This window comes from Dyella mobilis (genome assembly GCF_016904945.1).
GTDB lineage: Bacteria > Pseudomonadota > Gammaproteobacteria > Xanthomonadales > Rhodanobacteraceae > Dyella_B > Dyella_B mobilis.
In genome coordinates this window covers 1-57671 of the sequence record NZ_JADIKF010000040.1, presented here as the reverse complement: position 1 = coordinate 57671, position 57671 = coordinate 1, and the positions used below count along the sequence as shown (strand labels likewise).

At 65.1% G+C, this 57671-nt stretch carries 12 protein-coding genes and 1 pseudogene (1 of these 13 running past the window's edge); 7 read left to right on the top strand and 6 right to left on the bottom strand.

The window, feature by feature from the left end; all coding sequences use genetic code 11:
• Together ISS99_RS23545 and ISS99_RS23540 are read right to left on the bottom strand one after the other, a co-directional pair.
• Positions 1-15004: the 5' portion of a non-ribosomal peptide synthase/polyketide synthase gene (locus ISS99_RS23545; RefSeq protein WP_204632711.1), read on the bottom strand. It extends 3044 nt beyond the left edge of the window; the window shows 15004 of its 18048 coding nt (coding positions 1-15004); it begins with the start codon at positions 15002-15004; its stop codon lies off the left edge, out of view.
• Positions 14985-42575 (bottom strand): non-ribosomal peptide synthase/polyketide synthase, encoded by a 27591-nt coding sequence (locus tag ISS99_RS23540; protein WP_204632710.1) that lies wholly within the window; start codon positions 42573-42575, stop codon positions 14985-14987. The genes ISS99_RS23545 and ISS99_RS23540 overlap by 20 nt, the downstream gene beginning before the upstream one ends.
• Positions 42576-43317: 742 nt before the next feature.
• Here ISS99_RS23540 and ISS99_RS16370 point away from each other — a divergent pair.
• The 6 genes from ISS99_RS16370 (at position 43318) to ISS99_RS16345 (ending at position 50362) form a co-directional block, all read left to right on the top strand.
• On the top strand, positions 43318-44541 hold the full coding sequence (locus ISS99_RS16370; protein WP_204632709.1) for an MFS transporter: 1224 nt from the start codon (positions 43318-43320) through the stop codon (positions 44539-44541).
• Between the two features lie 18 nt (positions 44542-44559).
• Positions 44560-45345: a thioesterase II family protein gene (locus ISS99_RS16365; protein WP_204632708.1), complete on the top strand. Its 786-nt coding sequence runs from the start codon at positions 44560-44562 to the stop codon at positions 45343-45345.
• 34 nt (positions 45346-45379) lie between these two features.
• Entirely contained in the window at positions 45380-46360 is a 981-nt protein-coding gene (locus tag ISS99_RS16360) for a TauD/TfdA family dioxygenase (protein WP_204632707.1), read from the top strand.
• Positions 46361-46579: 219 nt separating this feature from the next.
• A complete protein-coding gene (locus ISS99_RS16355) occupies positions 46580-47899 on the top strand; it encodes an ABC transporter permease (protein ID WP_204632706.1) in 1320 nt (439 codons plus the stop codon).
• An 11-nt stretch (positions 47900-47910) separates the two neighbouring features.
• Positions 47911-49122, top strand: a complete 1212-nt coding sequence (locus ISS99_RS16350) for an ABC transporter permease (RefSeq protein WP_204632705.1) — start codon at positions 47911-47913, stop codon at positions 49120-49122.
• A gap of 52 nt (positions 49123-49174) precedes the next feature.
• Entirely contained in the window at positions 49175-50362 is a 1188-nt protein-coding gene (locus ISS99_RS16345; RefSeq protein WP_204632704.1) for an acyltransferase family protein, read from the top strand.
• A gap of 40 nt (positions 50363-50402) precedes the next feature.
• Here the strand turns inward: ISS99_RS16345 and ISS99_RS16340 are convergent, their stop codons facing one another.
• The 3 genes from ISS99_RS16340 to ISS99_RS16330 all read right to left on the bottom strand — a co-directional run bounded on the left by ISS99_RS16340 (position 50403) and on the right by ISS99_RS16330 (position 53565).
• Positions 50403-51059, bottom strand: a complete 657-nt coding sequence (locus ISS99_RS16340) for a GTP cyclohydrolase II (protein WP_204632703.1) — start codon at positions 51057-51059, stop codon at positions 50403-50405.
• A gap of 139 nt (positions 51060-51198) precedes the next feature.
• A complete protein-coding gene (locus ISS99_RS16335; protein ID WP_284343800.1) occupies positions 51199-51915 on the bottom strand; it encodes an SDR family NAD(P)-dependent oxidoreductase in 717 nt (238 codons plus the stop codon).
• Positions 51916-51972: 57 nt separating this feature from the next.
• A complete protein-coding gene (locus tag ISS99_RS16330; protein ID WP_204632702.1) occupies positions 51973-53565 on the bottom strand; it encodes a carboxylesterase/lipase family protein in 1593 nt (530 codons plus the stop codon).
• 300 nt (positions 53566-53865) lie between these two features.
• Between ISS99_RS16330 and ISS99_RS16325 the strand changes: the two genes are divergently transcribed.
• Positions 53866-57393, top strand: coding sequence for a two-component regulator propeller domain-containing protein (locus tag ISS99_RS16325; RefSeq protein ID WP_204632701.1), 3528 nt, complete (start codon positions 53866-53868; stop codon positions 57391-57393).
• Between the two features lie 158 nt (positions 57394-57551).
• Here ISS99_RS16325 and ISS99_RS23810 read toward each other — a convergent pair.
• Positions 57552-57671, bottom strand: a pseudogene (locus tag ISS99_RS23810) (IS30 family transposase); the annotation flags it as partial.

Sequence of the window (57671 nt, the reverse complement as noted above, 5' to 3'; positions counted from 1 at the left end):
GGTTGCCGGATACGTCGGTGCGCAACACCAGTGTGTTGAGGAAGAAACCGATCAGGTTGTCCAGTGCCGCATCGGTACGGCCGGCGATCAGGCTGCCGATCGGAATGTCGGTGCCTGCGCCGTGCCGGCTGAGCAGGCCGGCCAATGCCGCCTGCAACAGCATGAACAAAGTGACGTCGTGTTCGGTTGCCAGCGCCAGCAGGCGGCGATGCCGCTCCGCATCCAGTTCGAACTTCAGGTTGCGGCCGCGATAAGTCGGCGTGGCCGAGCGCGGGCGATCCGCAGGAAGATCGAGCTGTTCGGGCAGGTTCGCCAGCGTGTCGCGCCAGTAGCGAAGCTGCTGCGAAATCACGCTATCCGGATCGGATTCCTCGCCGAGCAGGTGCTGCTGCCACAAGGTGTAATCCGCGTATTGCACGATCAGCGGCGCCCATGCCGGCGCATGGCCGTGCAGGCGTGCGGCATAGGCTTGCGCCAGATCGCGAGCCAATGGCGCCAACGAAGCGCCATCGCCGGCGATGTGGTCCAGCACCAGGGTCAGCACGTGTTCCTGGCCGCCAAGGCGGAACAGTTGCGCACGAAGCGGCGTTTCGCAGGCCAGATCGAACGGCTTTGCCAGGGCTTCGACCAGCAGGCCAGGCAGCGCGGCCTTGCTGACGTCTTGCGGTTCGCACGCAAGGCGTATCTGCGGCAGCACCTGCTGATACGGCGCATCCGAAACCGGGAAGATCGTGCGCAGGCTTTCGTGACGCTCCACCACGTCGTTCAGAGCGGCCTGCAGTGCGGCAGCATTCAGTGCACCTTCCAGGTGCAGCGCCATGGGAATGTTGTAGACCGCATTGGGGCCTTCGAACTGGTGCAGGAACCACAACCGCCGTTGCGCGAACGACAGCGGCAACCGTTCCGGCCGTTCCGCTGCCAGCAGCGGCGGTCGTGCACTGGCGGTTACCGGCAACTGTTGCGCCAACGCCGCGACGGTCGGATTGTCGAACAAGGCGCGAATCGGCACGTCCCGCTGCATGCGTGCGCGGATGCGGCTGACCAACTGCGTGGCCAACAATGAATGCCCGCCCAGTTCGAAGAAGCTGTCGTCGATGCCTACGCGTTCCACGCCAAGCACTTCGGCGAACAGTTCGCACAGGATCTCTTCGCGGGCGTCGCGCGGCGCGCGTGCCTGCGTGCTGCCGAATTCCGGCGCGGGCAGCGCCTTGCGGTCCAGCTTGCCGTTGGTGGTCAACGGCAGCGCATCGAGCGGCACGTACGCGGCGGGCAGCATGTATTCGGGCAACTGGCCGGCCAGCGCCTGGCGCAATGCCGCCGCGTCGAAGGCGTGAGGTTCGGCGGTCACCACGTAAGCCACCAGTTGCACGTGGCCGGGTTGGTCTTCGCGCACGATCACGGCGGCCTGGGCGACGGCCGGCAGGCGCGTCAGCGCGGCATCGATTTCGCCCAGCTCGATACGGAAACCGCGCAACTTGACCTGGCTGTCCGCGCGGCCGACGAAGTCGAGCTGGCCATCGGCACGCCAGCAGGCCAGGTCGCCGCTGCGATAAATGCGGCTGCCGGGCGTACCGAACGGATTGGCCACGAAACGCTCGGCGCTGAGCCCGGCACGTTGCAGGTAGCCGCGCGCCAGGCCCAAGCCTGCGAGATACAGTTCGCCGGGCACGCCGACCGGTGTCGGCTGCAACTGCGCATCCAGCACGTAGACCTGAGTGTTGAGAATCGGGCCGCCGATCGGCGGCGTCTGTGCACCTTGCAGCGCTTCGCTGATGGTGGCGCACACCGTGGTTTCGGTGGGGCCATAGGCGTTGAACATGCGCAGTCGCGAGGACCAGCGTTCCACCAGCGTCGGCGAGCACGCTTCACCCGCCACCACCAGATGCATGCCCGCTGGCAGCGCGTCTTCGGGCAGTACCGCCAGTGCCGCCGGCGGCAGCGTGGCGTGGGTGATCCCATGCGCGGCAATCAGTTCGCTCAAGCCTTCGCCGGGCAGCAATTGATCGGCCGGCGCCAGCACCAGTTGCGCACCGGCCAGCAGCGACATGCATACCTCCCAGAACGCCGCATCGAAACTCGCCGAGGCGAACTGCAACACGCGCGCCTGCGGGGTCAGTGCGAACTGGCGGGTCTGGCTGGCGAGCAGGTTCGGCACGCCTGCATGCGTTACCGCCACGCCCTTGGGCATACCGGTGGAGCCGGAGGTGTACATCACATAGGCAAGGTTTTCCGGCTGCAGCGTGCGCGGTGGCGCGTCGTCCGGATACGTGTCGATCAGCGCGGCATCGTCGTCCAGCAACACCAGACTGCCCCAATGCGAGGGCAATTGTTCGAGCAGGCTGGACTGGGTCAGCAGCACCGGCGCCATGCTTTCGTTGAGGATGTGCGCCAGGCGTTCGGCCGGATGCGCCGGGTCCAGCGGCAGGTAAGCCGCGCCGGCCTTCATGATGCCGAGCAGGCCCACGACCAGTTCGGGCGAGCGTGCTACGCACAGGCCGACCAGCACGTCCGGTCCCACGCCGAGTGTTTGCAGGTGATGCGCCAACTGATTGGCCCGCCGATCCAGCTCGCGATAGCTGAGCCGGCGATCGGCAAAGGCCACCGCCATGGCATCGGGTGCATCCGCCACGCGTCGTTCGAAGAGATCGGGCAAGGTGGCGCGCGGAAGTTCGTGCGCAGTGGCATTCCAATCGTGCAGTACGCGGCGTTCTTCTTCAGCAGGCAGTATGCGCAACGTGCGCAGCGGTTGTTGCGGCGTGTTTTCCAGCGCATCGGCCAACTGCTCCAGTACGTGCCGCACCTGGTCGAATACGCGCTGCGCGCTGACCGGCTGCTGCACTTGCACGCTCAATCCCAATGCGTCGCCGTAATCCTCCACCGAGAGCGCAAAGGGGTAATTGCTGCGGTCCACGCCACTGATGCGCTCGATGCCGTCGGAAGAGGCTTCGGACGGCTCATCGGTGCGCACGTGTGCACGATTGTGGCGATAGTTGAGCAGGGCGCTGAACAGCGGTGCCGGTGCGGCGACGCCGCTGCAACGCTGGGCCAGGGCCAGCGACGCATGTTCGTGGCGCAGGAGCTCGGCCAGGCGCGCATGTGCCGCGCGCACGCTCTGCTCCACCGGCGTGTGGTCTACGTCCAGTCGCAGCGGCAGCGTATTGATGAACACGCCCATGGCGCGGTCGGCGCCTTCGCCGGCGTGCATACGGCCGAACAACACGGTGCCGAACACGACCTGCTCGCGTACGCTGGCGGCAGCCACCACGCGCGCCCAGGCAACGTGGCACAGGCTGGCCAGGCTCACGCCCAATTGCCGTGCGCAAGTGCGCAAGCGGTCATTCAGTGCCTGCGGCAAGTCGCGACGGAGTTCGTCCATGCCGCTGCCGTCGCGATGCACGTCGGTCAGGCCGAATGGCGTGGTCGAGGCGTCGATGTCGCCCAGCATGTCGCGGAAGAAGCGGGTGTGCTCCTCCTGGCTCATACCCAGGCGCGCCTGCGCCACCAGGTTGCGGAACGGTTGCGGCGCGGCCAGTTCGCCGGCGCGGCCTTCGACGATGGCCTGCACCTCGGCGCTGATCGCTTCCACGGTGGAATGATCGCCGAGCAGATGATGCATCATCGTCAGCAACACGCAGCGGCCGTCCGGCTCACGTGCAATGGCGAATTGCAGCAAGGGTGCCTGGGATAGGTCGATGCGATAGGTGCGCGGATCGAAGCGTTCGCTGAGGTAGGCGCTGGCCGTGCCGCTTGCCACGTCGACTTCGATGATCTTCAGGGTCGCCCGGCGCAGCACCACCTGGGCCGGGGTGCTCAGGCCTTCCCATACGAAACCCGTGCGCAGAATGTCGTGGCGATCCACCACCTGCTGGATCGCATCGAGATAGCGGCCCAACAGCGCACGGTCGGTAAAGGCGAGCTGCGACATCGATAGATAGGTGTCGCCCTCGCTGCTCAGCCGGTGATGGAACAGGATGCCGTCCTGCAACGGCGACAAGGCATAGATGTCCTGGATGTTGGCGATGCCGCCTGGTACTTGCGCCAGCAGCCGGTCGATCTCGTGCTGTTGCAGATCGATCAGCGGCAGCATCGCCGGCGTGATGTGCCGCGTTTGCGCCCTGATCGGATTGGCCGGCACCGCCACCTCGCGGTGGCCGCCCAGCGCCACCGCCAGCTCGGCCAGGGTGGGGGCGGCGAACAAGGCGCGCACTTCCACTTGCACTCCTTGGCGGCGCAGGCGTTCCATTAATTGCACGGCCAGCAGCGAATGGCCGCCGAGCGCAAAGAAATTGTCGTGGCGGCTGACCCGTTCCACGCCCAGCAATGCCTGCCACGCTTCGGCCAGCATCGTTTCGGTCTCGCCTTGCGGCGCTGCATAGTGTTCGCGTGCATAGGCATCTTCGTTTGGCACCGGCAGCGCCTTGCGATCGAGCTTGCCGTTGAGTCCGCGCGGAAGCGCGTCGAGCACAACGAACGCGGCTGGCACCATGTAGTCGGGCAGGTTGCGTGCCAGGTGGTCGCGCAGATCCGCGATGAGTCCGGCCGTCATCTCGGTTGCTGCCACATAGGCCACCAGGCGCTTCTGGCCCGGGAGGTCTTCGCGCACCAGTACCGCCGCTTCGCGCACCGCGACGTGCGTGGCCAGTTGCGCTTCGATTTCGCCCGGCTCGATGCGGTGGCCGCGTATCTTTACCTGGCCGTCGGCACGGCCCAGGTATTCCAGTTGACCGTCGGTGCGGTAGCGCACGCGGTCGCCGGTGCGATACATGCGCGCGCCCGCTTCGAACGGATGGGCGACGAAGCGCTCTGCGGTAAGCGCTGCGCGTTGCAGATATCCGCGCGCCAACCCTTCGCCCGAAAGGTACAGCTCGCCGGCGACGCCGACCGCCACCGGCTGCAACGCGCCATCGAGTACATACACGCAGGTGTTGGGGATGGGGCGGCCGATGACGTGGCCGCTATCGTCTGCATGTGTCACCTGCGCCACGGTGGACCACACGGTAGCCTCGGTCGGGCCGTATTCGTTGTACACGGCAGCGTCGGCGAGACCTTCGGCCAGGTGGCGTTCCAGCAGGCCCGCAGGAATCGGTTCGCCGCCCAGCACCACGCGCTGCAAGGAATGCAGTTGCGCGCCATCTGTTTCGAGCGTGCTGCGATAGAGCGCCGGGGCGCTCAGCCATGCCTGTATGCGGTGCCGTTCGACCAGCGCCGCCAGTGCGCGCGGCTCGTGTTCCAGGCCGGGCTCGGGCAGCACCAGGGTGGCGCCGGTGGCCAACGTGTGCAGGATGGCGCCGAGCGAGGCATCGAAAGCCAGCGACGGCAACAGCAGCATGCTGGCGACGTGCGGGTAATGCGTCTCGCGCGCGAGATTCGAATGCACGATCTGCCGATGCGCCACGGCCACGCCCTTGGGCTTGCCGGTGGAGCCGGAGGTGTAGATCACGTATGCCGGATGTGCAGTGTGCAGCGGTCGGCAGCGCTCCTCGTCGCGTGGATCGTGCGTGGCCGCCAATACCAGGGCAGTCTGCACCGAGGGGGTGTCGAGCGCGAGCACGATGCGATCGCCGCCGAGTTCGTCGGCCAGCGCAGCATTGGCGAGCAACGCGCGCGGCTGCGCATCGGCCAGCATCTCGCGCAGGCGTGCGCGCGGATGGTTGACCTCCAAAGGCAGATAGGCGGCGCCGGCCTTCAGTACCGCCAGTAGTGCAATTACACATTCCAGCGAGCGCGGCAGCGCCACCGCCACGATGTCTTCCGGGCCTACGCCGCGTGCGATCAATACGTGGGCCAGGCGATTGGCGCGTTCGTTCAATGCGGCATAGCCGAGGCTTTCTTCGCCGCAGATCACGGCGCTGGTTTCGCCGTGCCGGGCGATGCGCTCTTCCAACCACTGAGTAAGCGTGACATCGGGAACGGGCATGGACGTGGCGTTCCACGTCTCGAGCAATTGCTTGCGTGCGGCAGTGTCGAGCAGGTCGAGCCGGCCCAGTTTTTGCTGCGGCTGCCGTGCGAGCGCGGTGAGAATACGCGTATAGCTTTGGGCGAGATCCTGAATGTCAGCGTCGCCGTAGACGTCGGGGCGGTAGCTGAAACCGAGTTTGATGCGCTCGCCCGGCGCCACCAGCAGGCCCAGCGGATAGTGCGTGCTGTCGCCGCCGTGGTGGCTGTGGAAACCTATGCGCAAGGCCTCGCCCTGCGCCTGTACCGCCGCCGCATCCACCGGGTAGTTTTCGAAGACCATCACGGTGTCGAACAGTTCGCCGTGACCGGCCAGTTGCTGGATTTCGCCCAGGCTGAGGCCGGCATGTTCCAGCAGCTCGGCCTGTTGCCGTTGCAGGCGCAGCAGCAGCTCGCGCAAGGTTTCGTTCGCTTGCAGGCGAAGGCGCAGCGGCAGGGTGTTGATGAACAGGCCGACCATCTGTTCGCTGCCGGCCAGTTCTGCGGGACGATCAGACAGGGTGATGCCGAATACCACATCGTCGCGCCCGGTAAGGCGGCCGAGCAGTACCGCCCATGCAGCCTGTACGAGGGTATTGAGCGTAACGCCGAACTGCCGTGCCTGCTGCTGCAGTTCGGCGCTCAAGTCGGCAGGCAGCCAGGTGACCGAGGTGAGCGGCGTGGCGGCGACGGCTGGAACGTTCGCGACGCGCGTCGGTTCGTCCAGATCCTCCAGTGCGGCACGCCAGGCCGCACGGGCGGCGGTCTTGTCGCGTGCCGCCAGCCAATGCAGGAAATCGCGATAGGGCGTCACGCGCGGCAGGCTGCTCGCATCGCCACCCTGACGGTACAGCTCGAACAGTTCCTGCAACACGATCGGCATCGACCAGCCGTCGAGCAGGATGTGGTGATGGGTAAATACCAGGTGATGGTGCGTGGCGCTTTCGTGCACCAATGCAAAGCGCAGCAGCGGTGCGCGGCTGGGTTCGAAGCGCAGTTGCTGGTCTTCCTGCAGGAAGCGAGCCAGGCCTTCGGCATCCAGGGTCAACTCGCGCCACGGTGTGTCCACCGCGAGCGCAATGGCTTGCACGGGTTGCGGAACACCTTCGTGGATAAACCCTGCACGCAGGTTTGCATGACGTTGCAGCAAGGCTTCCACGGCGTGCCGCAGTGCCAAGGAATCCAGCGGGCCGTCGAAGGTGAACACCAGTTGTTGCACGTAGCTGTCGCGCGCCTGGCGGTCATACAGTGCATGGAACAGAAAGCCTTGCTGCAGCGGCGACAGCGGCAGGATGTCCTGCAACGGCGGCAGCTTCGCTTCGATCGCTTCGATCTGCGCCTGGTCCAGTGTTACCAGCGGCAGGTCGGATGGCGTAAGCAGCTTGCCGCGCGTATCGGCAACGTGTGCCGCGATCGCGCGCAAATGCCGGAACCAGTCTTCGGCCAGTTCGCGTACGGCGTCCTCATCCACTATTTCGCCGGCCCAGTTCCAGGTCGCGCACAGCTCGGGACCGTACGCGCCGTCTTCGGTGATCGCGGTCAGTTCCACCGTGTGCAACAGCGGCTTGGTCGGATGGTCGCCTACGGCTGTGACGCTTGCTTCGCTTGCGATGCTCCAGTCGCCGCCGCCGGTGGCGCCGAAGCGGCCAAGGTAGTTGAACGCCAGTTGCGGCACCGATTGGTCGGCCAGCTCTTCTCTGCCTTCTTGATCCAGATAGCGCAACAGTCCGTAGCCGACGCCCTGGTCGGGCAGGCTGCGCAGTTGTTCCTTGACGCGCTTCAGCGCCGCTTCCGGCGATTGCGCGCCGCACGTGCTCAAGTCGAGTTGCACCGGGAACAGGCTGGTAAACCAACCCACGGTGCGCGACAGGTCGGCACCGTCCACGATCGCTTCGCGGCCGTGGCCTTCCAGGTCGAAACGTACGCGTTCGCTGCTGCCCAGTCCGCGTCGCACGCGCCAGTCGATCACCGCCAGTGCGAATGCCGTAAGCAGTACGTCGTTGATGCGTCCGCCGATGCGTTCGGGCACGCGGGTCAGCAGGCATTGCGTCACTTGCGGGTCGAGCCGCAAGCCCAGGCTGCAGCGCGTGGCGACGGTGTCGCGCGCCGGATCCAGTGCGCGAGTGCCGAGCAGCGCATCGTCGCCGGCATGCATGGCGCGCCACAGCGACAGTTCGTGGCGGCGTTGCGCGCCGGCTTGCGGCAAGTGCAAGGCCCAGTGGCGGAACGACGTGGCAACCGGATCGAGCGAGATCTCGATGCCGCCCAGTGCCGCCTGATATGCCGCCTGCAGATCGGGCAGCAGGATGCGCCAGGAGACGCCGTCCACCGCCAGGTGGTGAATCATCAGCAACAGGCGCGACTTGTCGCCACCGTCGAACCAGACCACGTCCAGCACGCGTCCGTTCGCTGGGTCGAGCCGGTCGCGCGCGGCGCGGGTGTGCTCGCGCATGCGCGAGACGCGCCGCAGTTGCGGCAAGCCCTTCAAGGGTACGCGTTGCAGCAGGTCTGCCGCCTGGATACTGCCTGCATCGCCGATGTGCAGTTCGCGCGCACCGGAAAGGCGCATGCGCAACGTATCGTGGCGATCGATCAGGGCCTGCAATGCCTTCAGCAGCGGCTGTTCTTGCAGCGACGATACCTGCAGCAGCAGCGCCTGGTGATTGCGCTCGTGCGTGCCAGGCTGCTCCAGCAGCCAATGCATGATCGGCGTGGCGGGGAAACTGCCGGTCGGACTGGTGATCGAGGCGCCCGTATCTGTCTCCAGCGGCACGGCGACGCCGGCCAATCCGGCGACGGTCTGCTGCTGGAACACTTGCCGTGCAGATATCGCCAGCCCTTGCTTGCGCACGCGCGAAACCAGCTGGATGGAGCTGATGCTGTCGCCGCCCAGCGAGAAGAAGCTGTCGTCGATGCCAATGTTGGCGAGACCCAGCACGTAGGCAAAGGCCTCGCAAAGACTGCGTTCGATATCGGTGCGTGGCGTACGCGTGCTGGTCGAGGCGAACTCCGGCACCGGCAGGGCGCGCCGATCGAGCTTGCCGTTGACCGTCAACGGAATCGCGTCGACCGGTACGATCGCGGCCGGCAGCATGTAGTCGGGCAGGCGTTCGGCCAATGGCAGGCGCAGTGCGTCGGTATCCAACAGCGCAGCATCGGCGGCAACCGCGTAAGCCACTAGTTGTTTGTGCCCGGGGCGATCCTCGCGCACGATCACGCGCGCCTCGGCGATTTCAGGCAAGGCCGCGAGCGCTGCTTCGATCTCGCCCAGCTCGATGCGGAAGCCGCGGATCTTTACCTGCTCGTCGGCACGGCCGAGGAAATCCAGCACGCCATCCGCACGCCAGCGCGCCAGGTCGCCGGAGCGGTACATGCGCGTGCCCGCTTCGAACGGATTGGCGACGAAGCGCGTGGCCGACAGGCCGGCGCGATGCAGATAGCCGCGCGCCAGCCCGGCACCCGACACATACAATTCGCCTGCCACGCCTGGCGGCGTCGGTTGCAGGGCAGTGTCGAGCACATAGAGTTTCAGGTCCGGCGTGGCGCGGCCGATCAGGCTACCTTCGGCGCGTTCGGCCATGCTGCGATCCAGCGGCATGTAGCTGGCATGCACGGTGGTTTCGGTGATGCCGTACATGTTGATGAGGCGCGGCGCGGTGTCGTCGTGGCGCGCATACCAATCCTGCAGGCGGCGCAGGTCCAGCGCTTCGCCGCCGAAGATCACGTAGCGCAAATCCAGTCGGTCGCCGAGATCCGGTTGTTCGGCATCGGCCTGGATCAGCTGGTAGAACGCCGACGGGGTCTGGTTCAGCACTGTCACCCGTTGTTCGGCGAGCAGGGCAAGGAAATCGCTGGACGAGCGCGATACCACGTGCGGCACGACCACCAGGCGGCCGCCATAGAGCAGCGCGCCCCAGATTTCCCATACCGAGAAGTCGAAGGCGTAGGAGTGGAACAGCGTCCAGGTATCGTGCGCACCGAAACCGAAGTCGCGCTCGCAACTGCCGAACAGGCTCACTACGTTCTGGTGCGAAATGAGCACGCCCTTGGGCTTGCCGGTGGAGCCGGAGGTGTAGATCACATAGGCGTTGTGCTCCGGCCTCGCGCGCGGCGGCGGGTTGCTGGCCTCGCGTGCCGACACGTCCTGCATGTCCAGCGCCAGCCTGGGTACGCGCGAGGGCGGCAGCGCCAGGGTGGAGTGGGCGATCAGTTGCACCGGCTGCGCATCCTCCAGCATGTAGGCGAGACGGTCGGCGGGATAGTCCGGATCCAGCGGCAGATACGCAGCACCGGCCTTGAGCACGGCCAGCACGGCCACGACCAGATCAAGCGAGCGCGGCAAGGCGATGGCTACGCGCTGCTCGGCCTGTACGCCGCGTTCGATCAGTTCGTGCGCCAGGCGATTGGCGCTTGCATTGAGTTCGGCGTAGCTGAGCTGTTGACCCTCGCAGCTCCCGGCGATGGCTTCCGGACACAAGGCGGCTTGGCGCTCGAACCAGCCGTGCAGGGTATCCGCCGCAACGTCGTCAGTCGCAGGCTGCCAGGTATGCAGCAGGTGTCTGCGTTCGGCTTCGTCGAGCAGATCCACCTGGCCGATCGCTTGCGCGGGATCTTCGGCGATGGCCGCGAGCATGCGCTTGAAGCGCTCTGCGATGCCGCGTGCAGTGGCTTCGTCGAACAGGTCCGTGGCGTATTCCAGGTGGCCGAGCAGGCCGGCCGGCGCGCCGGCGGCATCGTGCCGCTCGCCCACGTCCAGGCACAGGTCGAACTTCGCCACCGGCATTTCGAAGCCTTGCTTCACGCAGCGCAATCCCGGGAGTTCAACCTCGGCGCGGCTGGTGTTCTTCAGCACCAGCATCACCTGGAACAAGGGATGGTGAGCCATCGAGCGCACCGGATTGAGCGCGTCCACCAATTGCTCGAACGGCAGGTCCTGGTGCTCATAGGCGGCCAGGTCGGTGCGCCGCACCTGTGCCAGCAAGTCGCTGAAGCGCGGATTGCCCGAGGTATCCGCGCGCAACACCAGGGTGTTGACGAAGAACCCCACCAGGTCTTCCAGCGAAGCATCGATACGGCCGGCGATCGGGCTGCCGATGGCGATATCGGTGCCTGCACCCAGCCGGGTAAGCAGTGCAGCCAATGCCGCGTGCATCAGCATGAACAAAGTCACGTCGTACTGTTTGCACAGCGCGAGCAACTGGCGGTGAAGCGCGGCATCGATCTCGATATCCAGGTGCCGTCCGCGATAACTGGCCACCGGCGGGCGCGGGCGGTCGGCAGACAGGGGCAACTGTTCCGGAAGGTCTGCAAGCTGTCCGCGCCAATAATCGAGCTGGCGTACCGCCAGGCTTTGCGGGTCGTGTTCGTCGCCGAGCAACTGGCGTTGCCACAGTGCGTAATCGGCATATTGCACCGGCAGGTTTTTCCAGCGCGGTGCACGGCCTTCGCGCCGCGCCGCATAGGCTTGCGACAGGTCGCGCGCCAGTGGCGCGAGCGAAGCGCCGTCGCCGGCGATGTGGTGCAAGAGCACCAGCAGGACGTGCCGGTCTTGCGCAAGCCGGAACAGCGTGGCGCGCAGCGGCCATTCGCTGGCCAGCTCGAAGCGGTGCGCGATGGCGGCGTTCAGCCGCGTTTCCAGCTCGGCTTCGTCGATCGCAATGCACGGCAATTCCGGGTGCGCGCTGCTCACGATGTGCTGGCAGGGCGTATCGCCTTCGGGGAACAGGGTGCGCAGGCTTTCGTGACGCTTGAACAGGTCTGCCAGGGCAGCGCGCAAGGCTTCCACGTCCAGATCGCCTTCCAGGCGCAGGGTGAGCGGAATGTTGTAGTGCGCGTTGGCGCCTTCCAACTGGTGCAAAAACCACAGGCGGCGCTGGGCGGAAGAGAGCGGCAGCGGCTCCGGGCGGCGCTGCTTTTTCAGGCGCGGGCGGCGTGCGTAATCCGGATCGAGCTGCGGTGCCAGTTCGGCCACGGTGGGCGCTTCGAACAGCAGGCGAATCGGCAGTTCCATTTTCAGCTTCGAGCGGATCTGTCCGATCAGGCGCACGGCAAGCAGCGAATCGCCGCCCAGTGCGAAGAAGCTGTCGTCGATGCCGACGTGCTCCACGCCGAGCACCTGCGCGTAAAGCTGGCACAGCCAGGCCTCGCGCGGGTTGCGCGGTGCGCGGCTGTCGTGCGCGGCGGCGAAGTCCGGCGCCGGCAGTGCCTTGCGATCCAGTTTGCCGTTCGGTGTGAGCGGCAGTGCCTCCAGCGGAACGATGGCTGCGGGCACGGCGTGTTCGGGCAGTACGTCGGCCAATTGTGCGCGCAGTGCGTGGGTATCCAGCCCAGTGCCGACCACGTAGGCCACCAGCTGTTTTTGGCCGACGCGGTCTTCGCGCGCGATCACGGCGTTGTGCGCCACGCCAAGCTGTATCAGCGCCGCTTCGATCTCGCCGAGCTCGATACGGAAGCCGCGGATCTTTACCTGGTGGTCGATGCGACCCAAATAGTCGAGCTTGCCGTCGCTGCGCCAGCGCACCAGGTCGCCGGTGCGATACATGCGCCGGCCCAGCGTGAACGGATTGGCGACAAAGCGTTCGGCGGTCAGCGCCGGGCGCGCCAGATATCCGCGTGCCAGACCTTCGCCGGCGATATACAGCTCGCCCGGCACGCCCGGCGGCAGCGGACGCAGCGCATCGTCCAGCACGTAAAGCTGGGTGTTCCAGATCGGTGCGCCGATCGGAATGGACGGCCAATCGCTTACGTCGCCTTGGATCTCGAACGTCGCGCAGCCTACCGTGGTCTCGGTGGGACCGAAATGATTGATCAAGCGCACGCGCGGATAATGCTGCTGCCAAAATGCGACATCGGCCGGCACCATCGGCTCGCCGCCAGTCATCAGGCATTGCGTGGGACTTTCGGCGGCGCTGTCGGCCAGTTGCTGATTGAGCAGTTTCAAATGCGAAGGGGTGAGCTTGAGCAGGCTGTACGGTGCATCATTGGGCGCGCCGCGGCCCAGGCGATCGACTTCTTCGCCGGTCGGAAGCACGGTCAGCGGCTGGCCAGACAACAACGCGCCGAATACGGTGGTGACACCGGCGTCGAAGCTGATCGAAAACACTGTCGCCGAGCCGCCGCTCAGGTGTGCGTAATAGGCCTGGCGGTCCCAGCGCAGATAGTTGGCCAGCGCATGGTGCGGCACCATCACGCCCTTCGGGCGGCCGGTGGAGCCGGAGGTGTAGATCACGTAGGCCGGATGTTGCGGCTGCAGCGCCGCGTGGCGTTCGGTGTCGACCGGATTGGCCGCGGCCAGCGCGGCCAGCGACCGTTGCACGCCGGGTTCATCCAGGCAGCAAAGCGGCAGGTCGGCAGGAAGGACCTCGCTCACGCTGCGATGTGTCAGTGCGCACAACGGTGCGGCGTCTTCGATCATCAAGGCCAGCCGCTCAGGCGGATAGGCCGGATCCAGCGGCAAGTACGCGGCGCCGGATTTGAGTACGGCCAGCAAGGCCACGAACAGGTCCAGCGAGCGCGGCAAGGCGACGGCTATCCGCCGTTCGGGTCCCGCGCCAAGTGCGATCAGGTGTCGCGCCAGCCGGTTCGCGCGTGCATTCAATTCGCCATAGCTCAGCGATTGGTCTTCGCAGATCAGCGCGATGCCATCGGCGTGTTCGCTGGCCACCGCTTCGAACAGGCTGACCAGCGTGGTGTCGGCCAGCGGCTGTGTGGTGGCATTCCACGTGCGCAGCACCTGTTCGCGCTCATCGTCGCCGAGCAGGTCGATGCTGCCGGCGGTTTGCTCCAGGTTGTCGGCAAATGCCTGCAGGATGCGCTCGTAGCGCGCGGCAATGCGCTTTACCTCCGGCTCGGCGAAGATATCGGGCCGGTGGCTGAAGCTCACCGTAAAGCGCTGTCCCGGGGCAATCACCAGGCTGAGCGGGTAATGCGACACATCGCCGCCGCAGTGGCTGTGCATGCGGCTGCGCAGTTCCTCGCCGTCGGCATAGGCGGCATGCGCATCGGCCGGGTCGATCGGGAAATTCTCGAACGTGACGCGCGTGTCGAACAATTCGCCCACGCCGGCCAGGCGATGGATGTCGGCCAGGCCCAGGTATTGGTAATCGAGCGTGGCCGATTGTTGCGTGCGCAATTGTTGCAGCAGTTCGCGCAGCGAATCGCCCTGGCGCAGGGAGACGCGCACCGGCAGCGTGTTGATCAGCAGGCCCAGCATGTTTTCCACGCCGGGCAGGTCGGCCGGGCGGCCGGAGACGGTGGTGCCGAACACTACGTCGTCGCGACGCGCGTGACGCCCCAGCAGGATCGCCCATGCCGCCTGGAAAATAGTGTTGATGGTGACACCGGCATCGCGTGCCTGGCGGGTCAGGCGTTCGCTCAGCGCTTCCGCCAGCACGTGACGGTAGACCGCCGGTGTGCTGGTGCCGCCGCTGCGAGGTGCCAGCCGGGTCGGTTCGTCGATATCCGCCAGCAGCGTTTTCCACGCGTTCTGCGCCGCCTGCTTGTCGCGCGCATTGAGCCAGCCGAGGTAATCCTTGTAGGCGGCTACGCGCGGCAGCGCATCCTGGTTGCCGTGGCTTCGGTATAGCGCGAACAGTTCGTTCAGCAGGATCGGGATGGACCAGCCGTCCAGCAGGATGTGGTGATGGGTGAAGATCAATCGATGATGGCGTTCGCCCAGCCGCACCAGTACGAAACGCAGCAGCGGTGCGCGGCTTACGTCGAAGCGCTGCTGCTGGTCTTCGTGCAGCAGTTGCTGATAGGCGGCCTCGCGTTCGCTTTCCGGCAGCGCGGAGATATCCAGCTCGCGCCACGGCAGTTCCACCGTGCGCAGCACCAGTTGTACCGGTTCCTTCACCTTTTCGTAGACGAAGGCCGCGCGCAAGTTGGCATGCCGTTGCAGCAGGGCATCGGTGGCGATGCGCAAGGCCGCAGGATCGAGCGGGCCGTCCAGCTCGAAGGCCATTTGCACCACGTAGCTGTCCTGCACGTCCGCGTCATACAGCGCATGGAACAGAAAGCCCTGCTGCAACGGGGACAGCGGCAGGATGTCTTCAATTTTCTGGTTCTGCATAAAGCGACTCCAGGAATTCGATATCGTTTTGATCCAGCGAAACCATCGGCACGTCCGAGGGCGTCAGGGCCACGCCGTCGGCGGCGATGGCATAGGCGGCTACGCGACGCAGCACGGCGAACCAGGTTTCGGCCAGGGTGTGTATGGCGGTTTCTTCCAGGACGGCGTCGGCCCACATCCAGTTCGCGCACAGTTGCGGACCATCGGTGCCGTCTTCGACCAGGGCGCTCAGCTCCAGCACGTGCGGCAGGGCCTGCATGTCGTCGCCGCCGCCGCCGAAGCCGTTGCCTTCGCCGTCTCCCGCGGTGGCGAAGCGGCCGAGGTAGTTGAAGCCGATCTGGCGCGCCGGCTGTGCGGCGAGTGCGGCGCGGCCAAGCGGGTCGAGATAGCGCAGCAAGCCATAGCCGATGCCGCGATCCGGCAACTGGCGCAGTTGTTCCTTGACCTGCTTGAGCACGCGCTCCATTACCTCGTCGTCGTGCATGGCGGCGGCAGGATCCAGTTGCGACACATCCAGTTGCAACGGGAACAGGCTGGTGAACCAGCCGACCGTGCGCGAGAGGTCGGTGCCGGAAACGATGGCTTCGCGGCCATGGCCTTCCAGGTCGAAGCGCACGCATTCAGCGTGGCCAAGGCCCTGTCGGTGACGCCAATCGATCACGGCCAGCGCGAAGGCGGCCAGCAGCACGTCGTTGATCTGTCCGCCGATGCGCTGCGGTGCCAGGGTAAGCAGGCAGTGCGTGGTCTGTGCATCCAGGCGCAGGGACAGGCTGCGCAAGCTGGCGAAGGTGTCGCACGCAGGATCCAGCGCGCGCTGGCCCAGTCGTGGATCGTCGCCGTCGAACATCGCCTGCCACAAGGGCAGCTCGTCGTGGCGGCGCGCGGCGGCTTCAGGCAATTGCATTGCCCAGTGCCGGAACGAGGTGGGGACCGGTTCGAGCACCACGGGGCGGCCGGCTGCAACAGCCTGGCAGGCCGCTTGCAGGTCCGGCAGCAGGATGCGCCACGAGACGCCGTCCACCACCAGGTGATGGATCATCACCAGCAGCAGGGACTGCGCATCGTCATCGAAGCTGATCACCTGCAGCAGTCTTCCGTCGGCCAGGCTCAGGCGGTTGCGTGCGGTGACCGCCTGTTCGCGCATGCAAGCCTGGCGAGCCTCGTCGCTCAAGCCGCGCAGAGACACGCTGTGCACCAGCGTATCCGCGGACACGTTGCCAGCCTCCTCGATCAGGCATTGCCGCGCACCGGTCACCCGCATGCGTAAGGCATCGTGATGGTCGAGCAGGGCTTGCACCGCCTGCACCAGATCCGCACGCGGCATGGGCGGTATGGCCAGCGGCATCGACTGGTGGAACGCATCGAGCGGTCCTTGCTGGTCGAACAGCCAATGCATGATCGGCGTAGCAGGCAAGCTGCCGCTGGCTGCGTGTTGGGGCGTTGCCGCCGCATCGGCGAGCGGTTTGGCCACTGTGGCCAGCCGATGCACGGTCTGGTGCTGGAACACGTCGCCCACGCTCAGCTGCAGGCCGGCCTTGCGTGCGCGGCTGACCAGTTGGATCGCACCAATACTGTCGCCGCCGAGGTTGAAGAAGTTGTCGTCGACGCCGACCTGAGGCAGACCGAGTACCTCGGCAAACAATCCGCACAGCAGCGTTTCCAGTTCGCCTTGCGGCAAGCGCGTGCTGGTCGAGGCGAACGTGGGTGTGGGCAGGGCCTTGCGATCGAGCTTGCCATTGGCGGTCAGCGGCAACTGGTCCAGCGTGACGATCGCCGCCGGCACCATGTAGTCCGGCAGGCTCGCAGCCAGGGCGGTGCGCAAGGCGTCCGGATCGATGGCGTGCCCGGGCGCTGCGACCAGATAGGCCACCAACTGCTTGTGGCCCGGCTGATCCTGGCGTGCGACCACCGCAGCCTGGATCACACCGGCCTGCTTGCGCAGGGCGGTTTCGATGTCGCCCAGTTCGATGCGGAAGCCACGGATCTTTACCTGGTGATCGCTGCGGCCTTCGAATACCAGCACGCCGTCGTTACGCCAGCGCGCCACGTCGCTGGTGCGATACATGCGGCTGCCGGGCGGACCGAAGGGATCGGCTACGAAGCGTTCCGCACTGAGCGCCGCGCGCCGCAGATAGCCGCGCGCCAGGCCGCTGCCTGCGATGTACAGCTCGCCCGCCACGCCGGCCGGCACCGGTTGCAAGGCCTGATCGAGGACATAGAGCCGGGTGTTGTCCAGCGGCCTGCCGATCGGTACGCCGGCATCTTCGGCGAAGGGTGCGCGCAGTACGTGGTTGGTGGCAAAGGTGGTGGTTTCGGTCGGGCCGTAACCGTTCACCACGCGCAGATGCGGATGCTGTGCGAGCAGACGCCGGATGTGCGCGGGCGACAGCACGTCGCCGCCGGCCAGCACCTGCTGCACGTGGGCGAATGCATCGCTGCATTCGTCCACCATCAGGTGGAACAGCCCCGCGGTCAGCCACAGGCTGGTGACGCGATGCTCCAGCATTGCCTGGCGCAATACGTGGATATCGGTCTTGCCCGGCGGCGCAACCACGATTTGCCGGCCACTCAGCAGCGGCGCCCAGATTTCATAGGTGGAGGCGTCGAAGGCTTGCGGCGAGTGCAGCAGCACGCGTTGCTGGCAGTCGTCCTGCCAGCGGCGGTCCAATGCCAGTTCGACCACGTTGCGATGAGTGACCGCAATGCCCTTGGGCACGCCGGTGGAACCGGAGGTATACATCACATAGGCGAGGTGGTCGGGCTGCACGTTCAACGCGGGCGGCGATGCCGGTTGCGCGGCGATGGCATCGGCTTCCTCGTCCAGCCACAGCACGTGACCGTCGAACACCGGTAAGCGCGCGCGCAGCGTGCCGTGCGCAATCAGCACCGGTGCTGCGCTTTCTTCCAGTACGTGCGCGAGGCGTTCGGCCGGGTACTGCGGATCGAGCGGCAGATAGGCGGCACCTGCCTTGAGAATGCCCAGCGTGGCGATCAGCGAATCCAGCGAGCGTTCCACGCACAGGCCGACCAGCGTATCCGGGCCGACGCCGTATTGCCGCAGGCGGTGAGCGAGCTGGTTGGCGCGTGCATCCAGCTCGCGGTAGCGCAGGGACTGCCGTCCTGCCACGGCGGCAACGGCGTCAGGCGTGCGTGCCGCCTGTACGGCAAATGCGGCAGGCAACGTGGTCGGTGCGCGCTCGCAAGCCGTATCGTTCCAGTCGAGCAGAAGGCGGGTGCGTTCGTTCGCATCGAGCAGATCCACCTGGCCGATGCTTTGAGCGCTATCGGTGGCGATCGCCTGCAACATTTGCACGTAACGGCGAATCAGTACGCGCACACTGCCTTCGTCGAACAGGTCCGTGGCGTAGACCAGGTGCGCGCGCAGGCCGGCGGGCGAGCCGTCGCCGGCTTGCGTTTCGCTCATTTCCAGGCTCAGGTCGAACTTGGCCATGGCCCAGTCCAGCGGCTGCAGACTGCATTGCATGCCTGGCACGTCGAGCAGGGCGTGCGCGGTGTTCTGCAAGGTCAGGGTCACCTGGAACAGCGGCTGATGCGCCAGCGAGCGCACCGGATTGAGCACGTCCACCAATTGTTCGAACGGCAGATCCTGATGCTCATACGCCGCCAGGTCGGTATCGCGCACGCGTGCCAGCAAGGTGGAAAAGCTGGGGTTGCCGGAGGTGTCGGTACGCAGCACCAGGGTGTTGAGGAACAGTCCCACCAGGTTTTCCAGTGCGGCATCGGTGCGGCCGGCGATCGGGCTGCCGATCGGAATGTCGGTGCCGCCGCCCAGGCGCGATAGCAACGCTGCGAGCGCCGCCTGCAGCACCATGAACAGCGTGACGCCGTGTTCCTGCGTCACCGCCAGCAGGCGGCGATGCAGGACAGCGTCGAGCTCGAAATCCAGCTTGTGGCCGCGATAGCTCTGCACGCCGGGGCGTGCGCGGTCGGTGGGCAGGGCGATCTGCTCGGGCAGATCGGCCAGGGCGTTGCGCCAATACGCGAGCTGATGCGCGAGCACGCTGTGAGGATCGGTTTCGTCGCCGAGCAGGGCACGTTGCCACAGTGTGTAGTCGGCGTATTGCACCGGTAGCGGTGCGAATGCCGGTGCGTGCCCGCCACTGTGCGCCACATAGGCCTGGATGACGTCGCGCGCCATCGGTGCCATCGAAGCACCGTCGCCCGCGATGTGATGCAGCAGCAGAACGAGTACGTGGCGTTGCGGTGCCAGCCGCAGCAGGCGTGCGCGCAGCGGAATTTCGCGGCTCAGATCGAAGGCGTAAGCCGAGGCATCGGCCAGTGCCGCGGCGAGACCGTTTTCTTCGACATCGCGGTGTTCCAATACCAGGGCGGCCTGTGCCAGCACGTACTGCTGCGGCACGTCGTTGCGCGGGAACAGCGTGCGCAGGCTTTCGTGGCGGGCGATCAGGTCGTCCAGCGCCGCTTGCAGGGCAGCGACATTCACCGGACCTTCCAGCCGCATGGCGAGCGGAATGTTGTAGGTTGCGCTCGGACCTTCGAGCTGGTGCAGGAACCACAACCGGCGCTGCGCAAACGACAAGGGTAATTGCGCGGGACGCGGCATCGCCTGCAAGGGCAGCCGCGTGTCGTGCGTTTGCGGCAGTGCGCGCGCCAGTGCTTCCACTGTGGGCGCTTCGAACAGGGTGCGAATGCCCACCTCCACCCGCAGGCGGTCGCGCAGATAACTGATCAGCCGCGTTGCCAGCAGGGAGTGGCCGCCCAGCGCGAAGAAGTTGTCGTCGATGCCGACCTGCGCCACGCCCAATACTTCGGCGAACAAGGCGCAAAGCTGTTGCTCGCGCAACGTGCGCGGTGCGCGCGTGCTGGTCGACGTGAAGTGCGGCGCGGGCAGCGCGCGGTGATCGAGCTTGCCGTTGGGGGTCAATGGCAACTGGTCGAGTGCGACGAACGCCGACGGTACCAGGTGTTCCGGCAACTGCTTGCCCAGTTGCTCGCGCAGGTGGTCGGCGTCGAGCGCGTCGGTTACCAGGTAGGCGGTCAGCTGCGGTTGTCCGGGCTGGTCTTCGCGCACGATCACTGCATTGCCGGCAAAGCCCAGTTGCGCCAGTGCCGCTTCGATTTCGCCCAGCTCGATGCGGAAACCGCGCAGCTTCACCTGGCTGTCGGCGCGGCCGCAGTAATCGAGCTGTCCGTCGGCGCGCCAGCGCGCAAGATCGCCGGAGCGGTACATGCGCTGGCCGGCTTCGAACGGGTTGGCGAGGAAGCGCTCGGCAGTGAGTGGCGCGCGGCCGAGATAACCGCGCGCCAGGCCTGCTCCGGCGATATACAGCTCGCCGATGCAACCTTCCGGAACCGGTTGCAGCGCTGCGTCCAGCACATAGAGACGGGTGTTCCACACTGGCCGTCCGAGCGGCGGCGTGACGTGACCGTGCAAGGCGCCGCTCATCGCGGCGCAGATGGTGCTTTCGGTAGGCCCGTAGGCATTGATCACGCGACGCGTATCGGTCGACCAGCTTTGCACCAAATGCGCGGGACAGGCTTCGCCGCCCACGATCAGGGTGTGCAGGCTGTGCACCTGGGCAGGATCGACGCTGGCCAATGCGCTGGGTGGTATCAGGGCATGGGTGACCCCATAGCGTTCGATGGTCTCGGCCAGTTCCTGGCCGAGCAGGATGCCCGGCGGCGGTGTCACCAGTGCGGCACCGCCGGCAAAGGCCATCAGCATTTCCATGCTGGCCGCATCGAAGCTGAGCGAAGCCAGTTGCAGCACGCGGCTGTGTCCGTCGATGCCGAAACGCTCCGCTTGCGCATGCGCCAGACTGGGGATGCCGGCATGGCATACCACCACGCCTTTCGGCCGGCCGGTCGAACCGGAGGTGTAGATCACATAGGCAGGATGTTCGGGGCGCAACGGTCGCACGCGTTCGTCATCACGTGGATCGTGGGTGGGCGAGTGCCACAGCTGCGCGATCAGGTCAGTGTCGTCCAACCACAGCGAAGGCGTGCTGCCGGGTACGTGCTCCGCGGTGGCGCTGTCGCTGATCAGCAGGTCCGGTTGTGCGTCGTCGAGCATGTAGGCCAGGCGCTCGCGCGGATAATCCGGGTCCAGCGGCAGGTACGCGGCACCGCTCTTGAGGATTGCCAGTAGCGCGACCACGCGTTCGGCCGAACGCGGCAGCGCCAGCGCGACACGCCGCTCCGGCCCGATGCCGCGCGCCATCAGCAGGTGTGCGAGGCGGTTGGCGCTGCAGTTGAGCTCGGCATAACTGAGCGTGGCCTGCGCGTCGATCACCGCATCGGCATCCGGCGTGGCAGCGGCCTGCTGCGCGAACTGGTCCGGTTGCAGCGCGAACGGCAGTTCGCGTGCGCTGGCATTGCGCGCCACGAGCAGTTCATGCCGTTCGCTGGGATCGAGCAGGTCGATCCGGCCCACGTGCCGCTGCGGATCGATGGCGATCGTCTCCAGCAGCAGGCTCAGGCGTTCGGCAACGCGCGCAATTGCGGCTTCGTCGAAGCGTCGTGCGTCGTAGTTCAACCGCAATGACAACTGCGTGCCCGGATTGACCAGCAGGCTCAGCGGATAGTGCGTGGCGTCGTGGCTGTGGAAGCCGGCCACGCGCAGTTCGCCCAGGGCGTTTTCCAGCGCGTGGCTGTCGATCGGGTAGTTCTCGAAGACGTAGAGGCTGTCGAACAGCGGACCGAGGTCGGCCAGTTGCTGGATTTCGGCCAGGTCCAGGTGCTGGTGTTCTAGCAGGCTGGCCTGTCGCGCCTGCGCGGCAAGCAACACCTCGGCCAGGGTCTGCGATGCCTTCCAGTGCAGGCGGATCGGCAAGGTGTTGATGAACAGGCCCACCATTCTGCCGACGTCGGGCAGTTCCGGCGGGCGGCCGGACACGGTGCCGCCAAACACCACGTCGTCGCGTCCGCACAAGTGACCCAGCATCAGGCCCCATGCACTTTGCAACACGCTGTTGAGCGTAAGGCCGAGGCTGCGCGCTTGTTGGGCGAGCTTGCGGGTGAGCGGTTCCGGCAGCAGCCAGGCGTGGTTGTGTTGTGCGGCGTGAGTGTCGCGTTGCGCCGGCGCCAGCAGGGTGGCTTGCTCCAGGCCGTGCAAGGCCTCGCTCCAGGCATTGCGTGCTGCGTCGCTGTCGCGGCGTGCCAGCCAGCCCAGATAGTCGCGGTAAGGCGTGGCGTGCGCCAGGCGTTGCGGCTTGCCGCGCACGCTGCTGTACAATTGGAACAGTTCCTGCGTCAGCACTGGCAGCGACCAGCCGTCGAGCAGGATGTGGTGGTTGGTCAGCAGTAGCTGGTGCCGCTCGTCGGCCAGTCGCAGCAGGGTGAAGCGCAGTAGCGGCGGCTGCGAAAGATCGAAGCGCGCTTGCCGATCGTCCAACTCGATGCTTTCGGCGCGTGCCGCGCGTTCCGATAAAGGCCACGCACGCAGGTCGTGCCAGCGCCAATCCAGCGGCACTTCGCGCGGCAGCAATTGCACCGGTTCGCTATCGCGCGGATGCACAAACGCTGCACCGAGTTGCGGATGCCGTTGCAGCAATGCATGCGCCGCCTGTTGCAAAGCATCGGGGTCGAGCGGGCCTTCGAGATCGAAGCGGACCTGCACCGCGTAGGCGTCCGGGCCCTGGGGGTCGTACAGCGCGTGGAACAACAGGCCTTTTTGCAGCGGCGACAAGGGCAGGATGTCGCGCAACGGATAACGCGCCTCCAAGGCTTCGATGCGTGCCTGGTCGAGCGCGACCAGCGGCACGTCCGAGGGGGTGAGTCCGCCGCTCTGCGGCTGCTGCACGTGGGTCACCACGGCTCGTAACGCGCGCGTGTAAGTCTGGGCGAGGTCTTCCATCTGCGCGGCGGAGAAAAGCGCGCCGGCCCACGACCAGGTGGCGACGAATTCCGCGCCGTCGGCGTGTTCGCGGGTCAACGCATTCAGTTCGATCGCATGCGCGGGCGGCATGGCGGGGTCGCCGTGCACGCCGGTCTGCTCGGTCGCCACGCCCCAATCCTGTGCCTGCGCAGCGGGTACGCGGCCCAGGTAGTTGAAAGCCAGCTGACGTTCGCCGAATGCCGCCAGCGAAGCACCGGCCTGTGCATCCAGGTATCGCAGCACGCCGTAACCGAGGCCGTGATCGGGCAGCGCGCGCAGTTGTTCTTTTGCGCGCTTGATCGCACGCCCCATCGCAGCGCCGCCCTGCAAGGCATCGTGCAGATCCACGCCGTCCAGATTCAGGCGCAGCGGGAACAGGCTGGTAAACCAGCCGACGGTACGCGAAAGGTCGATGCCGGTGCCGTCGGTCTCGCGGCCGTGGCCTTCCAGGTCGAGCAAGACATCCGGCGTGTCGGCGCCGGTATGGCGGCGGCGCCAGTCGGCCACCGCGAGCGCGAAAGCGCTGAGCAGGATGTCGTTGACCTGGCCGTGGAAACGCGCAGGTGCTTCGGTGAGCAGCGGTCGGGTCAGTTCGGCAGGAAGCGTGACGCTGAGTCGCTGCACGGTGTGGCCGTTGTCGCGCTGCGGATCGAAGGCGCGCGTGGAAAGCAGCGGATCGGGCACGGACAGCACATCCTGCCACAGCGGCAACTCCGCCTGGCGCGAGGCTGCGCTCTGCGCCAGATGTGCGGCCCAGTAGCGGAACGAGTGGCCAGGCTCATCCAGTTGCACCGTTTTGCCGGCGCGCAATGCCTGCCACGCCTGTTGCAGCGCGGGCAGCAGGATGCGCCAGGACACGCCGTCCACGGCCAGGTGGTGAATGACCAGCAGCAGGCGGCCGGATGCATTTCCGGCATCGAACCACACCGCTTGCAACAGCCTGCCTTCCATGGGTGCAAGCCGGCATTCGGCGGCTTGCGCCTGCTCGCTGAGGCAACTCTGCAGTGCCGTCGGATCGAGCGAAGAGATATCGACGCGTTGAAGCAGGCTTCGCGCGTCGACGCTGCCGGGCAGGGGGATGTGCAGATGCCAGGACGACGATTCGCGCGAGAGCTGCATGCGCAAGGCATCGTGGTGATCGAGCAAAGCCTGCAGTGAAGCGGCCAGAGCGTCTTCGCCCAGTTCGGCCGGAACCTGCAACAGCACCGATTGGCAGAAGCGCTCGAACGGCTGCGAGCGATCCAGCAGCCAGTGAATGATCGGCGTCGGCAAAACCTCGCCGTGCGCCACGTTTTCCACGGTGGGCGTGCCATCGTTTTCGAGTGGACGTGCGATCTGCGCCAGCGCGGCAACGCTCTGGTGCTGGAAGACGTCGCGCGGCGTGATCAGCAGGCCCGCCTTGCGTGCGCGGCTGACCAGCTGGATCGAGATGATGCTGTCGCCGCCCAGGTCGAAGAAGCTGTCCTGCACGCCGACGCGCGGCAAGCCGAGCACTTCGGCGTAAAGCTGTGCCAGCACCTGTTCCTGCGCATTGCGCGGCGCGCGTTGCGCACTTGGCGTGAATTCCGGCGCGGGAAGGGCCTTGCGATTGAGCTTGCCGTTCGGGGTGAGCGGCAATACCGGCAGCAGCACCAGGGTCGGCAGCAGGTGCTCGGGCAACTGGCTGGCGATAAAGCGCCGCACGTCGCCGAAGCGCTCGAAGCTGGAGGGGTCGTTGGCGTGCCGGTGCGCAGCGCGTGCCTCCGTGCACGGCAGGTAGATGTCGGTGAATACGGCCGACGCGTCTGCATCTTTCACCAACAAGGCGTCCAGCAGGCCGTCGCCCTGGCTGGACCAGGTGACGGCTACCCGGTAGCCCAGCGCCTCGCCCAGCGTGCGCACGGCTTCACTGTCGATTTCGACGTGCGCTTCTTCGTGCAGGCGCGCCTGCCACGCCGTTGCATCGCCGCCGGCGTGCAAGGCTTGCATGGCGGCCAGTTCGGGGGCGAGCCAACTATTGCCGAGGCCGGTAAGGCGCAAGCGCGCCGGCTGTTGTTGCAGGTGGCGCTGCAAGTCCCTCAGCGTGACGACGTCGCTGCCCACGGCCAGCTGGGGCAGCCGCGCCAGTGATTCCACCTGTCGCGGCGCCTTGTGCAATACCACGTCGTAGCGGTGCCGGCTCAACTCATTGCTGTAGCGCGCACGCTTGGTCTGGATGTCCACGGCCGCAAGGCCGTCCACCTGCTGCGGCAGTTGCGCGAAGTATTCGGGAGCGAGCAGCAGTTCTTTTTCAGCCAGCAAGGTCTGTTCGATTCGGCGCCGCACGCTTGCCGCGTCTGCGTCGGCATCTGCCTGCTGGATCTGTACCGTGCTGGCGAAGCAGCGATGCAGGTGCAGGTTGCGCACGTCGCCCAGGAAGATCGCACCGCCCGGCGCCAGCAGCGTAAAGGCCTGGCGCAACACGTCCGTGAGGTAGTCGGCGCTGGGGAAATATTGCAGCACCGAGTTGAGCACGATCGCATCGAAGTGACCGGCAGGCAGGCCGTCCATGACGTGGGCCGGCTGTGCGTTGAGACGCACGCGTGCAGCGATTTCCGGCTGCGTGCGCAAGCGGCCGCGCAACAGTTCGATGGTGGAGCGGGACAAGTCCGTACCCCAGTAACTGTCGCAATGCGGCGCCACCTTGGCCAGGATCAGGCCGCTGCCGACGCCGATTTCCAGTACGGTGCGCGGCTTGAGCGCGAGAATGCGCTCCACCGCCGCCGCGCGCCACGCCTGCATGTCGGCCAACGGCAGAGGCTGGCCGTCGTAGCTGCTGTTCCAGCCACCGAAGTCGTCGCCGAAGCCGGTGTCTTGGCCGGCTTGCTGTTCCTGGTCCTCGCCATGCAGCTTCTCGTAAATGGTCTGCCATTCGCCGACCTGGCGCTGCTCCTGCGAGGTGTCGCGAGCCTTGCTGGCGTCGCGATCCAGTACCACGTAGCCGACCAGTTGCTTGTGCCCGGGTACATCCTCGCGAGCAATCACGGCAGCCTGCGCCACGGCCGGATGCCGTTGCAGCGCAGCCTCGATTTCGCCGGGTTCGATGCGGAAGCCGCGGATCTTCAGCTGGGTATCGACGCGGCCCAGGTAGTCGAGCTGCCCATCGTTGCGCCAGCGCGCCAGGTCGCCCGAGCGATACATGCGCGTGCCGGGCTGGAATGGATTGGCGACGAAGCGTTCGGCAGTAAGTGCCGCACGTCCCACGTAGCCACGCGCCAGGCCGGTGCCGGCAATGTACAACTCGCCCGGCACGCCGGCGGGGACCGGCTGCAGCTGTTCGTCGAGCACATACAGGCGCGCGTTGTGGATCGGCCGGCCGATCGGTGCCACCTGTTCGCCTTCCAACGCTTCGCTCATCGAAGCGCACACGGTGGTTTCGGTGGGACCGTAGGCGTTGATCAGGCAGCGTCCGCGCGACCACGCATCCACCAGATGCGGCGCGCACGCTTCGCCGGCGATCACCAGGTGAGTGATGCCGGGCAGGGCTTCGGGTGCCATCACGCTCAGCGCGGAAGGCGGCAAGGTAACGTGGGTGATGCGCTGCTTCGCGGCCAGTTCGATCAAGGCATCGCCCGGCATCAGTGCTTCCTTCGGCGCCATCACCAGCGCGGCGCCGGAAAGCAATGCCATGCAGCATTCGGAGAACGCAGCATCGAAGCTCAACGAGGCAAATTGCAGCACGCGGCTATGCGGCTGCACGCCGAAGCGTTCGATCTGGCCACTGGCGAGGCTGGCAACGCCGGCATGCGTGACCATCACGCCCTTGGGGCGTCCGGTGGAACCGGAGGTATAGATCACATAGGCGGCATGCCCCGTACGCAGTGGCCGGCGGCGTTCCGACTGCTGCAGATCGGCGGGGGCTTGCGCCGCCAGCCATTGCACGCTGTCCGCGGCGTCCAGCAACAGCGTCGGAATGTCCTGCACCGGCAGTTGCGCCAGCGTATCGACGTCGGTGAGCAGCAGTGCCGGGCATGCATCGTTGAGCATGTAGGCCAGTCGTTCGGCTGGGTAGGCCGGGTCCAGCGGTACATAGGCCGCGCCGGCTTTGAGAATGCCGAGCATCGCGACCGGCATGGCCAGCGAACGCGGCACCGCCAGCGCAATGCGGTCTTCCGGGCCGATGCCGCGTGCGATCAGTGCACGCGCCAGCCGGTTGGCACGCGCATTGAGCTGGGCATAGCTCAATGTTTCATCGCCGCACGCGGCGGCCGTGGCATCCGGGGTGGCGGCGACTTGCCGTTCGAACAACACGGGCAGGGTGGCTTCGGCGACGTCGCGTGCGCTGACGCTCCACACCAGCAGCTGGCGGTGTTCGTGGGTGTCGAGCAGGTCGATATCGCCGATGCGCGTGTCCGGTGCGACGGTCACCGCGTCGAGTAGGGCGATCCAGCGGCGCAGCAGGGTTTCCACCGTCTCGGCATCGAACAGATCGGTCGCGTATTCGACGAAGCCCTTCAAGCCCTGCGGCGTGCCATCGTCGTCGGTTGCCTCGACAATATTGAACAAGAGATCCAGCTTGGCGGTAAGGAAATCCGCCGGCTCCACCGACAACTGCAGGCCCGGTAGTTCCAGTTTTGCCTGCGCGGCGTTCTGCAGCACGATGCCGACCTGGAACAGCGGATGGTGCGAGGTGGAGCGTGCCGGATTGAGCAGTTCCACCAGCCGTTCGAACGGCGCGTCCTGATGCGCGTAGGCGGCTAATGCGGTTTCGCGCACCTGCTGCAGCAACTGCGAGAAGCGCGGATTGCCGGCGGTGTCGGTGCGCAGCACCAGGGTGTTGACGAAGAAGCCGATCAGTTCGTCCAGTGCCTGGTCGGTACGGCCGGCTATGGCGCCGCCGATGGCGATGTCGTGGCCCGCGCCAAGACGGGTGAGCAAGGCGGCGAGGCCGGCGTGCAGCAGCATGAACAGGGTGCCTTGCTGCTGCTTCGCCAGGCGCAGCAGGCGTCCATGCAAGTCCGCATCGAGCTGCAATGCCACCTGTTTGCCGCGATGGGTGGACACTGCCGGACGCGGGCGATCGGTCGGCAGGGCGATGCATTCTGGCAGATCGCGCAGCGCCTGCTTCCAGTAGTTGAACTGCGTGCTGAGCAGACTCTGCGGATCGTCCTCGCGGCCCAGCAGTTCGTGTTGCCACAACGTGTAGTCGGCATATTGAACCGGAAGGGATGGCCACTCGGGAGCCTGGCCGGCGAGCCGTGCGCCGTAGGCTCGTGCCACGTCGCGCGCCATCGGCGCGAACGAGCCGCCATCGCCGGCGATGTGGTGCAACACCAGCATCAGTACGTGTTCCTGCTCGTTGAGCCGGAACAGGCGTGCACGCAGTGGCGTCTCCCGTGCCAGGTCGAAGCCGTGGCCGGCTGCTTCAGCCAGCACGTCCGCCAAGGCGTCGGCGTCGACCGGTTCGGCGGCGAGCGAGAGATCTACCGCGTGCATGTCGAGAATCCGTTGCTCGGGGACGCCGTCCACCGCAGCGAACACAGTGCGCAGACTTTCGTGCCGGCCGATCACGTCGCGCAGCGCCTGCTCGAGGCTCTGCGCGTCCAGCGTCCCGGACAGGCGCAGCGGCATCGGAATGTTGTAGGTGGCGCTGCGTCCCTCGAATTGCTGGATAAACCACAACCGCCGTTGTGCATGCGACAGCGGCAACGACGCGGGGCGCTCGCGCCGGCGCAAAGCGGGGCGCAACGCATTGCGCGCAAGACGCGGCGACAGTTGCGCCACGGTAGGTGCCTCGAACAGTGTGCGGATGGCCACCTCTACGCTCAGCCGTGCGCGGATGCGGCTGACCAGACGGGTCGCCAGTAGCGAATGGCCGCCCAGTTCGAAGAAGCTGTCGTCGGTGCCGACCTGCGGCAGGCCCAGCACGTCGGCGAATAGCGCACACAGCACGGCTTCCTGCGCGTTGCGTGGTTCGCGCGTGACACGTTCGGCCAGTTCCGGCGCGGGCAGCGCTTTGCGGTCCAGCTTGCCGTTGGGCGTCAGCGGGAGTGCAGCCAGCGATACGAAGGCTGCCGGCAACATGTAGTCGGGCAGGCGCTGGGCGAGTTGCATGCGCAACGCGGCAACGTCGATGGCTTCGCCAGTCAGGTAGGCGACCAGTTGCGGCTGGCCGGCACGGTCCTCGCGTACCAGCACGGCATTGCGCGGATGGCCCAAGGCGGCGAGCGCGGTTTCGATTTCGCCGAGTTCGATGCGGAAGCCGCGCAGCTTCACCTGGTTGTCGACACGCCCGAGGTAGTGCAGCTGGCCGTCGGCGCGTCGACGTGCAAGATCGCCGGTGCGATACATGCGCGCAGCGCATTCGAACGGATTGGCCACGAAGCGCTCGGCGCTGAGCGCGGCGCGGTGCAGATAACCGCGGGCCAGACCCTCGCCGGCAAGGTAAAGCTCTCCGGGAACGCCGACGGGTACCGGTTGCAAGCCACGGTCGAGCAGGTAGGTGCGGGTATTGTCCAGCGGGGTGCCGATAGTGACCGGCATCGACGGCTCGATGCGCGAGATCAGCGACCACACCGTGGTTTCGGTGGGTCCATATACGTTCCACAACTGCGCGCCGCGGTTGCAGAGATAGGCGGCCAGGTCGGCGGGCAGCGCTTCGCCGCCGCACAGCAAACGTAGCGAGGGCGTCGGGTTCCAGCCGCATGCGCGCAGCATCTGCCAGGTGGCGGGTGTGGCCTGGATCACGTCCGGCGCCGTTTGTTCGATACAGGCGCGCAGGCGATCGGCGTCGATGGAGACATCGCGCGGCAGCATTTGCACGCAGGCGCCGCGTATCAACGGCAGGTACAGCTCCAGGCCGGCGATATCGAACGAGATCGGGGTCAGGGCCAGCACGCGTTCGCCCGCAGCAAGTCCGGGCGTGCGCACCATTGCTTGCAGGAAGTTGTCCAGCGCGCGGTGTTCGACCATCACACCTTTGGGTCGGCCGGTGGAGCCGGAGGTGTAGATCACGTACGCGGGATGCTGCGGGTGCAGCGGTTGGCGGCGCTCGTCGTCGCGCGGGTCGTGCGCGGCAGCGGCGGCGATGGCCTCCTGCCACGTCGGGGTGTCAATCACGAAACGACGCTGGATGGCCGACGACGACCCTTGTTCCAGCAAGGCGGCTTGCGCGGTGGTGGCTATCAGCGCGGCCGGGCGAGCGTCTTCCAGCATGTAGTGCAGGCGCTGCGGCGGATAGTCCGGATCCAGCGGCAAGTAGGCAGCGCCGGCCTTCATCACGCCAAGCAGCGCCACCAGCAGTTCCGACGAACGGGGCAGGGCGATGGCGACGATGTCTTCGGTGCCGATGCCGGCTGTGATCAACACGTGCGCAAAGCGATTGGCGCGTTCGTTCAATTGCGCGTAAGTGAGATGCTGCTGTTCGAACAGCAAGGCCGGCTCGTCGGGATAGGCCGCCGTCTGTTCCTCGAAGCGTTGCGGAAGGGTGAGCCCGGACAGCGGATAGGCGGTATCGTTGCAGGCGTGCAACAGCTGTTCGCGCTCGGCCGTGGTGAGCACGTCGATGTGTGCCAACGGCTGTTCCGGATCGGCAGCCACGGCTTCGAGCAGGCGCAGCATTCGCGCAGCCAATGCTTCCACCGTGGTGCGATCGAACAGATCGGTGGCGTAGCCGACGTTGCCGTCGATGCCGGCGGCGCTGCCGTCTGCACCGCGGCGCTCCACGAAATCGAGGTTGAGGTCGAACTTCGCGATGGACAGGTCCAGGCGATGTTCGCCGGCTTCCATGCCGTGCAGGTGCAACTGCGGCGTGTCGGTGTTGTGCAATGCGAACAGCACCTGGAACAGCGGGTGGTGCGCCAGCGACCGGGCGGGGTTGATCGCTTCCACCAGTTGCTCGAACGGCAGGTCCTGCTGTGCATACGCCTGCAGGTTGTTCTCCTGCACACGTGCCAGCATTTGGTTGAAACTGGGTCGACCGGACAGGTCAGTACGCAGCACCAGGGTGTTGAGGAACAGGCCGACCATGCCGTCGAGCGCCTGGTCGCTGCGACCGGCCACCGGCGTACCCAGCACGATGTCGTCGCCGGCGCCCAGGCGGTTGAGCAAGGCGGCCAAGGCTGCATGCAGCACGGCGTGAAGCGTGGCTTGCCTCGTGTTGGCCAGTTCCAGCAAGCGCCGATGCAAGGCGGCCGGTATGTGCAGTGCGATGCTGTCGCCGCAATGGCTGGCGACGGCGGGGCGCGGGCGATCACTCGGTAGCGCCATTTGTTCCGGCGCACCGTCCAGTCGCTGCTTCCAATAGGCGATCTGGGCGGCGGCGAGGCTGTGCGGGTCGGTTTCGTCACCCAGCAATTGGCGTTGCCACAGTGTGTAGTCGACGTATTGCAGCGGTGCATCCGGCCAGCTTGGTGCGCGGCCGTCGCAACGCGCGGCATACGCACGTGACAGATCGTGCAGCAACGGTGCCAGCGAGGCGCCGTCGGCGGCGACGTGATGCAGCAGCAACAGCAGGACGTGTTCGTCGCCACCGAGCCGGAACGTAGTGGCGCGCAGCGGCAGTTCTCGGGTCAGGTCGAACGGATGTTGGGCTGCCCGATGCAAAGCTGCATCCAAGGTGGCCGGCGTTACGTCGTGATGGACCAGCGTGACGGCTGAATCTTCCGCAGCCAGTACGTGTTGTACCGGCTGCGCAGGAGACGAGAAGACAGTACGCAGGCTTTCGTGACGCACTACGACGTCATGCAGGGCGGCGTGGAGCGCCTCACGGTCGAGCTTGCCGTGTAGGTGTGCCGCGACCGGAATGTTGTAGGTGGCGTTGGGACCCTCCAGCTGTTGCAGGAACAACAAGCGATGCTGGGCGAAGGAGAGCGGCAGCGCTTCCGGCCGCGGCATTTTCTGCAAGGCTGGACGCGTGGCCGCTGCGCTGCCAAGTCGCGGCGCCAAATGCGCCACGCTGCGCGTTTCGAACAGGGTGCGCAATGGCAGCTCGACGCCGAGCTGCACACGGATGCGTCCGGCGAGGCGCACGGCCAGCAGGGAATGGCCGCCGCAGGCAAAGAAGTCGTCGTCGATGCCGACCCGCGGCAGGCCGAGCACGTCGGCGAACAACTTGCACAGCAGCGCTTCCTGCGCATTGCGCGGTTCGCGCGTGGACTGCGCTGCGAAATCCGGGGCGGGCAGGGCCTTGCGATCAAGCTTGCCGTTGAGGCTGAGCGGCAATGCGGCCATGGCTACGAAAGCGGCGGGCAGCATGTAGTCGGGCAGGTGGGCGGCCAGCGAGCTGCGCAGGGTGTCGGCATCCAGCTGTTCGGCGACCACGTAGGCCACCAGTTGCATCTCCCCGCGCGGGTCGTTGCGCGCAATCACCACATTCTGTGCATGACCGAGTCGCGCCAGCGCCGCTTCGATCTCGCCCAGCTCGATGCGCAGGCCGCGCAGTTTTACCTGGTGGTCGATACGGCCCTGGTATTCCAACTGGCCGTCGCTGCGCCATCGCGCCAGATCGCCGGTGCGGTACATGCGCTGGCCGGCATCGAATGGATTGGCCACGAAGCGCTCAGCGCTTAGGCCCGGGCGATGCAGATAGCCACGCGCCAGGCCGATCCCGGCCAAATACAGCTCGCCGGTAGCGCCGGGCGGCAATGGACGCAATGCCGCGTCGAGCACGTAAGTGCGGATGTTCCAGATCGGTGCGCCGATCGGCACGCTTGCGCCCCGTTCGTCATCGCGGCAGGCCCAGGCGGTGACGTCTACCGCTGCCTCGGTGGGGCCGTAGAGATTGTGCAAGGGACGGTCGAGCACATCGCGTACGCGCTCGCGCAGCACGCCCGGCAGGGCTTCGCCGCTGCACAGAATGCGGCGCAGGCTGGTGCATTGCGCACTGGCCGGGTCGTGCAGGAAAGCTTCCAGCATCGACGGCACGAAGTGCGCGGTGGTGATGTTCTGCCGTTGGATCAGCGCTGCCAGATAGGCCGGATCGCGATGGCCTTCGGGCCGTGCCAGCACCAGGCGCGCGCCTTGCAGCAGCGGCCAGAAGAATTCCCACACCGATACGTCGAAGCTGGACGGCGTCTTCTGCAGCACGGCGTCGTCGGCCTGCAAGCCGTAGGCATGCTGCATCCACTGCAGGCGATTGACGATGCCCTGGTGCGTATTGGGCACACCCTTGGGCCTGCCGGTGGAACCGGAGGTGTAGATCACATAGGCGGGATGCAGGGCGTGCAGCGGGCGCGTCCGCTCGGCATCGCTCGGATTGTGATCGCGGCTGGCGTCGAGCCGCGCCTGCGTGCGGGCATCGTCCAGATGCAGCAGTGCCGCATCGGAGGGCAGCGCCGCTTGTACGTCGCTGCGCGTAAGCACGGTGGCGGGACGCGCATCCTCGAGCATGAAGGCAAGACGCTCGGGCGGATAATCGGTATCCAGCGGCAGGTAGGCTGCACCGCTCTTGAGCACGGCCAGCAGGGCGACGATCAGGTCCAGCGAGCGCGGCAGGGCAATGCCGACGATGCTTTCCGGGCCGGCGCCATCGGCCATCAGCAAATGCGCCAGGCGGTTGGCGCGCCGGTTGAGTTCGGCATAGCTCAGCGTGACGTCTTCGAATGCCGCCGCAACGGCATCGGGCGTGCGTGCCGCCTGCTGCTCGATCAACGCGGAAAGCGTGGCATCGCTGATTGCGTGCGCGGTGGCGTTCCAGGCGCGCCATTGCTCGTGCTCGCTGCGGCTGAGCAGATCCAGTTGCGCGACCGGCTTGGACAGGTCTACCGACAGCGCTTCGAGAATGCGCCCGTAGCGTTCGGCCAAGGCCTGGATCTGCGCAGTCGCGAACGCGTCGGGCTGATAGCCGATGCGCAACTGCAGCCGTTCGCCGGGAACGAAAACCAGGCTCAGCGGATAGTGCGAAACGTCGCCGCCGTGATGGTCGGCCATCGCCACGCGCAAACCGGCCTGCTCGTCCAATACGCGCCGGTCGGCGGGGTCGAAGGGGTAGTTCTCGAACACCAGCAGGGTATCGAACAGTTCGCGCTGACCGCTGAGCTGCAAGATCTCGCTGAGGCCAAGATGCTGGGCACGGATCAGCGTCGCTTGCGCATCCTGCAGCTCGGCCAGCAGTTCGCGCAGGGATTGGCGCGGATCGATGCGCAAGCGCAATGGCACGGTATTGATGAACAGGCCGACCATGCGCTCGACGCCGGCCAGTTCCGGCGGTCGGCCCGAAACGGTAATACCGAAGCAGGTGTCGTCGCGGCCGGTGGCCTGGTTGAGCAGTAGCGCCCATGCCGCCTGCAGCAAGGTGTTGACGGTAAAGCCGTGGCGGCGCGCCTGCGCATCCAGGGCCTGGGTAAGGTCGGTCGAAAAAACGTGCTGATGAAGTTGCGGTACGCCTGGCGCAGTGTGTTGCGCGGCTAGCAGGCATGGCTGGTCCACGCCCTCCAGCGATTGTCGCCACAGCTCGCGCATCGCCTCGCGATCCTGGTCGGCGAGCCAGTCAAGGTAATCGCGGTAGGGACGTACGTAAGGCAGTGCCCGGTCGTTGCCGGCGTGGTAGATGGCGAACAATTCCGGCAACAGAATCGGCATCGACCAGCCATCGAGCAGTACGTGATGGTGGGTGAACAGCAGCCGGTAATCCTGTGGCGACAAGCGGATCAAGGTGAAGCGCAGCGACAAGCGGGCTGGATCGAAGCGGCGTTGCCGGTCTTCCTGCACGCGGCGCTGCAGGGCTTCTTCGCGATCGTGCCTGGGCAGGTCGGCCAGATCGATGAATTGCCAGGCATTCGGCACGTCGCGTGGAATCAGTTGCAGCGTCGGTTGCCCATCTGCCTGTTGCACGAACGCGGCACAAAGCTGCGGATGACGCGCAAGCAAAGCGTGCGCTGCCCGTTGCAGGGCGTCCGGCTGCCACGGGCCTTCCAGTGCGAACACCATCTGGGTGAGATAGGCGTCTGCGGCGTCGTGATCGTAGAGCGCGTGGAACAGCAATCCTTCTTGCAAGGGCGACAGTGGCAATATGTCGGCCAAGGGATGAGTGCGCTCCAGTTGCTCGATGGCGGCCTGGTCCAGTGTCACCAGCGGCAGGTCGCTCGGCGTGAGGCCGCCGGCATCCGGCTGCTCTACGTGCAACAGCATCGCGTGCAATGCGGCAAACCATTGGCGGCCGAGTGCCTCGATGTCCACGGCGTTGAACAACTCGCCGGCATAACTCCATTCGGCGGCAAGTTCCGGGCCGCCGTCGCGATCGAGCACGGCGGCATCCAGCGTGATGGCGTGGGAAAGCGCGCGCCGGGGGTCGTCGCCGCCACCCAGTTCCTGCAAGCCGTTGTCGCCGTCCAAGGTGAAGCGGCCAAGATAGTTGAAGGCGACTTGCGCCGGCGGCAGTGCGCTCAGCGCGGCACGTCCGTTTTCATTCAAATGGCGCAGCAGGCCATAGCCCAGGCCATGGTCCGCAATGGCATGCAACTGTTCCTTGATGCGCTTGAGCGCGCGCCCCAGATCGCTGCCGCCCTGCAAGGCCTGGTCAAGGTCGATGCTGCCTGGGTCCAGCGCAACCGGATACAGGCTGGTAAACCAGCCGACCGTGCGCGAAAGATCGATGCCGTCGAACACATCCTCGCGGCCGTGGCCTTCCAGTTCGAAGCGCACCGCCAGGCTCGTCTCGGTCGTGCGCTCGCTACGCCACTTTGCCAGCGCCAATGCGAATGCGGTCAGCAGGACGTCGTTGATGGTGGCATGGAAAGCGGTGGGTACGTTGCCGAGCAACTGCGCAGTGAGATCGGCCGGCCATTGCAAGCGCAACCGGCGAAGCGTGTGTACGGTGTCCCGCTTGGGATCGAGTGCGCGCATACCGAGTTGCGGATCGGGCGCGGCGGCGATGGCTTGCCACCGCGGCAACTCCTGTTGCCGCCGCGGCGCATTCGCTTCCTGCTGCAACAGTTGGGCCCAGCGGCGCAATGACGTGCCGGGAGGATCGAGTGCAGGCGCCTGCTGCTGCGCGATGGCATGCCAGGCTGCCTGCAGATCGGGCAGCAGGATGCGCCAGGACACGCCGTCCACGGCAAGGTGATGCGCGATCAGCACCAGGCAACCGGCCTGGTGCGCGCCGCAGTCGCCCCACACCGCCTGCAGCAGGATGCCGTTGTGCGGGTCCAGCCGGGTCACGGCATCGGCAACAGCCAGGTTCAGGCGATGCCTGCGCTCAACGTCGCTGGCGTCGAGCAGATCGATGCGGGCGAGACAATCCTTGGCGACGACGGTTCCGCTGGGCGCGATCACGGCCAGCGAATGGCCGTCCCGTTCGATCAACCGCAGGCGCAAGGCGTCGTGGCGGTCGAGCAGCGCTTGCAGCGCAGCGCCCATATTTTGCTGCGTCATGCCTGCCGGGGCTGCGAGCTGCTGCGATTGATGCAAACGTGCAAGCGGGCCTCCGTGTTCGACAAAGGCGCGCATGATCGGCAGCAGCGGCAGCTCGCCGATGGCGTCGTCGCTCTTCGCCGCAGGCGCCTCGGCCGGGGCGTCGGTGTGTGCGGCCAGTGCTTCGATCTGCGGATGCTTGAATACGTCGCGCGGCGCGATCAGCAGGCCGCGCTTGCGTGCGCGGCTGACCAGACGGATGGCGCTGATGCTGTCGCCACCCAGTTCGAAGAAGCTGGCATCGATGCCCACTTCCTCGAGGCTTAGCACCTCGGCGAACAGCTCGCACAGGATGCGCTCCTGTTTGGTGCGCGGCGCGCGCGTGGTGCCGGCGTTGAAGTCCGGTGCTGGCAGCGCCTTGCGGTCGACCTTGCCGTTGCCGGTGAGCGGCAGCGCATTCAGCTGGACGAAGGCGCTCGGCAGCATGTAGTCGGGCAGGCGTTCGGCCAATTGCGTGCGCAAAGCGGCGATATCGACGGCTTCGCCGGCCACATAGGCCACCAATTGTTTTTGTCCGGCACGATCTTCGCGCACGATCACGGCGTTGCCCGGGAAGCCCAACTGGGTCAGCGCCGCTTCGATTTCGCCGAGCTCGATACGGTAGCCGCGGATCTTGACCTGGGTGTCGACGCGACCGAGATAGTCCAGTCGTCCATCGGCCCGCCAGCGCGCCAGGTCGCCGGTGCGATACATGCGTTCGCCCTGCGCAAAAGGATGCGCCACGAAGCGCTCGGCGCTGAGCCCCGGGCGGTGCAGGTAGCCGCGCGCCAGTCCGTCGCCCGCGATATACAGCTCTCCGGCGACACCGACCGGTTGCGGTTGCAGGCGGTCGTCCAGCACGTAGAGCTGCGTGTTCCAGATCGGCCGGCCAATGGAGATGCTGGCCGTGCCGCGCACGTCCTCGGCAACCTCGTGCGTGCAGCAGCCCACGGTGGCTTCGGTGGGGCCGTATTCGTTGATCAGGCGCACCTGCGGGTGCCTGCTTTGCCAGAATGCGAGGTCGGCGGGCAGCAAGGCTTCGCCGCCCAGCAACAGCGTTTCGGCGGGAGCCTGCCTTGCATCGAGACTGGCGTTGAGCAGTTTCAAGTGTGCCGGCGTGAGCTTCAGCAGCTCGTAGCCGCCAGGCGGCGCCGTGTCGAGCAAGGCGCCAAAGTCGTTGCCGACATTGAGCAGATGCAGCGGTTGTCCCGCCAGCAAGGGGCCGAACAGGGTCGTTACGCTGCCGTCGAAGCTGGTCGATAGAGTGGTGGCGGAACCGTTGCCGTTGACGCGGAAATATTCGTGCTGGCACCACGCGAAGTAATGTGCGAGCGAACGATGCGCCACCAGCACGCCCTTGGGCTTGCCGGTGGAACCGGAGGTGTAGATCACATAGGCCGGATGCAACAGGTGCAAGGGGCGTGAGCGGTCGTGATCGGTGGGATTGTCGTGGCGTTGCTGCGCCAGTTGTTGCAGGGTGTCGGCTTGGTCGAGCAGACACGTCGGCGTTTGTGTCGGCAATGCGGTGGTGTGTGCGGTGCGTGTGATGACGCACACCGGCTTGGCGTCGTCGAGCATCAACGCCAGACGCTCCGGCGGATAGCTGACGTCCAGCGGCAGATAGGCCGCGCCGGCCTTGAGTACGGCGAGCAGGGCGACGAGCAGATCGAGAGACGGCGGCAGGGCGACAGCCACTGCTGTTTCGGGGCCGGCGCCGGCCTCGATCAGCCAGTGGGCCAGCCGGTTGGCGCGTTCATTGAGCTGGCTGAAGTCCAGCTCGGCAGATTCGTCGCGCGCGGCAACAGCGCCAGGAGTATGTGCCACCTGCGCCTCGAACAGCGCAGGAAGAGTCGCTTGCTGCACCGGGTGCGCGGTGTCGTTCCAATCGTGCAGCAACTGGCGGCGCTCAGCTTCATCGAGCAACGGCAGGCGGCTGATCGGCTGGCATGCATTCTCCGTCACCGCGTGCAGCACGCGTTGGAAGCGTTGCGCCAAGGCTTGCACGGTGTTTTCGTCGAACAGGTCGGTGGCGTATTCCACGAAGCCGCGCAGACCGCAGGGGCGTCCGTTTTCATCCTCGTGCTCGGCCAGCTCCACACTGAGGTCGAACTTGGCGGTTGGCATGTCGAACAGTTGCTCGCTGCAGCGCAAACCTGGCAGGCGCAGCGATTTGCCCGCGGCTTTCTGCAACACCAGCATCACCTGGTAGAGCGGATGATGCGACAGCGAGCGGTCGGGACGCAGCGCCTCCACCAGTTGCTCGAAGGGCAGATCCTGATGCTCGTAAGCAGCCAGATCGGTGTGGCGCACGCGCGCGAGCAGTTCGTCGAAGCCCGGGTCGCCCGAAGTATCGGTACGCAATACCAGGGTATTGAGGAAAAAGCCGACCAGCCGGTCCAGCGACGGTTCGCTACGCCCGGCGACCGAGCTGCCGATGGGAATGTCGGTGCCCGCGCCAAGCCGCGTGAGTAGGGCTGCCAGTGCAGCATGCAGCAGCATGAACAGCGTGCAATCGTGTTGCTGTGCCAGTGCAAGCAGTCGACCGTGCAGCTCGGCATCGATATCCAGCAACAGATGCTGCCCGCGATAAGTCATGGCAGCGGGGCGTGGACGGTCGTGCGGAAGGCTCAGCTGATCGGGCAGGTCGGCCAGCGCCTGTCGCCAATAGCCAAGCTCGCGCGCATGCAGGCTGGCGGGATCGGCGGCCTGGCCCAGCAGCTCGCGTTGCCACAAGGTGTAGTCGGCGTATTGCAGCGGCAGCGGTGCCCAGGTGGGCTCCTCGCTCGCCATGCGTGCGGTGTAGGCATGGGCCAGGTCGTCGGCCAACGGGATCAGCGAGGAACCGTCGCCGGCAATGTGATGCAGAAGCAGCAGCAGGACGTGCTGTTCTTCATTGACACGGAACAGCGTGGCGCGCAACGGCAGTTCGCGGCTGAGATCGAAGGCGTGCATCACTGCCGTGTTCAATGCAAACGGCAGCTGCGACGGCTGCACCTCGACCACGGCAAGTTCCAGTACGGCCTGGTCCAGCACCTGCTGGCAGGGCGTATCGCCAGCGGGGATAACGGTGCGCAGGCTTTCGTGCCGCTGGAGCACGTCCCTCAGCGCCGCTTGCAGCGCGGAAACCTGCAATGGGCCCTGCAATTGCGTGGCGAGCGGAATGTTGTAGGTGGCGCTGGGGCCCTCGAACTGATGCATGAACCACAGGCTGCGCTGCGCATAGGACAGTGGCAGCTGCGCCGGCCGCGGCCGTGCTGCCTGCAAGGCCGGGCGCGTCGCCTGTGCCTTGCGCAGTCTTGGTGCCAGCGCTGCGATGGTGCGCGCTTCGAAGATGTCGCGAATCGAGACGTCCGCGTGCAAGCGCGAGCGAATTTGCGAAATCAGGCGCAATGCCAGCAGCGAATGCCCGCCGAGCTCGAAGAAGTTGTCGTCGATGCCCACACGCTCCAGGCCAAGCACCTCGGCAAACAGTTGGGCCAATACCGATTCTTCCGGCGTGCGTGGTGCCCGCTGCGTCACCGGCTGGAACGACGGCGCCGGCAGCGCCTTGCGGTCGAGCTTGCCGTTGGCGTTCAGCGGCAGGGCATCCAGCGCCACGAAGGCGGCGGGAATCATGTAGTCGGGCAGGCGTTGCGCCAGTTGCGTGCGTAGCGTTGCGCTGTCCAGTTGCGATGCGACCACATAGGCCACCAACTGCATGGCACCGTCGCGATCGGTGCGCGCCACCACCACGTTGGGCGTATGCCCCAACTGCGCCAGCGCTGCTTCGATCTCGCCCAGTTCGATGCGCAGGCCGCGCAGCTTCACCTGATGGTCGGTGCGGCCCAGGTAGTCCAGCTGTCCGTCGCTGCGCCAGCGCGCCAGGTCGCCGGTGCGATACATCCGCGCGCCCTGTGCGAACGGGTTGGCGATAAAGCGCTCCGCACTCAAGCCCGGGCGACGCAGATAACCGCGCGCCAGGCCGGTACCGGCCAGATACAGCTCGCCCGGCACGCCCGCCGGCACCGGTTGCAAGCGCGCATCCAGTACATAGGTCTGGGTGTTCCAGATCGGTGCGCCGATCGGCACGGCACTGCCGGCGGTTTCGTCGCGGCAGGTCCAGGCGGTGACGTCGATGGCCGCTTCGGTGGGACCGTAGAGATTGTGCAGCGGACGATCCAGTGTCGTGCGCACGCGTTCGCGCAAGGCGCCGGACAGCGCCTCGCCGCTGCACACGATGCGGCGGATGCTGGTGCAGCGTGCGCTGGCCGGATCATCCAGGAACGCTTCCAGCATCGAGGGCACGAAGTGCAGGGTGGTGACGCCTTGTGCTTGGATCAGCTCGGCCAGATAGGCCGGGTTGCGATGCCCGCCCGGCTGCGCCAGGACCAGCCGCGCACCGTGCAGCAGCGGCCAGAAGAACTCCCATACCGAGACGTCGAAGCTGAAGGGTGTCTTCTGCACCACTACGTCGTCGGTTTGAAGGCCGTAGGCGTGCTGCATCCAGGCCAGGCGGTTGACCAGGCCGGCGTGGGTATTGGGCGCCCCCTTGGGCGTACCGGTGGAGCCGGAGGTATAGATCACATAAGCCGGATGCAACGGTGCGAGTGCCGGCGCCGGGTTGGTGTCTGCGGCCGCCGCCAGCATCACGCGCACGGCGGTGTCGTCCAGGTGCCAGCACGGCACGTCGCTGGTGGGAAGGTCGATATCGCTGCGTGAAATCACGCGTCGCGGCTGTGCATCGGCGAGCATGAAGGCGAGGCGTTCGGCCGGGTAATCGCTATCGAGCGGCAAATAGGCGGCACCGACTTTCAACACAGCCAGCAGGGCGACGACCAAGTCCAGCGAACGGGGCAGGGCGATGGCGACGAGGCATTCGGGGCCGGCGCCGTCGGCGATCAGGGCATGGGCGAGGCGGTTGGCGCGAGTGTTGAGTTCGGCGTAGCTGAGCGATGCGTGTTCGAAGGTGGCGGCGATGGCGTCGGGCGTGCGTGCGACTTGTTGTTCGAACAGGGCGGGCACGGTGGCTGATGGCACCGTGTGCGCGGTGTCGTTCCAGCCGTGCAGCAGTCGCTGGCGTTCCGTCGTGTCGAGCAGGTCGATGTCGCCGATGGGGCGGGTCGGATCGGCAGCGGCCTGTTCGATAAAGTGCAACAGGCGTCGTGCGTGCTGGGCGGCGTCCGCTTCATCGTACAGTTGGCAGTTGGCATCCACGTGCAGTTCGCAACCGGGGGCGCCGATGCGTCCTTGCAAGGTGATCGCCAGGTCGTGTACCAGGCCGTTGTTCAGCGAATGAGAGGTGGCCGGAGCGCCGTCGAACTCGCAATCGTCTTCGAAACCCACGATATTGATGCGTGGCCCGAAGGTATGCGCGGCCGCCGATCCGCGCAGCTGCTGGATATCCTTGCCGCGAAAATGCTGATGCTTGAGGTGGCGCAGGATTTCGCTGCCGGTGCGGCGGGCGAGCTCGGCACAGTTGTCTTCGGGCGTCACGCCGAGGCCCAGCGGCAGCACGTTGGCGAGCATGGCGGGAATGTCGCGAGTTTCTTTGCTACGTGCGGCCACGGGGAAATCGAAGGTGCCGACGCGGCCATCGCTGACACGAAACAGGTATGCTGCGACCATCGCCGTCAGCAGCGGTGGCCACTTGCCGGCCACCTTTTCCGATGCAATCAGCTGTTCTGCCAATGCGGTGGGGAATGCAATGGTGTCGCGCCGGTATGCACTGCTGAAGCTTGGCGCGCGTCCGCTGACGCCCTCTGCATCGCCGAGGCGCTGCGTGTATTCGCGCCAATAGTTCCGATCGCTTTCGTAACGGGCGGATGCCCGGTACGTCAAGTCGCTTTCGAGCAAGGTGCTGATCGAGGCAGTCGGCGCCGGCGGAACCGCCTGGCTGCGCTTCAAGGCCGTATAGATCGCGGCGACGCGGCGCGTGGCGAACGGAATGCTGGCGCCGTCCATGACGATGTGGTGGTAGCGCTTGTACCAGAGGAAACGTTGCGGGCCGAGCTTGAACAGCGCGTAGTGGAACAGGCGCTCGCCAAGCAGGTCGTAGACGCGGCAGCCTTCATCGGCCATCGCAGCCTGCGCGGCGGCAAATGGGTTTTCCTCTTGCGACATATCGACGACGTCGAGCGAAAACGGCGCCGGTTCGGCCAGATACTGGCGCGGACCATCAGGGGTATCGACGAATCGTAGGCGCAGTGCCTCCGTTTCCGCCGTAAATAATTGCAGCGCCCGTTCGAAGCATGGGGCGTCCAGCGCATCCGGAATATCGATATAACCGCGGCTGTCGTACAGCGGATTGACGGGTTCGAGTTGTTGCGCAAACCACATTTCCAATTGCGGCGCAGTTAGTGCGTGCAGACGCTTGCTGGTGGTGTCCATAGGGATGACCCGGTAGGTGAGAGCAACAAGAACCCTGGCCGGTGCCGCGAGACGGCGCCGGAGCGATCGCTTCGGTTTGTAGGCCGGCTGCCGGCGCTAGCCGAGCCCTATGGGGACGAACGATGCGCTCGTTACGTCGGTGCCCTTGATGGTGACGAAGGTGTTCTGCATGGTCATCAATCCGCCTGAGTCGATGTTGCCAATTCGATCGCTTTAGCTTGAACACACACACGCTGGCGCCGCAGTCGGCACGTGGGCGACTGCGGCAAAGTGACGCTCGTCAGGTGCAGGCGCGCCGGGGAGCGCCTGGGCTTGCTACGTAAAACATCACTGCAAAGATCACTGCCGTTTTGAATTGCCACACCAGATAGTTTTGAAAAACAAATGTCGCGAATTAAAGAAACTGCAAAGATGGAAAGCTTTTCGTTTTATTGCGTCACGAAAGTGCAGTGCACGTGGACGCCCGCAATTTGCGAACCGAAGCATACGAATCGAATGTGAATTCCTTGTGTCTTGATCCGCACGAAGTGCATCGAATGCATCGTCATTGCACGCGATTGCACGTGAGCGAGTTGGCAACTCGAGAATTCTCGTGCGTATGGATTGATTGCGCTTTGATCGCGTGCGCGGCTGTCACGTGCATCGTGCATGCTGTGTCTCGACGAAATTTTCGCGTTTCGCATGCGTTGATATGTGATCGCAATACAAGCTTTAGTTCTTACGAGAAGGATTCGTGCAGGGCATGAAGAGCGAAAATATCTTGCGCCACTCTGGGTTCATGCGGCTGCTTGCAGGGTCTTCAGCGACGCTGTTGGGCGACCAGTTCACGATGATCGCGATCCCCTGGCTGGTGCTGCATCTCACGCACGACAGCATGGTGCTCGGCACGGTGATGGCGTGCGTCGGTTTTCCCCGCGTGGCGTTGTTGCTGGTGGCGGGTGTGCTGGTGGATCGCTATTCGCCGCGCGCGGCATTGATGGCTTCATCGTTGATCGGCGCGATCGTGCTCAGCGTATTCGGCACTTTGGTGCTGGCCCATGCGATGACCGTGCACTGGATGTATGTGTTCGCTGCGGTGATGGGCGTGGTGGGTTCGTTCACCATTCCTGCGCGTATGTCGATGCTGCCGCGACTGGTCGAGCCTGCCCAGCTGCAAGCGGCCAATTCAATGATGATGGCAGCGAGCCAGGGGTCGATCCTGATTGGGCCGATTCTCGCGGGCTTGTTGAGCGCCACGCAAAAAGGTCTGGGTGTTGCATTCCTGGTCGATGGCGTCTGCTTCTTGATTGCGGCGGTCACCGTTCCGCGCGTGCCGGCACACACTGCATCGGAGCCTGGTACGGAGGTGCGCCTGCTTACCTCGGTCTTCGACGGCATCAAGTGGTTGTGCAGCGATCGCACGTTGCGAACCTTGACTTGCTACTGGGCGATGGCGGCGCTGATTGCCAGCGGTCCGGTGCAGGTGGGCCTTCCCATTCTCGTGCAGCAACAATTGGGAATGGGCAGCGCGGTGTTCGGCGTACTGATTTCAGTGAACGGCTTCGGTCAGTTGGCCGGCGTAGCGCTCTCCGGTCTGCGCTTGCTGAAGGCGATTCCGCTCGGCATCGCGGTATGCATGATCGACCTGATTGCCGGCCTGGCGATGTTCGGCATGGGCGTGAATCACCTGCTTGCGGTGAGCGTGGCGCTGATGCTGACCCTCGGCATGGGCATGGGCTTCGTGCAGGTGAGTCTTTACACCTGGATCCAGAACCGCATTCCGAAGCAGATGCTTGGCCGCATCGTGAGCATTCTTACGCTGATCATGACCGGCGTGTCGCCGCTTTCGGCGTTGTTGACCGGCGTGCTTACGCATTACATCTCCATGCCGCAGCTGTTCGTGATCGGCGGCGGGTTGCTTTCGAGTCTTGCGCTGCTGTCGATGCTGATGAGCCGCACGATACGCAGCGTGCAAGCGGTTTCCTGATCATGAGGTCGGTGCCCGATGAGTGCCTATAAGAATCCGTGGTTCCAGGTGTGGTCTCCTTCGCCGTCGGCGCGGTTGAGGCTCTTCTGTTTTCCTTATGCGGGCGGCAGCGCCAGCGTGTTCCACGAGTGGCCGGCGGCGCTGTCGCGCGACATCGAAGTGGTGGCGCTGCAATATCCCGGCCGGGGGCATCGTTTCGGCGAGCCGTTGATTTCCAGCTGCGTCTCCATGGTGTCGGCGCTGTTGCCGAACATCGTGCCCTGGCTGGGCAAGCCTTATGCGTTCTTCGGGCACAGCAACGGCGGCCTGTTGAGTTTCGAGTTGGCGCAGACTCTGCAGCGTGCGGGCTATCCCGGCCCGGTGCATCATTTTCTGTCCGGCAAGTCGCCGGTGCATCGGCCGCGTCGGCGCGAAGCCTTGCATCCATTGCCTGACGATGCGTTCCTGGGGAAGGTGGCCGAGATGGGCGGCACGCCGCGCGAGTTCATCGAAGACCCGGAATTGATGCGCATCTTTCTGCCTATTCTGCGCGCCGATTTTGCCTTGAGCGAGACCTATACTTACGCCTGGAAAAATACGCGACTGCGCACCGACGCCAGCGTGCTGTATGGCCTGCAAGACGATGCCTATGCGGAAGGCGACCTGTCTGCATGGTCGGAGTTGATCGACGGCAAGCTCGATAGCGAGGCTTACGACGGCGATCATTTTTTCATCCACAGCCATCGTCAGGACGTGATGCGGTTTGTCAACGACACGCTGCAGTCGCGCCTGGCAAATGCTCGCGGCGAGCGGCGCTACGCCTGAATCCGGTCACTATCTGCGTTACGAGGGGATCATCATGAGCGAAGCCATCGCGGAACGCTTTTCGCTGTCTGCGCGCAGTCTTCAATTGATCGGCGGCATGCCGCTGCTGCTCGAAGTCGATGCGGAAGGGTTGGGTGCGGCTGACTGGGCGCGGCATCACCATGGTGCCATCCAGGCCATTCTCCAAGAGCGCGGCGCGGTGCTGCTGCGCGGTCTGGATTTGCCCGATGGTGCCGGCTTCGGCCAGGTATTGTCGGCTTTGTTTGGCGGCGAGCTGATCGAGTACGTATACCGCTCCACACCACGCACGGAAGTGCAGGGCCGCGTCTATACCGCGACGGAATATCCGGCTGGCGAAGTGATTCCGCAGCACAACGAAAATGCCTACGCGCGAAGTTGGCCGCTGCGCATCGGCTTTCTCTGCGTGCAGCCGGCCGAGCGGGGCGGGGAAACGCCGATAGGCAACAGTCGTGCGGTGTATCGGGCGATTCCTGCGGCGATCCGCGAAAAGTTCGAGCGAAAGGGCGTGATGTACGTACGCAACTATTCGCAGCTGGATCTGCCCTGGAGCGAGGTGTTCCAGACCGACGACCGCGGCGAAGTGGAGACCTATTGTCGAGACAACGAACTGGAGTGGGAGTGGTTGGACGACGATGGCCTGCGTACACGCCAGGTCAATCCGGCCACGGCGCTGCATCCGGTGACCGGCGAAACGCTGTGGTTCAATCAGGCGCATCTGTTCCACGTCTCCAATCTCGATCCGGAGGTGGCCGCGACCATGATCGAACTGTTTGGGGAGGAAAACCTGCCGCGCAACGCTTATTACGGTGACGGTTCGCCGATCGAGCCGGAGGCGCTGCAGGCCATTCGCGACATTTACCGGAGCACCAGGTTGGTGTTTCCCTGGCAGCGCAACGATCTGCTGCTGCTCGACAACATGCTGTTCACGCATGGCCGCGAATCGTATGGCGGCGCCCGCAAGGTGCTTACCGGCATGGCGTGCCCCAATCGCTGAGGGGTTCTTCAAGACGCCGGTGTCCGCCTGTCCATCGCAGTGTCCGCGGACACTGCGATGCGGTCGCCGTTCCTGCGCATGGCGCTGACGCGCAAGAGATTTTATCCTTCTGTCCGGGCTGGCACGTGATTTGCTGCGAGTCGGCTGTGGGGCTGGCGTTGTCCGTTACCGGAAGCGCCGCACCCAACGCGAGCCGCCTGCGGGATAGAAGGAGTGGGGATGTTCGGTTATTACGTGCAACTGGCGTTTCAGAGCCTGCGACGCAACAGGGTGCTCACCGCGCTGATGATATTGGCCATTGCCGTGGGCATCGGCGCCAGCATGACGACGCTTACGGTGATGCGCATTCTCTCCGGCGATCCGCTTCCGGGACGCAGCGCGCAAATCTTCTATCCGCAGGTGGATGCGAATCCCGACGTTACCAGCCACGGTCCTTACGATTTGCTCGATTACCGTTCCGCGATGGACCTCTGGTCGGCCCATCGCGCGGATCGGCAAGCGCTGGTTGCCGCAGGCGATGTCCACCTGGTGGCCCCGCATACCGACGTTCCGGCGCTGAAGCTGTCCATGCTGACGACAACGGCGGACTTCTTTTCGATGTTCAACGTGCCGTTCCAATACGGCCAGCCCTGGGGCGATGCGGAGGACGCGTCGCGGGCAAGGGTGGCGGTCATCTCCGACGATCTGAATAACAAGCTGTTTGCGGGCGCCAACAGCGTCGGTCGCACGATCCGCCTGCACGACAACGACGTGCGTATCATCGGCGTACTCAAGCCGTGGCGTCCGTCGCCGCTTTTCTATGACGTGGGCGGCGGCCGTTTTGCGGACGGCGATACGGGGGATTTCTACAGCAAGCCGCAGGACGTGATGGTTCCGTTTTCTACCGGGCAGGACATCAATCGCAATCACTTCGATATTTTCACCTGCTATCGTCTTTACGACGGGAAAAGCAACGAGCAGACCTCGCCTTGCGTGTGGGTGAGGTTGTGGGTGCAACTGGGCGATGCGTCCAAGGTTACGGCCTACCGGCGTTTCGTGGCCGATTATGCCGCCCAGCAGAAAGCGCTCGGACGGATCGGCCGTGCCGACGACACGCGCATGATGAACCTGATGCAATGGCTGGATTTCAACCACGTAGTGCCGGGCGACGTGCGCCTGGAAACGTGGCTGGCGCTCGCCTTCCTGATCATCTGCCTGTTCAATACGGTGGGCTTGTTGTTGGCGAAGTTCCTGCAGCGCGGTCCTGAAATAGGCGTTCGACGCGCGCTGGGGGCCTCACGTGCGGCGGTGTTCGCACAATGTCTGGTGGAATCGTCGGTGGTCGGTTTGCTGGGTGGCTTCGGCGGCTGGCTGCTCACGTTGCTGGGCTTGTGGATCGTGCGGCGACAACCGACAGCCTATGCGGACCTGGTGCACCTGGATCTGGCGATGTTCCTGGCGACCCTGGCGTTGTCCATGGCAGCCACGCTTTGCGCGGGCATTCTGCCGGCCTTCCGTGCCAGCCGCGTAACGCCGGCGCTGCAACTGAAAACCACCTGAGGATGTCTGCGATGCAGATTGCGCCGATACTTGCCGCCCTTCGCCGCCATCGTCTGGCCACGATGCTGATTGCCATGGAGATCGCGCTGGCCTGCGCGGTGTTGTGCAACGCCTGCTTCCTGATCGTCACCCGGCTCGATCAGATCCACATCCTCAGCGGGGTGGACGAAGCCTCGCTGGGCCAGATCCAGGTCGATTGCAGCAACGACTGCAATGAAGTCGATCTCAATGCCCGTCTGCTGTCGGCGATCGGCCAGGTCCCCGGCGTGCAATCGGTCAGCGTGATCAACCAGGTGCCGTTTGGCGAGCATGCCGGCACGGTCGGCATTACATTGGATCCGGAAGGCCACAAAGAAGGCGGCGTCGTCGATTTTTACCTCGGCGGACCAGGCAGCTTCAAGGCATTGGGATTGACGCTGCTGAAGGGTTCCGTGCCTGCGGCGGGCGACTATCAGGCCCTGGACGGTTTCGCTCCGGCCAATGCATCGGTCTGGGTGACTGCCGAATTGGCCGAGCATCTGTGGCCAGGCGAAGACCCGATGGGTCACGAATTCTGGGTGGATAAATTCCACTATCGTGTGGCCGGCGTGCTGCAGCATCTGGTGCGGCCCAACGGCGGCGAAGGCGGTCCGAGCACGCGCGGCTGGTCGGTATTCGTTCCCGCAGTGCCGGGCAAGGGGCTGTCAGGCAACTACCTGGTTCGCGCCCAGCCCGATCAATTGCAACGGGTGTTGCGCGATGCGCGCGACGCGGCGGTGAAAGCGGCCCCCGAAGCCGTGCTCGATCGCGAGCAGAGCCGGTCGGTCGGCGATCTGCGCAAATCCTATTCCGAGCAGGATGTGGCCATGACCGGCATTCTGGTCGGCGTGATCGGCGCGCTGTTGCTGGTGACTGCGCTGGGCATCGTGGGACTGGCCAGCTTCTGGGTGGCGCAACGGCGCAGGCAGATCGGCGTGCGTCGCGCCCTGGGTGCAACGCGGCGCGACATCTTGCATTACTTCCAGACCGAGAACTTCCTGATCGTCAGCATGGGCGTGGCGGTGGGCATGGTGCTCGCCTATGGATTGAATCTCTGGCTGATGCAGTCTTACGAATTGCCGCGCCTGCCCGTGTACTACCTGCCGGTGGGCGTGGTGGCGCTGTGGCTGCTGGGGCAGCTTGCCGTGCTTGCACCGGCGCTGCGCGCCGCGGCGGTGCCGCCGGTGGTTGCCACGCGAACCTGATGGATGTCAGCCTATGGGCTGGCATGAGCGCCTGGCAAGGGACTGACACTCGATGAATCAAGCCGCTGTTTCGGGGATCCGGCGCGATAGCCGCAATCTCTACATCGACGCGCTGCGCGGAATGTCGATCCTGCTGGTGATGCTGCTGCACTACAACCTGGCGTACCGGCTGGTATCCAGCCCGTTGCAGGAATGGATTCCCGTTTCGACGCTGCACGCGCTGTTTTACAACGGAAACTACGGCGTCGACATTTTCTTCGTCATCTCCGGCTTTCTGATCACCTCCAATATTCTGGTGCGCTACCAGACGCTGGCTGGCATCGATGCGATGCATTTCTACAAGCTGCGCTTTTTCCGGCTGTATCCGCTGGTGGTGATCGCGTTGGCGATCATCACCGCATTGGGATTGGCGGGGTTGTCCAATTTCGCCAACGCGAAGCACCACGTAAGCCTGGGCAACGGCTTCTTCGTCATCGCCGATCTTTCCGTGTTGACGTTCTGGCACAACATCCTCATGGAGAGCGTCGGCTACTTCAACTACGCCATGAACATCTACTGGTCGCTGTCAGTGGAAGAGGTGTTCTATCTGTTGTATCCCTTGTTGCTGTTGGTTGCGCGCCGCCGCTGGCAACTGGTGGTGCTGGCCTGCCTGGGGATGGTGGTTGCGCCGATTTACCGCCAGATCCACCGCGACGACGAGCTGTTCTATCTCTACGGCAATCTGGCATGCGTGGACATGCTCACCTACGGCTGTGTGGCGGCCATCGTGGCAAGCCGGCTGAAACTGGCCAAGGCTCCGGGAAACCTCGTCGCCGTGCTGGCCTGTGTGGCGATGGGCTGGGTCTATATGCGCGGCATCAGTGGCAACGAGGCGCTCGGCGGCACCTTCATGGGTATCGCTGCGGCAGCCTTTCTCGTCGCCGTTTCCGGTCTGTCGGCGGGCGGGTTGTTCCGTCGGGCGGCAGGGCCGCTCACCTGGCTCGGGGCGCACAGCTACGAGCTGTACCTGTTCCACATCGTGGTGTTGGGCATTGTGTATGACTGGATTCCGCGCGCGGACATGACGGTGGAACACAAACTGCCGATACTTGCGGCGTTTTTCGTCTTGTCGGCTGCATTGGCCTGGCTGGCGGCGCGATTCTGCGGAGATCCCTTGAATCGCTGGCTGCGCATGCGCTTCGTCAAAGGCGCGGCGGGTGCGCGTGGCGTAAAGAGCGTGCTATCCAGCGACGCGATCTGAGGACGCGTGCCGGTTTGGCACGTGTCCCCGGAATGCCTTGTTACGCTTCGGCGCCGGTCTCGGGCAATGCAAGCGTGTGATGGGTGTGGCGCACCTTGGCTTGCAGATAACGCAGGTTGTGTTTTCCGGAAAACAGCCCGGTGGGCTGGACTGCGGCCACCTCGATGCCCAGGGCCTGCAATTGCCGGCGCTTCTCCGGGTTGTTGGTGACCAGGGTGATGCGCGTAATGCCGAGTGCCTTGAGCATGTCGGCGGCAGCCGTGTAATCGCGTTCGTCATCGCCGTGGCCGAGTGCGCGATTGGCCTCGAACGTATCGTGGCCTTGTTCCTGCAGGCGATAGGCGTCCAGCTTGCCGTACAGGCCTATGCCGCGGCCTTCCTGCCGCATATAGAGGAGGTAGCCGCCTTCTTCGTGCAGGCGGCGCAGCGATTCCTGCAGTTGCGGGCCACAGTCGCAACGGGCGGAGCCGAATACGTCGCCGCTCATGCATTCGGAGTGGAGCCTGACCAGCGGCGCCTCGGCATCGGCGTTTCCGAAGCGCAGCGCCACGTGTTCCTTGCCGTCGGAGAGGCCATGGAAACTGTAAATGGTGCTGGCGGCTTCGCGGCCGTCGGCCAGATGGATCGGCAACTGCGCAGCGGTGCGCACGGATGGCACATCCTTGAGCGGAACGACTTGTGCGCATGAGGCGGTCATGATCGGCTTCTCTTCATGGGCGCGTAAGGCCCGGCAACCCGCCAACAGGTGGGGGCGGTTGCCATGATATCCAGGGTGAGGCGGGCTGAATCGGCTTCCTGGCGAAACAGTGAGTTCGCTTTTCGTCGGACGGGGCGCTCTACCAGGGAACCGTTCGCCCCAGATAGTCGAGATACTGCAGGCCGGGCTTGCCCTGCGTGCCAAGGAGTGTGCCGACCAGGTTGGGAATGCTGTCCTCGATGGTCAGCGGGGCGTCCGACCCGCCCATCTCGGTGCGGACCCAGCCCGGCGCCATCAGCGCCATGGCGCGCCGGCTTGCCTGGTGGCGTGCCGCGAAGCTGCGCATGAAGGTGTTGAGGGCGGCCTTGCTGCCGCGGTACACCTCTCGCATGCCCATGGTGTTGTTGGTGACGCTGCCTTGGCCGGAGGACATCACCCCGATGATGCCGTCGTCGGCGACCAGCGGGTGCAGCGCTTCCACCACCCGCAGCGGGCTCAGCGCGTTGGTCACCATGACGCGGGTGAATTCTTCCGTCGACACCTCGCCGACCGTTTCACTGGGATTGTTGGTGATGCCGGCATTGACGAACAGTACGTCGAATACCCTGTGGGCGAGGCGGGAGCGAAGCGCGGCGATCTGGTCCTGCTGCGTGATATCGAGATGTTCGATCTCGACGCGTTGCGGATAACGCTGCGACAGCTCGTGCAGCGGGGTCGCCGGGCCTCGAACGGTTCCGGTTACGGTCCAGTCCCGCTTCAGGAATTCTTCGGCCATGGCATGGCCGAGACCGCGCGATGCGCCGATCAACAGCACGCTTTTGCGCGACGTGGCGGATGTATCTGGGGATGTGGTCACGAGGTACCTCTTGGAGCTTGGTGGCAATGAGCATCACCGCATGCGGCCAGGCTTGCATCAGAGATGTGCGTCAGGCTGGATGCGTTGGAGAAATTCGTAACGCGTTGCGTTCTTGTCGACGGTCGCGTGCGTATCGGCGCCGATGACCTGGCGCATCAGGCCGCCGTTATCGCTCGTGGCAGCGGGCCAGTTCGGCAGGCCGGCGCCGTTGGGGTCGCCAGTCTTGATGAAATTTGCCCAGTAGCCTTCCATGATATCCGACACGCGGCGATCGGTAGCCGTCCACGCAAAAACGGCATTGCCGGGCAAGTTGCCGAGCGCGTATTCGATCTCGCCGCTGTGCACCGCGCCGGGATCGGGCCCCGCGCTGCCGTCGCGTCTGGCCGGGCGCGGCTGGTTGAAGTAGTAGTAATACACCGGCGCGTTTCCAGTCTGGCGCTGCGCCTGCATCCAGCGCCAGGTCGACATCGCAATGAACTCGTCGCCGGCATAGGCGGTGGCAGAAGTTTCGACGTCGGCCTGGGTGGTGGCGGGGTAGAGCTGCAGCGCCTCGGCAGCGTGCCGACCCCATTTCTTTTTCATGGCGGCGCGATAGTTTGCAAGCGTCGGCGCGCGGTCGTTCAGCAGGCTCTTGTAATAGCCTTCCTGCGAGTTCGAGCCGACCAGCAGCGGAATGTGCGCCTGGTCGCCGGACTGAAAAATGGCTTCGGGCGAGCGAGGTAGAAAGTAGCCGTCGATGGTCGGCATGAACTCCGGCACATTTTTTTTGCCGGCGACCTTGAGCAGGCTTTCGGCGCTGGTTGCGCGCAGTTGTTCCAGCGAGCGTGCGCCGACGAGGCGTTCGAAGTTCTTGCCTTCGCGCTCCGCCTGCGCCAAGGGTCTTGGCTTGAGATTGCCCAGAACCGCACCGCTTTCGCCGATCGCTTGCTGCATCAGTCCCTTGGACAGCGGCGAGGCCATCTGCGCCGACACCGACATGGAGCCGGCCGACTCGCCGCCAATGGTCACCTTGCCAGGGTCGCCGCCAAAAGCGGCGATATTGCGTCGAACCCAGCGCAGGGCTGCGTTCTGGTCGAGCAAGCCGTAGTTGCCGGTAGCATGCTCGGGCGACTCGGCGGCCAGCGCCGGCAAGGCGAGGAAACCGAATACGTCCAGCCGATAATTGACGGTAACCGTGACGATGCCGCGCTGGGCCAGGCTCGCGCCGTCATAACGCAGTTCGGAACCATCGCCTGCAGTGAACCCGCCGCCATAGAAATACACCAGCACTGGCAGCTTTGCGCTCGCACTGTGCGCAGGCGCCCACACGTTGAGATACAGACAGTCTTCGCTTACGCCGTCGGAGCGAAACACCATGTCGCTGTACATCGCGCGCTGCATGCAACGCGGGCCGAAATGATCGGCTTGGCGCACGCCGGGCCACGCGGCCGCGGGTTGCGGCGGTTTCCAGCGCAGGGGTCCGATCGGCGGCGCGGCATACGGGATGCCTTTGAATTCGTTCAAGTCGATGCTGGCGTCATAGATGCCCGATAACCGCCCGCTCGCGACGTTTGCGATGGGTGCGGGATTGGAGGCCAATGCGGATGCTGCGGGCAACGAGCCGGCCAGCGCGAGGACGAAGCAACAGGTGCGGATGAATGTGGTGGACATGGTCCGGAACTTGGGATGGAGGATGCTGAGCATCGGGAAACTTACTTCACTTTGGCGCGCAGGTGTTTTTTGAAAGCCACCTTGCCGGAGGGGAAGACATCACGAGACACCCTGGCATTGCAAGGATCCGCTGCGACACACCAAGAAAGATCACAAGCGGGCGTGGCGGATTTATGATGCGAGCCTGTGCGCGCAAGGTTCGGCGTGACAGTAGATTCGTGAACCTGCGGTCCACGTTGAAGGGTGCGTCATCCGTGCGCATAGGGGGTTTTAGATGATTTTCGCTATGGATGGGGACGAATGTTTACCAATTGGGTGACTTCGATAGCCGCGACTGCCGGTCAGCGCCATGGGCGCTGGCGGCACATCGCGTGCGCGGCATGGCTGGGCCTGCTGTGCCTGCTGCCGTCCGCGGCCTTTGCCGCCCAGCTTCCGCTTACGAGCTATGACCAGGCTAGCGGGCTGACCAGTCTTTCGGTCGTTCGTCTCTATCAGGATCGTGAAGGGTTTGTGTGGGTCGGTACCGAAAAGGGCCTGTATCGATTCGATGGCATGGCCTTCGATCAGATCGGCGCGGACGAGGGGTTCCAGGTTTCCGAAGTCATCAGCTTCGCCGAGGATGCCAAAGGGCGTTTGTGGGTGGGTTCGCGCGCCGGCCTGCAATTGCGCGAGAACGGGCATTTCGGCTGGGTCCGCCCCAATGGCAAGCCGCTGGTGACCGATCGCGGGCAGACGCTGGCGATCGACGATGACGGTAGTACCTGGCTGGTGAGCGGCAATCATCTGTTTTTGCTGAGCACGGATGCCCAGGGGCATTGGCAGATCCGTTCGCCTTTCAGCGACCAGCAATTGCGCGATATCCCCGAACTTAGCAAGGTCAACGGGGTATTTCATCGCCGCGGAACGACCTGGTTCGGCTGCGGCACCGAGCTGTGCAGCTTGCGCAACGAACAACTGCGCCGCTATGGCCCGAGCGCGAATGTCCCGGCCGACAAGTGGGTAGGATTCCTCGGCGCCAGCGATGGCAGCCTGTGGGTGCGCGGCATGCATGGCGTGCTCGTATTGCCCAATGGCAGCGATGCATTCGTTGCGCGCGACATGCCCGGCAACAGCGCCGACGTGGCCGCGTCGAGCATCGACATCGTGCAGGATCGCGAAGGCCGCGTGCTGACCCGCAGCCTGTTCGGCCTGGCGCGCTGGAATGGCCAGCGCTGGGAGCTGTACGGCACCGACGACGGCTTGCCCAAGGTGGGCGTGTCGTCTTTGATCGTGGATCAGGACGACACCATCTGGATCGGCACCTATGGCCGGGGCCTGCTGCATTGGAGCAGCCGCGACGCCGTGGAGAACTGGACCGCAGCGCAGGGCTTGAGCGGCACCTTGATCTGGTCGATCACGCGCGCGCGCTCCGGCGCGGTATGGGTTGCCGACGACTGGGGCGGAAGCGTGATCGAACCGTCCCAGGATCGCGCCAAACCGTGGCCGCTGAAGGTGCCGCCGCCACAGCAGGCACGCACGGTGCTGGCTGCGGCAGACGGCTCGGTGTGGTACTTCCTGTTCGACGGACGCGTGCTGCGTTACGACCCCGCACGGGGCGATACCCGCTTGGTGGTCACGCTGCCGTTCCTGGTTCGCGGCGCTTTCCAGGATAGCCATGGGCGATTCTGGGCATACACGCTGGGAGGCCTGTATGGCGTCGATCCGCAAAGCGGAGGGATGGAGCGTGCGGCGCCGGGACTGATTCCCACCTCAATGTGCTCGGACCTGGCAGAAGACGGCGACGGCCGCCTCTGGGCGGCATGCAGTTCGGGATTGTTCCGTTATGCCGCCGGGCAGTGGAGCAGGGTGCACGTGCTGCCGCAGGAAAGCCCGAGCGGATACGAGAGCGTGCAAGTCACTCCCGATGGCCGCTTGTGGCTGGGTACGCTGCAGCCGGGCCTGCTGGTGAGCAAGGTCGGCGATGCGGACAGCTTGAGCGTGGCGCCCGTGGCCGATTCGCTGATAGCCGATTCCCGCGTGTACTTTTTGCGTACCGATCATCGCGGACGCCTGTGGATGGGCGGCAACAGCGGCGTGGACGTGCTGGACGGAGAGCGCTGGACGCGCCTGGACACGCGCGACGGCCTGCTCTGGGACGAAACCAATCACGGCGCCTTCTATGCAGACGATGACGGATCGGTGTGGATAGGCTCGCCGATCGGACTGACCCATCTGCTCAAACCGGATGAGCTGCTTGCGCCACGGCAGATTCATCCCCGACTGGTGTCGGCCCAATATGGCGGACGTGAACTCGGTCGACAGGGCGGGCAGGCGGATTTCGAAGCGGCCGGGGCGCTGGTGCTTCGCTTCGCCGTGCTCGGCAACAGCTCGGGCAGTCCGGTGCGCTTCCGTTATCGTCTGTCGAGCATCGACAGCGACTGGGTGGAATCGTCCGCGCGCGAGTTGCGCTACGCCGCGCTGCCTCCCGGAGACTACCGTTTCGAGCTGGAAACCGTCGACGAAAACCAACGCAGCGTGTCGTCTCCGATCAGTCTGGCCTTCACGCTGAACCCGCCTTGGTGGCGCAGCGGTCTTGCTGGCGTAGCGGCGGCTTCATTGCTGCTGGCTGTGATCGTGCTGGCCTGGCGCTGGCGCGTGCGGGTGCTGGTGAAACATGCCGAGCAACTGGAGCAGGCTGTGGCGGTGCGCACCGGACAGCTGCAGAACGCCATGCGTGCACGCAGCATGCTGCTGGCACGCATCAGCCACGACCTGCGCTCGCCGCTTGCCGGCATCATCGATTGCGTGCGGCAATGGCGCGGGGGAAGTGTTCAACGCGACTATCCGGGACTGATCGAAAGCAGCGTGCGGCAGCAGTTGGATCTGATCGACGAGTTGCTGGAATTCTCCCGCGACGAACTCGCCGACCTGGAACTGGTCGAGTCGCCCGGCTACCTGCATGCCTTTCTGCATGGCCTGGTCGAACAGGCCGGGTTGCTGGCCGAGCATCGCGGCAATCGCTTTGAATATCAGTACGCCGGAAGCCTTCCGGCGGTGGTAAAGCTGGATTTCCGGCGCTTGCGCCAGGTATTGATGAACTTGATCGGCAATGCCGCCAAGTTCACCAGCGATGGGTACATCCTGTTCACGGTGAACGCTGCGTCCGTGCAGGAGCGGCGCGTACGGCTTCATTTCGTGGTCGAAGACAGCGGGATCGGCATCGAGCCGTCCGATCGCGAGCACCTGTCGCTGCCGTTTGCCCGCGGCAGCAATGCCACATCCTTCAGCGGCTATGGCCTGGGCCTGAGCATCGTCACGCAGGTGCTGGAACGCATGAACAGCCGCCTGAATATCGAGGCTGGCCCGAGCGGCGGCAGCCGGTTCGGCTTTGTGCTGGACGTGCCGGTAGCGGAAGAGAGCGAACTGGAGCCGGACTTGCTCGAAGGCGACGACGATGCGAGTGAATTCAGCGGCGCCGGGCAGGTGATCCTGGTCGTCGACGATCAGCAGCAAAGCAGGGAGATGCTTTGCGACCTGCTGGACGGTTTCGGTTTCGAAAGCGTTCCCGCCGCCAATGGCGAACAGGCCCTTGCCTCGTTGCAGCAACGCGCGGTGAGCTTGATCGTCACGGATCAGGTGATGCCGGGCATGGATGGCTGGGCGCTGTTGCAGAGAGTGCGGCGCGACCATCCGCATTTGCCGGTGCTGCTTTATTCGTCGCTTCCGCCGCAGCGTCCGCAGAGTTCCGTAAAACTGGAATTCAACGATACGCTGCTCAAGCCGGCCAACGGGAAAGTGTTGCTGAGTCGTATTGGTCGACTGCTGGGTCAACGGTTGTCGCAAGCTTGATGCGAGGCTGGTTTGTAGGGTGGTTGGTGCGGCGTAGTCCTGAAGCTTTTTGGCGTTATGCGTTACGGATGATTTTTGGCACGCAAAAGCGAAAAGCTTTCGGTCCTGAAGGACCGGGTCACTTTCTCTTGGGTGCCCAAGAGAAAGTAACGGCAGAGTCAATCTAGAAGTGCGTCATCAATTTGATCCGCCAGATCATGACGTCCTAATGCGCGCATGAACATTTCAGCGGGACAGTGGTAGTCCAGGGTGGCGCGAGGACGAAGATTCAACCGACG

Excerpts from the sequence above, each read along its gene's own strand:
- ISS99_RS23540 (WP_204632710.1), bottom strand. The coding sequence starts at position 42,575 with ATGGACACCACCAGCAAGCGTCTGCACGCACTAACTGCGCCGCAATTG.
- ISS99_RS16370 (WP_204632709.1), top strand. The coding sequence starts at position 43,318 with ATGAAGAGCGAAAATATCTTGCGCCACTCTGGGTTCATGCGGCTGCTT.
- ISS99_RS16365 (WP_204632708.1), top strand. The coding sequence starts at position 44,560 with ATGAGTGCCTATAAGAATCCGTGGTTCCAGGTGTGGTCTCCTTCGCCG.
- ISS99_RS16360 (WP_204632707.1), top strand. The coding sequence starts at position 45,380 with ATGAGCGAAGCCATCGCGGAACGCTTTTCGCTGTCTGCGCGCAGTCTT.
- ISS99_RS16355 (WP_204632706.1), top strand. The coding sequence starts at position 46,580 with ATGTTCGGTTATTACGTGCAACTGGCGTTTCAGAGCCTGCGACGCAAC.
- ISS99_RS16350 (WP_204632705.1), top strand. The coding sequence starts at position 47,911 with ATGCAGATTGCGCCGATACTTGCCGCCCTTCGCCGCCATCGTCTGGCC.
- ISS99_RS16345 (WP_204632704.1), top strand. The coding sequence starts at position 49,175 with ATGAATCAAGCCGCTGTTTCGGGGATCCGGCGCGATAGCCGCAATCTC.
- ISS99_RS16340 (WP_204632703.1), bottom strand. The coding sequence starts at position 51,059 with ATGACCGCCTCATGCGCACAAGTCGTTCCGCTCAAGGATGTGCCATCC.
- ISS99_RS16330 (WP_204632702.1), bottom strand. The coding sequence starts at position 53,565 with ATGTCCACCACATTCATCCGCACCTGTTGCTTCGTCCTCGCGCTGGCC.
- ISS99_RS16325 (WP_204632701.1), top strand. The coding sequence starts at position 53,866 with ATGTTTACCAATTGGGTGACTTCGATAGCCGCGACTGCCGGTCAGCGC.